General features: G+C 70.2%; 59 protein-coding genes and 1 pseudogene (1 of these 60 cut by a window edge). 45 read left to right on the forward strand and 15 right to left on the reverse strand.

What is annotated here, in order from left to right; genetic code table 11:
- Nucleotides 1-123 precede the first annotated feature (123 nt).
- Complete coding sequence (gene bioB / locus MB1_RS22580) at nt 124-1,152, forward strand: biotin synthase BioB (protein ID WP_066913058.1); 1,029 nt, start codon at nt 124-126, stop codon at nt 1,150-1,152.
- Complete coding sequence (gene bsaP / locus MB1_RS22585; RefSeq protein ID WP_066912969.1) at nt 1,152-1,349, forward strand: biotin synthase auxiliary protein BsaP; 198 nt, start codon at nt 1,152-1,154, stop codon at nt 1,347-1,349. The genes bioB and bsaP overlap by 1 nt, the downstream gene beginning before the upstream one ends.
- Before the next feature lie 5 nt (nt 1,350-1,354).
- On the opposite strand, the gene MB1_RS22590 is transcribed toward bsaP, so the two are convergent.
- Nucleotides 1,355-2,662 (reverse strand): DUF7373 family lipoprotein, encoded by a 1,308-nt coding sequence (locus tag MB1_RS22590; protein ID WP_066912972.1) that lies wholly within the window; start codon nt 2,660-2,662, stop codon nt 1,355-1,357.
- Between the two features lie 197 nt (nt 2,663-2,859).
- Entirely contained in the window at nt 2,860-3,504 is a 645-nt protein-coding gene (locus MB1_RS22595; protein WP_066912974.1) for an isochorismatase family protein, read from the reverse strand.
- Nucleotides 3,505-3,652: 148 nt separating this feature from the next.
- Between MB1_RS22595 and MB1_RS22600 the strand changes: the two genes are divergently transcribed.
- Nucleotides 3,653-4,006 carry a VOC family protein gene (locus tag MB1_RS22600; protein ID WP_066912976.1) on the forward strand — a complete coding sequence of 118 codons (354 nt, stop codon included), beginning with the start codon at nt 3,653-3,655 and terminating at the stop codon, nt 4,004-4,006.
- Between the two features lie 80 nt (nt 4,007-4,086).
- Here the strand turns inward: MB1_RS22600 and MB1_RS22605 are convergent, their stop codons facing one another.
- On the reverse strand, nt 4,087-4,776 hold the full coding sequence (locus MB1_RS22605; protein ID WP_066912978.1) for an NUDIX hydrolase: 690 nt from the start codon (nt 4,774-4,776) through the stop codon (nt 4,087-4,089).
- A gap of 74 nt (nt 4,777-4,850) precedes the next feature.
- On the opposite strand from MB1_RS22605, the gene nadA reads away from it, so the two are divergent.
- The 5 genes from nadA (at nt 4,851) to MB1_RS22630 (ending at nt 10,726) form a co-directional block, all read left to right on the forward strand.
- A complete protein-coding gene (gene nadA, locus MB1_RS22610) occupies nt 4,851-5,903 on the forward strand; it encodes a quinolinate synthase NadA (RefSeq protein WP_066912979.1) in 1,053 nt (350 codons plus the stop codon).
- Nucleotides 5,900-7,423: an L-aspartate oxidase gene (nadB, locus tag MB1_RS22615; protein WP_066912981.1), complete on the forward strand. Its 1,524-nt coding sequence runs from the start codon at nt 5,900-5,902 to the stop codon at nt 7,421-7,423. The genes nadA and nadB overlap by 4 nt, the downstream gene beginning before the upstream one ends.
- Nucleotides 7,424-7,431: 8 nt before the next feature.
- A complete protein-coding gene (nadC, locus tag MB1_RS22620) occupies nt 7,432-8,301 on the forward strand; it encodes a carboxylating nicotinate-nucleotide diphosphorylase (protein ID WP_066913060.1) in 870 nt (289 codons plus the stop codon).
- 65 nt (nt 8,302-8,366) lie between these two features.
- Nucleotides 8,367-8,864: a hypothetical protein gene (locus tag MB1_RS22625; RefSeq protein ID WP_066912983.1), complete on the forward strand. Its 498-nt coding sequence runs from the start codon at nt 8,367-8,369 to the stop codon at nt 8,862-8,864.
- Entirely contained in the window at nt 8,861-10,726 is a 1,866-nt protein-coding gene (locus tag MB1_RS22630) for a hypothetical protein (protein WP_066912985.1), read from the forward strand. Before MB1_RS22625 ends, MB1_RS22630 begins: the two co-directional genes overlap by 4 nt.
- Before the next feature lie 115 nt (nt 10,727-10,841).
- Here MB1_RS22630 and MB1_RS22635 read toward each other — a convergent pair whose 3' ends face one another.
- From MB1_RS22635 to MB1_RS22650, 4 genes are all read right to left on the reverse strand, one after another.
- Complete coding sequence (locus tag MB1_RS22635; protein ID WP_084352500.1) at nt 10,842-11,033, reverse strand: hypothetical protein; 192 nt, start codon at nt 11,031-11,033, stop codon at nt 10,842-10,844.
- 141 nt (nt 11,034-11,174) lie between these two features.
- On the reverse strand, nt 11,175-11,744 hold the full coding sequence (locus tag MB1_RS22640) for a nuclear transport factor 2 family protein (protein WP_066912989.1): 570 nt from the start codon (nt 11,742-11,744) through the stop codon (nt 11,175-11,177).
- 19 nt (nt 11,745-11,763) lie between these two features.
- Nucleotides 11,764-12,261, reverse strand: a complete 498-nt coding sequence (locus MB1_RS22645) for a winged helix-turn-helix transcriptional regulator (RefSeq protein ID WP_066912991.1) — start codon at nt 12,259-12,261, stop codon at nt 11,764-11,766.
- 70 nt (nt 12,262-12,331) lie between these two features.
- A complete protein-coding gene (locus MB1_RS22650; protein ID WP_066912993.1) occupies nt 12,332-13,849 on the reverse strand; it encodes an APC family permease in 1,518 nt (505 codons plus the stop codon).
- A 276-nt stretch (nt 13,850-14,125) separates the two neighbouring features.
- Between MB1_RS22650 and MB1_RS22655 the strand changes: the two genes are divergently transcribed.
- A complete protein-coding gene (locus MB1_RS22655) occupies nt 14,126-15,598 on the forward strand; it encodes an APC family permease (protein WP_066912995.1) in 1,473 nt (490 codons plus the stop codon).
- On the forward strand, nt 15,595-16,206 hold the full coding sequence (locus tag MB1_RS22660) for a helix-turn-helix domain-containing protein (RefSeq protein WP_066912997.1): 612 nt from the start codon (nt 15,595-15,597) through the stop codon (nt 16,204-16,206). Before MB1_RS22655 ends, MB1_RS22660 begins: the two co-directional genes overlap by 4 nt.
- Before the next feature lie 4 nt (nt 16,207-16,210).
- Here the strand turns inward: MB1_RS22660 and MB1_RS22665 are convergent, their stop codons facing one another.
- The 4 genes from MB1_RS22665 to MB1_RS22680 all read right to left on the reverse strand — a co-directional run bounded on the left by MB1_RS22665 (nt 16,211) and on the right by MB1_RS22680 (nt 21,061).
- Nucleotides 16,211-16,921, reverse strand: a complete 711-nt coding sequence (locus MB1_RS22665) for a VOC family protein (protein WP_066912999.1) — start codon at nt 16,919-16,921, stop codon at nt 16,211-16,213.
- A complete protein-coding gene (locus MB1_RS22670; RefSeq protein WP_084352483.1) occupies nt 16,918-18,882 on the reverse strand; it encodes a putative bifunctional diguanylate cyclase/phosphodiesterase in 1,965 nt (654 codons plus the stop codon). Before MB1_RS22670 ends, MB1_RS22665 begins: the two co-directional genes overlap by 4 nt.
- An 80-nt stretch (nt 18,883-18,962) precedes the next feature.
- Nucleotides 18,963-20,015, reverse strand: a complete 1,053-nt coding sequence (locus tag MB1_RS22675) for a FecCD family ABC transporter permease (RefSeq protein WP_218000300.1) — start codon at nt 20,013-20,015, stop codon at nt 18,963-18,965.
- Nucleotides 20,012-21,061 carry a FecCD family ABC transporter permease gene (locus MB1_RS22680; protein WP_084352485.1) on the reverse strand — a complete coding sequence of 350 codons (1,050 nt, stop codon included), beginning with the start codon at nt 21,059-21,061 and terminating at the stop codon, nt 20,012-20,014. Before MB1_RS22680 ends, MB1_RS22675 begins: the two co-directional genes overlap by 4 nt.
- 21 nt (nt 21,062-21,082) lie before the next feature.
- Between MB1_RS22680 and MB1_RS22685 the strand changes: the two genes are divergently transcribed.
- Together MB1_RS22685 and MB1_RS22690 are read left to right on the forward strand one after the other, a co-directional pair.
- Entirely contained in the window at nt 21,083-22,144 is a 1,062-nt protein-coding gene (locus MB1_RS22685) for an ABC transporter substrate-binding protein (protein ID WP_066913003.1), read from the forward strand.
- Nucleotides 22,134-22,955 carry an ABC transporter ATP-binding protein gene (locus tag MB1_RS22690; protein ID WP_066913005.1) on the forward strand — a complete coding sequence of 274 codons (822 nt, stop codon included), beginning with the start codon at nt 22,134-22,136 and terminating at the stop codon, nt 22,953-22,955. The genes MB1_RS22685 and MB1_RS22690 overlap by 11 nt, the downstream gene beginning before the upstream one ends.
- Nucleotides 22,956-22,974: 19 nt before the next feature.
- Here MB1_RS22690 and thpR read toward each other — a convergent pair whose 3' ends face one another.
- Nucleotides 22,975-23,577 (reverse strand): RNA 2',3'-cyclic phosphodiesterase, encoded by a 603-nt coding sequence (thpR, locus tag MB1_RS22695; RefSeq protein WP_245650321.1) that lies wholly within the window; start codon nt 23,575-23,577, stop codon nt 22,975-22,977.
- 122 nt (nt 23,578-23,699) lie between these two features.
- Here thpR and MB1_RS22700 point away from each other — a divergent pair, with 122 nt between their 5' ends.
- The 6 genes from MB1_RS22700 to MB1_RS22725 all read left to right on the forward strand — a co-directional run bounded on the left by MB1_RS22700 (nt 23,700) and on the right by MB1_RS22725 (nt 29,854).
- The gene (locus MB1_RS22700) at nt 23,700-24,215 is read left to right on the forward strand and encodes an O-acetyl-ADP-ribose deacetylase (protein WP_066913008.1); all 516 of its coding nucleotides are present in this window, start codon (nt 23,700-23,702) and stop codon (nt 24,213-24,215) included.
- Nucleotides 24,208-25,560 carry a cryptochrome/photolyase family protein gene (locus MB1_RS22705; RefSeq protein WP_066913011.1) on the forward strand — a complete coding sequence of 451 codons (1,353 nt, stop codon included), beginning with the start codon at nt 24,208-24,210 and terminating at the stop codon, nt 25,558-25,560. Before MB1_RS22700 ends, MB1_RS22705 begins: the two co-directional genes overlap by 8 nt.
- Before the next feature lie 77 nt (nt 25,561-25,637).
- Nucleotides 25,638-26,213 carry a TetR/AcrR family transcriptional regulator gene (locus MB1_RS22710; protein ID WP_281190356.1) on the forward strand — a complete coding sequence of 192 codons (576 nt, stop codon included), beginning with the start codon at nt 25,638-25,640 and terminating at the stop codon, nt 26,211-26,213.
- Between the two features lie 143 nt (nt 26,214-26,356).
- Complete coding sequence (locus MB1_RS22715; RefSeq protein WP_066913015.1) at nt 26,357-27,274, forward strand: acetoacetate decarboxylase family protein; 918 nt, start codon at nt 26,357-26,359, stop codon at nt 27,272-27,274.
- Between the two features lie 31 nt (nt 27,275-27,305).
- Nucleotides 27,306-28,274 (forward strand): alpha/beta hydrolase, encoded by a 969-nt coding sequence (locus MB1_RS22720; RefSeq protein WP_066913017.1) that lies wholly within the window; start codon nt 27,306-27,308, stop codon nt 28,272-28,274.
- 218 nt (nt 28,275-28,492) lie between these two features.
- A complete protein-coding gene (locus tag MB1_RS22725; RefSeq protein ID WP_066913066.1) occupies nt 28,493-29,854 on the forward strand; it encodes an HNH endonuclease signature motif containing protein in 1,362 nt (453 codons plus the stop codon).
- Between the two features lie 108 nt (nt 29,855-29,962).
- Here the strand turns inward: MB1_RS22725 and MB1_RS22730 are convergent, their stop codons facing one another.
- Nucleotides 29,963-31,705, reverse strand: a complete 1,743-nt coding sequence (locus tag MB1_RS22730) for an alkaline phosphatase D family protein (RefSeq protein WP_245650319.1) — start codon at nt 31,703-31,705, stop codon at nt 29,963-29,965.
- Between the two features lie 236 nt (nt 31,706-31,941).
- Here MB1_RS22730 and hisD point away from each other — a divergent pair, with 236 nt between their 5' ends.
- From hisD to MB1_RS22770, 8 genes are all read left to right on the forward strand, one after another.
- Entirely contained in the window at nt 31,942-33,318 is a 1,377-nt protein-coding gene (gene hisD / locus MB1_RS22735) for a histidinol dehydrogenase (RefSeq protein ID WP_066913068.1), read from the forward strand.
- A complete protein-coding gene (locus MB1_RS22740) occupies nt 33,315-34,472 on the forward strand; it encodes a histidinol-phosphate transaminase (protein WP_066913021.1) in 1,158 nt (385 codons plus the stop codon). Before hisD ends, MB1_RS22740 begins: the two co-directional genes overlap by 4 nt.
- Nucleotides 34,473-34,501: 29 nt before the next feature.
- Nucleotides 34,502-35,131 carry an imidazoleglycerol-phosphate dehydratase HisB gene (gene hisB / locus MB1_RS22745; RefSeq protein WP_066913070.1) on the forward strand — a complete coding sequence of 210 codons (630 nt, stop codon included), beginning with the start codon at nt 34,502-34,504 and terminating at the stop codon, nt 35,129-35,131.
- 180 nt (nt 35,132-35,311) lie between these two features.
- Nucleotides 35,312-36,244, forward strand: coding sequence for a phosphate/phosphite/phosphonate ABC transporter substrate-binding protein (locus MB1_RS22750; protein ID WP_066913072.1), 933 nt, complete (start codon nt 35,312-35,314; stop codon nt 36,242-36,244).
- Nucleotides 36,245-36,290: 46 nt separating this feature from the next.
- Nucleotides 36,291-37,124, forward strand: a complete 834-nt coding sequence (gene phnC / locus MB1_RS22755; RefSeq protein ID WP_066913023.1) for a phosphonate ABC transporter ATP-binding protein — start codon at nt 36,291-36,293, stop codon at nt 37,122-37,124.
- Nucleotides 37,121-38,845, forward strand: coding sequence for a phosphonate ABC transporter, permease protein PhnE (phnE, locus tag MB1_RS22760; RefSeq protein WP_218000301.1), 1,725 nt, complete (start codon nt 37,121-37,123; stop codon nt 38,843-38,845). The genes phnC and phnE overlap by 4 nt, the downstream gene beginning before the upstream one ends.
- Entirely contained in the window at nt 38,842-39,993 is a 1,152-nt protein-coding gene (locus MB1_RS22765; RefSeq protein ID WP_066913074.1) for a TIGR03364 family FAD-dependent oxidoreductase, read from the forward strand. The genes phnE and MB1_RS22765 overlap by 4 nt, the downstream gene beginning before the upstream one ends.
- The gene (locus MB1_RS22770) at nt 39,990-40,700 is read left to right on the forward strand and encodes an HAD family hydrolase (RefSeq protein WP_066913025.1); all 711 of its coding nucleotides are present in this window, start codon (nt 39,990-39,992) and stop codon (nt 40,698-40,700) included. Before MB1_RS22765 ends, MB1_RS22770 begins: the two co-directional genes overlap by 4 nt.
- Before the next feature lie 34 nt (nt 40,701-40,734).
- Here MB1_RS22770 and MB1_RS22775 read toward each other — a convergent pair whose 3' ends face one another.
- Entirely contained in the window at nt 40,735-41,106 is a 372-nt protein-coding gene (locus tag MB1_RS22775; protein WP_066913027.1) for a superinfection immunity protein, read from the reverse strand.
- A gap of 202 nt (nt 41,107-41,308) precedes the next feature.
- Between MB1_RS22775 and hisH the strand changes: the two genes are divergently transcribed.
- From hisH to MB1_RS26695, 16 genes are all read left to right on the forward strand, one after another.
- A complete protein-coding gene (gene hisH / locus MB1_RS22780; protein ID WP_066913029.1) occupies nt 41,309-41,953 on the forward strand; it encodes an imidazole glycerol phosphate synthase subunit HisH in 645 nt (214 codons plus the stop codon).
- Nucleotides 41,950-42,177 carry a hypothetical protein gene (locus MB1_RS22785; RefSeq protein ID WP_066913031.1) on the forward strand — a complete coding sequence of 76 codons (228 nt, stop codon included), beginning with the start codon at nt 41,950-41,952 and terminating at the stop codon, nt 42,175-42,177. The genes hisH and MB1_RS22785 overlap by 4 nt, the downstream gene beginning before the upstream one ends.
- Nucleotides 42,178-42,286: 109 nt before the next feature.
- A complete protein-coding gene (priA, locus tag MB1_RS22790) occupies nt 42,287-43,018 on the forward strand; it encodes a bifunctional 1-(5-phosphoribosyl)-5-((5-phosphoribosylamino)methylideneamino)imidazole-4-carboxamide isomerase/phosphoribosylanthranilate isomerase PriA (RefSeq protein WP_066913033.1) in 732 nt (243 codons plus the stop codon).
- Between the two features lie 2 nt (nt 43,019-43,020).
- On the forward strand, nt 43,021-43,839 hold the full coding sequence (locus MB1_RS22795; RefSeq protein ID WP_066913035.1) for an inositol monophosphatase family protein: 819 nt from the start codon (nt 43,021-43,023) through the stop codon (nt 43,837-43,839).
- 50 nt (nt 43,840-43,889) lie between these two features.
- Nucleotides 43,890-44,663 carry an imidazole glycerol phosphate synthase subunit HisF gene (gene hisF, locus MB1_RS22800; RefSeq protein ID WP_066913036.1) on the forward strand — a complete coding sequence of 258 codons (774 nt, stop codon included), beginning with the start codon at nt 43,890-43,892 and terminating at the stop codon, nt 44,661-44,663.
- Nucleotides 44,660-45,028 (forward strand): phosphoribosyl-AMP cyclohydrolase, encoded by a 369-nt coding sequence (hisI, locus tag MB1_RS22805; protein ID WP_066913037.1) that lies wholly within the window; start codon nt 44,660-44,662, stop codon nt 45,026-45,028. The genes hisF and hisI overlap by 4 nt, the downstream gene beginning before the upstream one ends.
- Before the next feature lie 59 nt (nt 45,029-45,087).
- Nucleotides 45,088-46,692, forward strand: a complete 1,605-nt coding sequence (locus MB1_RS22810) for an anthranilate synthase component I (RefSeq protein ID WP_066913039.1) — start codon at nt 45,088-45,090, stop codon at nt 46,690-46,692.
- Complete coding sequence (locus MB1_RS25360; RefSeq protein ID WP_169801723.1) at nt 46,689-47,414, forward strand: Trp biosynthesis-associated membrane protein; 726 nt, start codon at nt 46,689-46,691, stop codon at nt 47,412-47,414. The genes MB1_RS22810 and MB1_RS25360 overlap by 4 nt, the downstream gene beginning before the upstream one ends.
- 158 nt (nt 47,415-47,572) lie before the next feature.
- Complete coding sequence (trpC, locus tag MB1_RS22815) at nt 47,573-48,382, forward strand: indole-3-glycerol phosphate synthase TrpC (protein ID WP_066913040.1); 810 nt, start codon at nt 47,573-47,575, stop codon at nt 48,380-48,382.
- Nucleotides 48,379-49,644 (forward strand): tryptophan synthase subunit beta, encoded by a 1,266-nt coding sequence (gene trpB / locus MB1_RS26360; protein ID WP_066913078.1) that lies wholly within the window; start codon nt 48,379-48,381, stop codon nt 49,642-49,644. The genes trpC and trpB overlap by 4 nt, the downstream gene beginning before the upstream one ends.
- Nucleotides 49,641-50,444, forward strand: a complete 804-nt coding sequence (gene trpA, locus MB1_RS26365) for a tryptophan synthase subunit alpha (protein WP_066913042.1) — start codon at nt 49,641-49,643, stop codon at nt 50,442-50,444. Before trpB ends, trpA begins: the two co-directional genes overlap by 4 nt.
- On the forward strand, nt 50,444-51,682 hold the full coding sequence (gene lgt / locus MB1_RS22830) for a prolipoprotein diacylglyceryl transferase (RefSeq protein ID WP_084352493.1): 1,239 nt from the start codon (nt 50,444-50,446) through the stop codon (nt 51,680-51,682). The genes trpA and lgt overlap by 1 nt, the downstream gene beginning before the upstream one ends.
- Nucleotides 51,683-51,723: 41 nt before the next feature.
- A complete protein-coding gene (locus MB1_RS22835) occupies nt 51,724-52,236 on the forward strand; it encodes a TM2 domain-containing protein (RefSeq protein ID WP_157084295.1) in 513 nt (170 codons plus the stop codon).
- A gap of 109 nt (nt 52,237-52,345) precedes the next feature.
- On the forward strand, nt 52,346-53,764 hold the full coding sequence (gene pyk / locus MB1_RS22840; protein ID WP_066913046.1) for a pyruvate kinase: 1,419 nt from the start codon (nt 52,346-52,348) through the stop codon (nt 53,762-53,764).
- A gap of 20 nt (nt 53,765-53,784) precedes the next feature.
- Entirely contained in the window at nt 53,785-54,693 is a 909-nt protein-coding gene (locus MB1_RS22845; protein WP_066913048.1) for an acyl-CoA thioesterase, read from the forward strand.
- A gap of 131 nt (nt 54,694-54,824) precedes the next feature.
- Nucleotides 54,825-54,962: a hypothetical protein gene (locus MB1_RS26695; protein ID WP_245650320.1), complete on the forward strand. Its 138-nt coding sequence runs from the start codon at nt 54,825-54,827 to the stop codon at nt 54,960-54,962.
- Here the strand turns inward: MB1_RS26695 and MB1_RS27005 are convergent.
- Nucleotides 54,902-55,042, reverse strand: a pseudogene (locus MB1_RS27005) (hypothetical protein); the annotation flags it as partial. The gene MB1_RS26695 and the pseudogene MB1_RS27005 sit on opposite strands and share 61 nt — an antisense overlap.
- Nucleotides 55,043-55,205: 163 nt before the next feature.
- On the opposite strand from MB1_RS27005, the gene MB1_RS22850 reads away from it, so the two are divergent.
- From MB1_RS22850 to MB1_RS22860, 3 genes are all read left to right on the forward strand, one after another.
- Nucleotides 55,206-55,601: a helix-turn-helix domain-containing protein gene (locus MB1_RS22850; protein WP_066913050.1), complete on the forward strand. Its 396-nt coding sequence runs from the start codon at nt 55,206-55,208 to the stop codon at nt 55,599-55,601.
- A gap of 96 nt (nt 55,602-55,697) precedes the next feature.
- Nucleotides 55,698-56,180 carry an ImmA/IrrE family metallo-endopeptidase gene (locus MB1_RS22855; RefSeq protein WP_066913052.1) on the forward strand — a complete coding sequence of 161 codons (483 nt, stop codon included), beginning with the start codon at nt 55,698-55,700 and terminating at the stop codon, nt 56,178-56,180.
- A 133-nt stretch (nt 56,181-56,313) separates the two neighbouring features.
- Nucleotides 56,314-56,764 carry the 5' end (the start) of an ABC transporter ATP-binding protein/permease gene (locus MB1_RS22860; protein ID WP_084352497.1) on the forward strand. Its footprint extends 1,388 nt past the window's final position, so 451 of the gene's 1,839 nt are visible here — the first part of the coding sequence; its start codon is at nt 56,314-56,316; its stop codon lies off the right edge, out of view.

The raw sequence follows: 56,764 nt of genomic DNA on the forward strand, positions 1-56,764 counted from the left end.
CCAACTTGACGTGAACGCCGTTCAAGTGAACGCTGTTCAAGTACGTCGTGTAGAGCAGATCGTGTCGTCCGCACCCGGGAGAAGCCAGTGACCGAAGTCGTATCCGCACCCTCGGCCGTCGACCTGCCGGGTGGTACCCCCGCTCCGGCGGGCGATCCGTCCGACATCCTCGCCCGCGCCCGCGCGCTGGTCCTCGAGACCGGCGAACCGCTCGACCGCGCCGGCCTGCTCGAGGTGTTGACGTTGCCCGACGAGCGCATCGAGGAGCTGCTCGCCCTGGCCCACGAGGTGCGGATGCGCTGGTGCGGCCCCGAAGTCGAGGTCGAGGGCATCATCAGCCTCAAGACCGGCGGCTGCCCGGAGGACTGCCACTTCTGTTCGCAGTCCGGCAAGTTCGAATCCCCGGTGCGCGTCGCCCGCCTCGACATCCCGTCGCTGGTCGAGGCGGCCAAGCAGACCGCCAAGACGGGTGCGACCGAGTTCTGCATCGTCGCGGCGGTCCGCGGACCCGACCGCATGCTGATGTCCCAGGTCGCCGCCGGAATCGAGGCGATCCGCAACGAGGTCGAGATCAACATCGCCTGCTCGCTCGGCATGCTGACCCCGAGCCAGGTCGACGAATTGGCCGGCATGGGCGTGCACCGCTACAACCACAACCTCGAAACCGCCCGCTCGCACTTCCCGAACGTGGTCACCACCCACACCTGGGAGGAGCGGTGGGAGACCCTGCGGCTGGTCTCCGAGGCGGGGATGGAGGTCTGCTGCGGCGGCATCCTCGGCATGGGGGAGAGCCTCGAGCAGCGCGCCGAATTCGCCGAGCAGTTGGCGGAACTCGCGCCCGACGAAGTCCCGCTGAACTTCCTCAACCCGCGCCCCGGCACCCCCTTCGGCGACCTGGACACGATGCCCGCCGCGGACGCCCTGCGTGCGATCGGTGCGTTCCGGCTGGCGCTGCCGAAGACGATTCTGCGCTTCGCCGGCGGCCGGGAGATCACCCTCGGCGATCTCGGTGCGCGCCAGGGCATCCTGGGCGGCATCAACGCCGTGATCGTCGGCAACTACCTCACGACCCTGGGCCGCCCCGCGGAATCGGATATCGATCTGCTCGTCGACCTCGGTATGCCGATCAAGACCTTCGGCACGGTCGTCTAGTGGCGTTCGACCCGTTCACCGGCGTCGAGGTGGCGGCGGGTTCGCCGGCCGACCGGCCCCGCGCCGCGGTGCTGGGACTCGAACCGCCGCGCTATTGCGCGGAGTGCGGGCGGCGGATGGTCGTGCAGGTGGTCCCGGACGGGTGGACCGCACGATGCTCGCGGCACGGGCAGCTGGAATCGGCCGCCGGCCCGTAGCCGGGCTACTGCGCGGACCCGAGAATCAGGTACTGGGCGGAGATCGCCCGGTGGACGTCGGCGAGGCCCTCGAAGCGATTGACCTCGCCGACAAACCGCCCGCGCTGAACCAGGCACGTGTAGTACGGCATTGCCGGTCCCGGCAGGGCGAAGCAGAAGGTGTCGGGGAGATTCGGAGGCGACGGTATGTCCGCGGCGCCCGCGTCGAGCGCGTGTTCGCGCAGCAGAGTTGCCAACTCCGCTGCCGCCTCGGCATCCTCGGCGCGGAAGACCGTCGAGGCATCGGTCGCCACCCGGTCGGTGCCGGTGCGTTCGAGAAGGTCGAGGGTGTCGACGTCGTCCTGCTCGTGGAGGTAGCCGCGCGGACCGTGGACGGTTCGGGTGCCCCGCGCGCCCGTCTCGGCGCCGGGGAGCGTCAGGGTCAGGAGCTGATCCTCGTCGATGGGCAGCCGGGCGAGGTCGGCCTTCTCGATCGGCTCGAAGCGATCGAGGAGCGGCAGCTGCAGATCGACCAGGCGGGTGATCGCCGGGGCGATAGCCGATTGCCGGTCGGGTGTGGTGCTCGCCCGGGCGTGCAGGACGAAGCGTCCGTGCGGGGTGACCGCGGCGGCGGACGTCAGGCTGCCGTCCGTGGTGACGGCGGAATGCACCAGCGTGTCGGGGAGGCCGCCGATGCTCTGCTCGGACGAGCCGATGGTCGTGCGCCCGGCGGCGTGAATCTCCTGCGCGGCGCGTTCCGCCGTCGCCGCATCGGGATACTGCAGCAGCGTGATGGCGAGGTCACGCACACCGACCTGCGGATTCCCGTCCGCGTTGGATACAACGCGCGTCGTCGTGGCGGCTGCGACCAGGTCGACCTTCGCCGCCGACGCGGCTGGGCCATCCATCGCCGCCGTGAGGGACAGCCCACCGTCGGTGTACATCATCCCGGTGCCGATCACCAGCGCCCGAAGTTTGTTGTCCACCTGGTGCGGAAAGACCAGCGCTTCGGCGAGTCGCCACCCTGCGACCTCGCGACCCTCGGTGATATCGCGGACCATGCCGAAGTCGGGTCGCGCGGTGGTGGGGTAGTCCCCGGTATCGAGAAGGGTCGGATCGACGCCCGAGTCGCGCGTGTCGGCGGTCGGCCTCGTGTCGGTCGGCGTGGTCGTCGCGGGGTCGGTCGCCGAAATGTCGGTCGTCGCGACATCGTCGGCGGCGATCGGATGTCCGCTCGCGGACGAGCCGCAGGCGCTGAGCAGCAGCACGGAGATCACTCCGGCGGCCACCGTGCGGAAGGATGCGTCACGCAGTCGTTCCGGTCCGTCCGGCATGTCGCGATCGTACGTTCCGGTTGGACCGGCTCCTCGCGAGCAGTACACAACAGGTGCGACAGAGCGAGGGCGAGGACCTATTGTCCTCGACCTCGCCGTGCCGAGCGTCTTGTGTCATCGGCCCCGGGACTCGGCGTGGAGATGGGTGCGGGCGCACATCCCGCGCGCCCGCACCCGTGCGGTCGGAATCCGTTCGGTCAGTTCGGAGTCGAGAGGTGCTCGACCGCCGTTTCGGAGGCCACGAACCGGGCGCCCTTGTCCCGCATACGATCGATCGCGGCGCTGCCGTCTCCGGGATTCATGTCGACGGCCGCGATCGCATCGGCGAGCACCTCGACCCGGACATCCCGGCCCTGCGCGCCGAGCTTTTCCGCGAGAGTGCAGGCGTCGAGCACCGTATTGAGCACGCAGTAGTCGGTGGCCAGACCTCCGACGATCACGGTCACCGGGTCGGCGGCCGCGGAGATCAACGACTCCAGCGTGGCTGAGCCGTCGTGGGCGGCTCCCTCGAACCCGGAGTAGCCGTCCTCGGTACCGGTGCCCTTGTCGATGACGATGTCGGTGTCGGCCAGTTCGAGACCGGCGCGGAACTGCGCCCCCTCGGTCCCGGCGACGCAGTGCACCGGCCAGATGTCGAAGTGCGGGGTGACCTCGGGATGCCAATCCCGGGTGGCGACAACGGTTCCGCCGATCGCCCGGGTCGCGGCCAGGACCGCGTTCATCGGCGCGATCACCTCGTCGCCGGCGGCGACGGCCAGCGAGCCACCGGGACAGAAGTCGTTCTGGATGTCCACCGCGATCGTGATCGTCGATCCGTTCGGGGCATCGGGTGTGGCGGTCATGCCGCTCCTTCCGGTTGTGGGGTCATGCCAGGGTGCGCCTCGGCGCCGGCGAACCGATCGGCAGGTGCCTTCCGGTCTGCGCGGGTGTGGCCATCGCGGTGGGGATAGCCTGCTGGTGGCAGCAGGGTGCGCCGATGGAGGTATACGGATGAGCAAGCACGAAGTGAAGATGATCGTTCTGTCGACCGACGATCTCGACGAGTCGATCGCCTTCTACACCGAGACTCTCGGTTTGCCCCTGAAGTTCCGGGACGGAACACATTTCGCGGCGATCGATGGCGGTTCGGTGACGATCGCCCTCGCCACGTCGATCGATCATCCGATCCCGGGACAGGTGGTCGTCGGGATCAAGACCGATGACGTCGACGCCGATGCCGCCGCGGTCGAAGCCGGTGGCGGCGCGATCGTCGCGGCGCCGCACGACGACGCGCACGAGCGGCGCGCCGTCGCCTACGACAGCAAGGGCAATGGGCTGGTCTTCTACAGCCCGCTGCCGCGCTGAGCGACGCCCCACTCCGGCCGGGCGCAGTCGAGCCCGGCCGGAGATGACCCGCCTTGTGGTGACCGGACCGGCTGCGACGGTCATCCGGGCGGCCGTAGAGCCGCGAACTCGTCGGTCACCCGCAGCGTCCGGTCGCTGAACCGGTACAGCGCGGCGGGTCGACCGCCGGACCGGCCGACGCGGGCCGTCTCGCCGGTCGGCGTCAGCACCGCCCGTCGGGTCAGCACGCGCTGCAGGTTGGTCGCGTCGACCGGATAGCCGAGCGCCGCACAGTAGATCTCGCGCAACCCCGACATGGTGAACTCCGCCGGTGCCAGGGCGAAGGCGATGTTGGTATACGACAGCTTCGCGGCGAGCCGGGACTGCGCGTGCAGCACCATCGTCCGGTGATCGAAGGCCATCTCCGGCAGTGCGGCCACCGGGTGCCAGGAGGTGTCGTCGGGCAGGTGCGGATCGGCGGTCCGGGGGATCAGTCCGAGGAAGGTGCTCGCGACGGTTCGCGGCCCCGGCATCCGGTCCGGTTCGGAGAAGATCGATAGCTGCTCGAGGTGAGCGACCTCGCGGACATCGACCTTCTCGGCCAATTGCCGCAACACGGACTCGTTGAGATTTTCGCGGGCGCCGAGGATTCCGCCCGGCAGGGACCAGGCGTTCACCTGCGGTTCCATCGCACGTTTCCACAGCAGAACGCACAATTGCGGTCGGTCGGCTACCTCCCGAATCTGGAAGATGACGGCGAGGACCTCGTGTCGGGTGCTACCATGTGTCACGTTTTCGATTATAAGTCGAAAACCTCGCGGCCGGGCATCCTCGGTCACGATCTCCGGACAGACAGGAGCGGACCATGACGACTTTCTCGCATCTCGCGGACGTCACGGCATCCGACACACGGGCCCGCATCATCGATGGACCCGGGGGATATACCGGCATCGAGGCCGATCGGGCCTGGGCCGAAGAGGTCGCCGACCTGGCTCGGCAGCGCAATGCGACGCTGCTCGCGCACAACTACCAGCTTCCCGAGATTCAGGACGTCGCCCACCACGTCGGCGACTCGCTGGCTCTCTCGCGGATCGCCGCGGAGGCGGACACCGAGGAGATCATCTTCTGCGGTGTCCACTTCATGGCCGAGACCGCCAAGATCCTGTCCTACGACAAGCGGGTGCTGATCCCGGACGAGCGGGCCGGCTGCTCGCTGGCCGACTCGATCACCGCCGCCGAGCTGCGCGCGTGGAAGGACGAGTTCCCGGACGCGGTGGTGGTGTCCTACGTCAACACCACCGCCGAGGTGAAGGGTCTGACCGACATCTGCTGCACCTCGTCCAACGCCGTCGAGGTCGTGCAGTCGATCGACCCCGACCGCGAGGTGCTCTTCCTGCCGGACCAGTTCCTCGGTGCCCACGTCAAGCGGGTCACCGGCCGGACCAATATGCACATCTGGGCGGGCGAATGCCATGTGCACGCCGGCATCAACGGCGACGAACTCGCCGACAAGGTGCGCACCCACCCGGACGCGGAACTGTTCGTCCACCCCGAATGCGGGTGCGCCACATCGGCGCTGTACCTGGCGGGCGAGGGCATCGTCCCGGACGAGCGGGTCAAGATCCTGTCGACCGGAGGCATGCTCGACGCCGCCCGCGTCACCTCCTCGCGCCAGGTCCTGGTCGCCACCGAGATCGGCATGCTCCACCAGTTGCGCCGCGCGGCGCCGGAGGTCGACTTCCAGGCGGTCAACGACCGCGCGTCCTGCCGCTACATGAAGATGATCACCCCGGCCGCCCTGCTGCGCTGCCTGCGCGAGGGCAAGGACGAGGTCCACGTCGACGAGAAGGTCGCCGAGCGCGCCCGCAGCTCGGTGCAGCGCATGATCGAGATCGGCACGCCCGGGGGTGGTGAATGACCGCCTCCGCCGACCTGGTGGTCGTCGGGGCGGGAATCGCCGGGTTGACCGCGGCGCGGGTGGCCGCGGCAGCCGGAATCCGGGTGGTGGTGATCGCCAAGGACGGTCCCACCGGGACGTCCTACGCGCAGGGCGGCATCGCCGTGAGCCGCGGCGCCGATGTCGAGGTCCACCTGGCGGACACCCTCGCCGCCGGCGACGGGCTCTGCGATGTCGACGCGGTGCGCAGCATCCTGGCCGGGGCCGCCGAGGCGGTCGACGAATTGGCCGCGCTCGGTACCGCTTTCGACCGCGGCTCGGACGGCTCGCTGTCCATGACCCGCGAGGGTGGGCACAGCATCAACCGGATCGTGCACGCCGGTGGCGATGCGACCGGGGCGGTGGTCCAGGAGGTGCTGTCCGCGGCCGGTCCGACCGTGCGCCACCACTGCACCGTTATCGACATCCGCACCGACGCACACGGGGTCGCCGGTGTGGTGGTCGCCGGGCCCGACGGCATCACCACGATCGACACGCCGGCGGTGCTGATCGCCACCGGCGGGATCGCGGGGCTCTATGCCGCCGGCACCAATCCGCCCGGGTCCACCGGTGACGGCATCGCGCTCGCGGTGCGCGTCGGAGCGCGGGTTGCCGACCTCGAGTTCGTCCAGTTCCACCCGACCGCCCTGTGGATCGAGGGGGCGACCGGGCGGATACCGCTGGTCAGCGAGGCGGTCCGCGGTGAGGGCGCGGTGCTGCTCGACCGTGCCGGGCACAGCATCACCGCCGGCGTGCATCCGCTCGGCGACCTCGCCCCCCGCGACATCGTCGCCCGCGCGATCGCCGAACGGCTCCGGCAGACCGGCGAATCGCACGTCTGGCTCGACGCCCGCGCGATCGACAACTTCCCCGACCGCTTCCCGACGGTCACCGCCTCCTGCCGCGCCGCCGGCATCGACCCGGCGCACGACCTGATCCCCGTGGCCCCGGCCGCGCACTACCTCTGCGGTGGGGTGATCACCGATACCGCCGGGCGCACCGACGTGCCCGGCCTCTTCGCCGCGGGGGAGGTCGCCCGCACCGGCCTGCACGGCGCCAACCGGCTCGCCTCCAACAGCCTGCTCGAGGGGATGGTCGTCGCCCGGCGCTCCGCCGACGCGATCCGGGAACGCCTGGGCCGCTGGGACCTCGACCGCTGGGAGCCGCGGGATCTCGCCCGCACGGTCGCCGACGATACGAACGACGGTGTCCCGCAGATCCTCTCCGACACCGCCGGAGTCGTCCGCACCGGTGACGGACTCGACGACGCCGACCGCCGCTTGCACGGCCGGGCCGGGGACCGCGCCCTGGTGGCGCAGCTGGTGATCCGGGCCGCGCAGCGGCGCACCGAAACCCGCGGCTGCCATACCCGCCTCGACCACCCGGACACCGATCCCGCCCTCGGCCATTCGCTGGCCTACGGAATTGACCCCGACGGTGAGCCGATCGACCTCGGCCCGGTGCTCCCGCATCCGGCCGCAACCGCGGAGGTGACCCGGTGACCCGCACCGTGACCGAACTGCTGCCGCCCGACCCCGAGGCGGTCCGCCGCGTCATCGATCAGGCCCTGGACGAGGACCTGCGCTACGGCCCCGACGTCACCAGCGCCGCCGTGATCGGCGCCGACCAACGGTGCATCGCGTCGGTCGTCTCCCGCCAGGACGGGGTGGTCGCCGGGGTCGACATCGCGATCGAGGTGCTGGCCACCGTCATCGGCCGCGACCGCTTCGAGGTGCGCGAGGCCCTCGCCGACGGCACCGTCCTCGAACCCGGCTCGGTGGTGCTGACCGTCGAGGCGCCGACCCGCGACCTGCTGACCGCGGAGCGCACCGCGCTGAATCTGATGTGTCACCTGTCCGGCATCGCGACCGCCACCGCGGAATGGGTTGCGGCCGTGGCCGGCACGAACTGCCGCATCCGCGATACGCGCAAGACCCTGCCGGGGCTGCGGGAGTTGCAGAAGTACGCGGTGCGCGTCGGTGGGGGAGTCAACCACCGGATGGGCCTGGGCGACGCGGCGTTGATCAAGGACAACCACGTCGCCGCCGCGGGCTCGGTGGTCGCCGCCCTGCGGGCCGTGCGGGCCGCGGCGCCGAACGTACCCTGCGAGGTCGAGGTCGATTCGCTCGAACAACTCGACGCGGTACTGGCCGAGGGTGCCGAACTGATTCTGCTGGACAACTTCCCGCTCTGGCAGACGCAGGCCGCCGTCCAACGTCGCGACAAGGTGTCCCCGTCGACCAAGCTGGAGTCGTCGGGCGGTCTGCGCCTCGAGGTCGCCGGCGACTACGCAGGCACCGGAGTCGACTACCTCGCGGTCGGCGCCCTGACCCATTCGGTCACGGTGCTCGACCTGGGATTGGACTTTCCTGCGGCCTGACCATGTCCGGACGGGCCATCCGGCACCCGCCGGTCGCGGTGTCGGACATGCCCTAGGCTCGAACGATGTCCGATTCGACGGAAGCCGCCGAACCGCGCCGCACCCGCGGGGTGGTTCTGGTGTCGATCCTGTTGAGCCTGATCGGTATCCAGGGTCTCGTCCTGGTGGCGCTGACCCTGCTCGACTACGCGATGCCGCGGACCGCGCAGACCGCGCTCGGTGAGGCGACGGTGCTGCGGTCGCTGGACACCCTGGGCCCGTGGTGGCAGGTCGGCATCGGCGCGGGCGGGGCGGCGGTCTTCCTGCCGCTGGCGGTCGGCTTCTGGTTGATGCGCCGCTGGGCGTGGGTGGGCACGATGATCGCCGCGTCGATCACGATCACCGCGCACGTGCTGGCCCGGCTGGTCGGCGGCCTCGATGCCCGGTGGACGTGGAGCGCCGCCTCGTTGGTGCTGACGATCGGCGTCGTGTTCTACCTCAACCTCAACGCGGTCCAACGCCGCTTCCGCGCGCCGGATCCGGAACGCCCACCGGCAACCGTGATTCGGGGTGACCTCGAATGAGCGACCTCGACCTGCTGCGCGCCTACGAGCCGGTGCTCGCCTTCACCCGGGGCGAGATGTTCCACCCCACCGCGGTCGACGGCTACCTCGCCCGCTGTTCCCTGTGGGTCACCGACGGGGAAAGGTCCACCCGCAAACTCGCCGACCCCGGCGAGATCACCCGCGACAATATCGGCGCCCTCAGCGGGGCGGTCGGCTCCGGTGGCACCACCCATCTGCGGTTCGTCGAGGAACCGATGGCCTGGCGCGAATACCTCTCCTGGCGGACCAGCCCGGACCGGCCGCGGTTCTCCGCGATCGGTCGCTGGGCCCGCGTGGGGCTCTTCAGCCGGCTCGTCGACGCCGGCTTCGACATCGCGCTGACCCTGCGCGGCGTGGTCCCCGGCGGCACCACCGCGGTCGCCCAGGAGCAGTACCGCGAATTCGAACCGGACGTGGAGATCCCGACGCCGACCTACTACGGCCGGGTGGTGCGCGAGGGCGGTTGGGTGGCCCTGCAGTACTGGTTCTTCTACGCGATGAACGACTTCCGCTCGACCTTCTTCGGCGTCAACGATCACGAGGGGGACTGGGAGCAGATCATCGTCTACCTGCCGCGCGCGGTGGTCGACGCAGCGGGCGACGGGGTGCCGACGGCGCCGCCGGCGTGGGTGGCCTACGCCGCGCACGACCTGCACGGCGACGATCTGCGCCGCCGCTCCGACGATCCCGGACTGGAATTGGTCGACGGTCGCCACCCGGTGGTCTACGCGGGCGCCGGATCGCACGCGGCCTACTTCGAACCCGGCGAGTACCTGTTCGCGGTATCGCCGCGGGCGTTGATGCGGATCAGCGACGCCGCGGCCACCGCGCGCCGGCTCTGGCGCGATGTGCTCGGCCAGGGGTCGTACGACCCGTCGGAAGCGTCCGACCACCTGCCCTGGTCGATCCCCTTCGTCGACTACGCCCGCGGCGACGGGGTGCGGATCGGACCGGGGGAGACGCTGACCTGGTCACCGGTAGCGCTCGACGGCACCGAGAGCTGGGTGACCGACTATCGCGGTCTGTGGGGGCTGGAAACCCGCGACCCCCTCGGCGGCGAACGGGCCCCGGCCGGACCGAAGTTCGAACGCGACGGACGGGTGCGGCGATCCTGGAGCGATGTGCTCGGCTTCGCCGGGATGGACAAGGTCATCCCGGACCCCGAACTCGCCGATACCCTGGCCGGTCGCCTGGAGCGGCTCACCGCGGAGCGCACCGAGGTCGACGACTCGATCGAGGACGCCCGCCAGGTGGTGCGCGACCAGGAACTCGATCGGCTCGCCGTCGAGGCGGCGTCCGCGTCGCGCGCCGCGTCGGCTCCGATGGCCGAGCACGAGCGCGAGGCGGAACGGCGGTTGCACGGCCTGGTCGCCCGGCGCGCGGAGCTGGACGAGGCGATCCGCGCCGGACACGACCTGCAACGGCGGCTGCGGGTGGGCGAGCCGACCGACCCGCGGGCACATATCCAACACGAGCATCGACCGCAGCCGGAGCCGAGCTATCTGCCGCGGGTCGCGGAGACGTGGGCCGCGGTATCCGGTGGGCTGCTGCTGATCGCCGTGATCGTGCTCGGCCTGTCGGACGTCCCGCACCGCTTCGTGTTCATGGCGCTGACGATCGTCGGGTTCCTCGGCATCGACGCGGCGATGCGCGGTCGCGGGATCCGCTTCCTGCTCAATTACACGATCGGTATGGCGATCGTCGCGGCGATCCTGCTGATGATCACCCACTGGCAGTTGGCGATCCTGCTGCCCGGCGTCTTCGTCGTGTACTCCACAGCGCGTGGGAACCTGCGGGAATTGCGGTCCCTGCGCGCGGTGCGCAAACGGGAATCCCCCTAGAAGCACCACGCGGACCCCATTTCTCGGGCCCGCGTGGTGCCTATCGAACAATGGTTGTCGGCCGATATCGAACCGCGGGTTCGTTAATTCCTATCGGTCGATGTCGTGATGGCGGTTATGACCGTTCGCAGCCGACTCCGTCGCCGTCGCGGTCGAGATCGTAGATATCGTCGCCGATGACGTAGACCGGACCCCGCACGTACGCCGGGCCATTGCCCGAACCACCTTCGCAGTCAACGTCGGACGCGATCGGGACGCATGCGCCCGAGTAGTTCGGGTCGCACTGCTGCGCGCCCGCGGTCGACATCGGTGCAACCGCAAAACCGGCGGTAATGGCGGAAAGGGCGATCGTCAGCGTCAGGAATCGTCTCACGCGGCGAACCATATCCGACTACAGACTGTTCAGTCTCCGATTTGGGCGTTTTATGTAGCTGCCATTGTTGGGTCGTCAGCCCCGCGAACTCGCGGGCGCGGCCATCGGGACGAAGCGGCGGTCCCCGGAGGCTGCCACGGAATCGAGGAACAAGCCGGCGGCCGCCAGGGTGCGGGCGGTGCCGGCATTGCCCTGGCGACGCGCGACCCGCGGTCCGAGCTCGCGCAGGAAGCGGGTGCTCGCGGTCAACGGTCGGAAGAAGAGGGTCAGCGTCGAGATGTTGCCCTCGGGGTCGAAGTCGACGAACTGCGCCTCGTTGATCGCCAGATCGCCGATCCGCGCCTCGACGAACAGGACCGCGCTCGACGGGGTGCGGTCGACCCGCACGTAGTGGATTCCGCTGATGACGTCGAAGACGTCGCGCAGCAGGTCGACCACCTCGTCGCGGCCGGTGAAGGTGAAACGGTCGGTGATCGGCGAGATCAGCACGATGTTGTCGGCGAGCGCCGCGCCCGCCGCTTCGGCGTCGCCCTTCTCGCCCGCGTCGATCCACGCCTCCAGGGCATCGCGCCCCGCTTCGGCCGCCGGCGCGTCGGTCGGCGGCGTATCGGTCGGCCGGCTATCGGTCGGTTGAGCATCGGTCATCGGTGGGCCCCCGTTCCCATCAGTCCGTCATTCCCATCAGTCGTTCCGCGACCACGAGCGTGCCCGGCGCATGCCGTCCGCCCGGTCCCGGCCGTGCCTCGATCCCGGTCGCCCCGACCGGCTCGCCGCACGCCGTGCAGGTCACCGCGGTCTCCAGCGGTGCTCCACAGGCGTGGGTGAACAGCAGCGGCGGCTCGCCGTCGCCGGTCCACCGATCACCCCATTGCGTCAACGCGACCAGGATCGGTACGAGCTGCGTGCCCCGCTCGGTCAGCGCGTACCGCACCCGCGGCGGATGCTCCCGATAGGGCACCTCGCGCACCACCTGCTCGCGCACGAGCAGGTCGAGCCGTGCGGTCAGCAGCGCCCGGGAGATCCCGAGGTCGCGCACGATCTCGTTGAAGGTGTCGACGCCGAGGTGGATATCCCGCAGGATCAGCGGCGTCCACGGGTCCCCGATGACGTCGAGCGTGCGCGCGAGCGAGCACGCGAAGTCGGCAAACGAACGACGGGGCATGCCCCGACCCTAGTAAGTTCACTTTCTGAACTCAAGGATCGAGGCATGCCCCGTCGAAGGTCCGAACGGACTAGCCGGAGATCGTGTCGATCACCTTCGCGTAGCGCTCCGGCCGGGTGCTGCGCATCGTCAGCGCCTGCGCCCCGCCGACCACCGGAAACGCGGCGATCATGATCAGGAAGCCGATCGTCAGCGCACCGAACTGCGGGTTGCCGTCGACGTCGACGTCACCGAGCAGCAGCGGGAAGTTGTCGAACAGGATCACCGTCACCGCGAGCAGACCGAGCAGCCCGATGCCGGGGGCGATCCAGGAGCGCCACGCGCCCACCGCCACCCGGTTGCGGGCGAAGTAGACGATGACCGCCAGACAGGTCAGGGCCATCAGCACGACGATCGCGAAGGTCGCCACACCGCTGAACCAGGTGAACACCTGCAGGTAGGGGTCGAGGCCGGCGACGGTGAAGCCGATGACCAGCACCAGCGCGGTCGCGGTCTGGATCAGCGACGACAGGTGCGGCGAGTGGTGCTTGTCGTGCACCTTGCCGACCGCCTTGGGCAGCAGACCCGCGTTCGACATCGAATGCTGGTAGCGGGTCAGCACGTTGTGGAAGGACAGCACGCAGGCGAAGAGGCTGGTGATCAGCAGGATGTTGACCACCTCCGCGCCGACCGCACCCATGTAGTTCTGGGCGGTGGTGACGATGAAGCCCTCGTAGTCGCTCGCGATCTGAGCGTCGAACTCGCTGCCCCAGCCCTGCACCAGCGCCCAGGACGAGAAGGTGTAGAACACCGCGATCGAGATCACCGCGGCGTAGGTGGCCCGCGGGATCGTGCGCTCGGGTTCGCGGGCTTCGTCGCGGAAGATCGCCGTCGACTCGAAACCGATGAAACCGGCCATGCAGAACATCAGCGCCAGCGCCGGGGCGCCGGAGGTCACCACGTCGGGGCTGAACGAATCGAAGCGGATGCCGTCGTTGCCGCCCTGCGCGAGGATGACCACGGCCAGGATGACCACGATCGCGACCTCGGCGATCAGCAGCACGCCGAGCACCTTCGCGGACAGGTCGACGTGGTGGTAGCCGAGGAAGCCGACGATCGCGACCAGCGCCAGCGACCACGCCCACCAGGGCAGCGTCAGGCCGGTGACGTGGGCGACCCAGTCGCCGAGCGTCATGCCCAGGAAGCCGTAGACCGCCACCTGCACGGCCGTGTAGGTCAGGATCGCCAGCCACGCGGCGGCGACACCGGCCGGGCGGCCGAGGCCGTAGCCGACGTAGGTGAAGAAGGCGCCCGGACGCGGGACGTAGCGGCTCATCGCCGACAGCCCCACGGCGAACAACAACAGGATGGCGCCGCTGATGGCGAACATCGTCGGCGCGCCGGCGCCGTTGCCGAGCAGCGCCGCCAGCGGGAAGCCACCGCCGATGACGGTCAGCGGCGCCGCTGCCGCGACCACCATGAAGACGATGGCGCCGACACCGAGGTTGCCGGTGAGCCGGCGAACGGTGACGTCGGGGGACGAATCGGGCTCGGTGCCCGAGGGTGCGGCGGCGCCCGTGGGCGTCGGCGCGGCGGAATCTGCGCTCATCGGATCCTCCTGAGCCGAGGTGGTTCCATGAGCGTGCGCCGATCGCGTTCCGCACCTGTGCCCGGCGCGAAACAAGTCGGTGACGAGTAAACGAGACCGGCGACGGCCCGAGTCTCATTCGCCGAACGCCCGGTCGCGACATCGGTAACCGGTCGGCAACAGGACTGTCGTAGCGTCCCGGTCCGGGCGGATGCGGTCGGGAGAATCGATGATGACACGTCCGACGGCGAGAGGGGTCACGGTGAAGGCCGCCGGTGCACACGTGGGGACGGCCCGATGAGGGCACTGCAGCGGGCGATCGCCGACCCGCCCCGGGTCTCGGGGGTGACGTCCGAGTCGCCGATGGCCGGGCTGGAACGCCGGTCGATCGGATTTGTCGACGTGCTCGCCCAGTCGGTCGGCGCGGTCGCGCCCGCCGCCGTCGCGGCGACGATGCCGGCGTTGGTGGCCGCGCAGGCGCCGCGGGCGGTGCTGTGGAGTTTGCTGGCCGCCTGGGTGCTGATCGCCGGGGTCGGGGTGTCGTTGAGCGTCTTCACCAAACGGCTGCGCGCGCCGGGCTCGTTGTATACCTTCGTCACCCGCGGCCTCGGTCCGTCGGCGGGGCTGATCACCGCGGTCGCCCAGACGGTCGGCTACGCCTTTGTCGCGATGTTCGGACTGCTCGGCGCGGCGGTGGTCGGGCGCAACCTGATCGCCGGGGCGGGCGGTGACGTCGGCGTGACCGGCAGCACCGCGGCGGGGGTCATCCTCGGTGGGGCGGTGGTGCTGCTGGTCCTGCGCCGCGGCATCCGCATCTCCGCGCGCATCACCCTGGTGATCGAATCCGTCGCGTTGGCACTGATTCTGGTGCTGATCGTCGTCGTGCTGGTGCGGTCGTCGCCCGCCGAGCTGATCGAGCCGCTGCGGGCACCCGCCCCGGCGCTCGGGGCGCTGGTCGCCGGCACGACCATCGCGATCACCGGCTTCGTCGGTTTCGAGAGCGGCGCCTCGCTGGGGCGGGAGGCGACCCGGCCGTTCCTGACGATCCCGCGGACGTTGCGATGGACGGTGATCGTCGTCGGGGCGGTCTACCTACTCGCGGTGTGGGTGCAGGAGGTGGCGACGTCGAGCCTCGGGGTGCCGCTCGCCGGCAACGACGACGTCGCCGGGGCGCTCGCCCGGGCAGCGGACGCGCCGGGCCTGGTGGTGCTGCTCGACATCGGACTGATCACGTCGTTTGTCGCCTGCGCGATCGCGTCCTCGACGGCGCTGAGCCGGGTGTGGTTCAGCCTGGGGCGCGAGGCGGTGCTGCCCGGTGCGTTCGGGACCGCCGACCCGCTGCGGGGAACCCCGCGCGTCGCGCTGGCGGTCGTGGTGCCGATGGCGGTGATCGTGCCGTTGGCGATGGTCGTCGCCGGGATCGAACCCTGGCACGCGATGTCGATCCTCATCTCGATCTCGGCGGTCGGCTATATCGCGTCGTACCTGCTGCTGTGCGCGGCGGTGACGCCGTTCCTGCGCCGGCTCGGCGAGGTCACCTGGCCGGTGGTCACGCTCGCGATCGTCATGACGGCGGTGCTGACCGTGATCCTGGTCGCCTATCTGATCGTCCTGGCCCGCACCCAGACCGGGGCGCTGTGGGCGGTCGCGGTGGTCGCCGTCCTCGGCGCGGTCGGCTACCTCGGGCTGCGGCTGACCAAGCGGTCGGCGATCGAGTCGATGGGCCGCTTCGACGAGACCACCTCGGCGGACCTGCTCGGTGGATCGTGACCGGCGACTTCTCCGGTCGGCAGCCGAGCGCGGTACTCAAGGCGCTGGCTCTGCTCGAGGAGGTGGCGCGGATCGGCCCCGGCGCGACCGCGCAGGACATCTCCGAGCATCTGAAGCTGCCGAAGGCCACCACCTATCGGCTGCTGAACCTGCTGGTTCAACACGAATATCTGGTCCGGCTGCCCGACCTGCGCGGCTTCGCCCTCGGCCACAAGGTCGACATGTTGCGCGGCCCGACCGAGGAGCGGCTGTCGGATGCCCGGATCGATCGGATCCTCGACGACGTGCGCGGCAGCACCCGCGGTGGGGCGCATCTGATCGCCTGGCGCGACGGCGGGGCCGACGTACTGCGCACCGACGGCGACTTTCCGATGACCGAGATCGCCCGGACCGGCCTGCGCGAGCTCGCCGACAACCGCAAGCTGCCGCGGGCGGTCACCGCGGATCGCCCGCTCGGCACCTTCGTCATGCCGATCCGGCGGGAGGCGACCGGGGAGTTGCTCGGGGGACTGGTGTTGATCGTGCCGACGCGCCGGCTCGACGACCTCGACACGATCCATCAAATCGCGTCGGAGGCCGCCGCGAGCCTGCGCGCGGCGTTCGGCTGAGCGGTTACCGCGGCGCCGGGGTCAGCAGGGTCAGCACCGCACCGCCGGGGTCGGCGACCGCGGTCACCCGGCCGGTCGGGGTCTCCCGCGGCGGCACCAGGACCGTTCCGCCGAGCGTCGCGACCTGCTCGATCGCGGCGTCGAGGTCGAAGTGGGCCAGGTAGACCATCCACCGCACCCCGATGAAGCCGGCCAACTCCGGCGGCAGGGCCAGCCGACCGGCGACCGGACCGGCGGGACCCAGCAGCAGGGCGTACTCCGGGGTGTCGGTCGGGGCGAGGCCGAGCTCGAAGACGGTCGGGTAGAACGCGTCCGCGGCGGCCGGATCGGTGGTCATGTTCTCGAACCACACCGCGCGACCGGGCCCCGGCGGGGGCAGCGGCACGTCGGTGCTCTCGCCGACCAGCAGATGCGCGCCGACCGGATCGGCCAGCGCGAGACCGGCCGGATCGTCACCGAGGACCCGGCCACCGGCGGAGACGATCCGCTCGGCGGCGTCCCCGGGCGACGCGAGCACCGGGAACCACCCGGCGCCGGCCACCCCGACCGGCGCGATGCCCGCCACCGCGGTGCCCTCGCCGTCGACCGCGGCGCCCACGCCACTGCCCGGCAGGGTCCAGCCGAACAACTCCCGGTAGAACGGCGCGATCACGGCGACATCCGCGGTGCGCAGGGCCACCGCTATCGGCAGACCGGGGGCGGGCTGATCGGTCACGAACTCTCCTCGTCGGATTCGAGCACCCGCAGCAGATCGGCGAGCGGAACCGGGCGCCCGAGATGGAAGCCCTGCGCTTGGTCGATCCCCAGGGCACGCAGCGTGGTCACCAGCGCCTCCCGGTCGACACGTTCGGCGACGGTCTGCATACCCAACCGCCGCGCCACCATGACCACCGACTCGACAAGGGCCCGATCGACGGGATCCGTGTCGACATGCGCGATGAATTCGCCGTCGATCTTAACCGCCGTGAACGGCAGGTGCTTCAGATGCGAGAACGAACCGAAGCCCGCTCCGAAGTCGTCCAGGGCGAAGCCGCATCCGGCTGTGACCAGCGTCGTCGCCAACTTCCGGGCGGCGTCGACCGATGCGATCGCAGCGGTCTCGGTGATCTCGACACCCAGCCGATAGGGCTCGACCCCGGACCGGGCCAGCACGCCCAGGATCCAATCGCCCAGCTCCGGGTCGGCGACCGAACGGCCGGAGATGTTGACGTCGAGTCGCAGCGCGCGCCGCCGGGCCTGCGGTGTGGCGAGCGCGGCCACGGCCTGTTCGATCACCCACCGATCGAGGCGCAGGATCAGGTCGGTGCGCTCGGCGGCGGGCAGGAAATCGGCCGGGCCCATCGGCGGGTCGACGTCGTCCGCGAGCCGGATCAACACCTCGTGCGCGACCGTCGTCGGACCCTCGGGACCCCATCCGTCCAGGGCGAGGATCGGTTGGACGTGCAGCCGCATCGCTCCCTCATCGAGGGCGGTCGCCACCCGCTGCAGGACCGAGACGCGGTGCGCCGCCTCGTCGTAGTGGTTCGAGGCGAAGACCCGCGCCCGATTGCGGCCGGCGTCCTTGGCCTTGTAGAGCGCCAGATCGGCGCGTGCGACGGTCACCTCGTAGTCGCTGCCCGGTGCGATATCCGCGACGCCGATGCTCGCGGTGATGTGTAGCGTCGAATCCTCGATCACCACGGCGGGGCCCGAGATCACCCGGCAGAGGCGGTCGGCGAATCCGGCGGCCGCCTCGATCGACCAACCGGGAAGGACCACCGCGAATTCGTCGCCGCCGAGACGGCCGAGCAGCATGTCCGGTTCCACCTCGTCCGCCAGCCGTTGGGCGAGGGTGCGCATCACCTGGTCGCCGGCGGCGTGCCCGCGCAGGTCGTTGATGTCCTTGAAGTGGTCGACGTCGATCAACAACAGGGCCCCACCATGGTCGCGCGCCGCGCAATCGGCCACCCGGTCGGTGATGCGACGACGGTTCGACAGCCCGGTCAACGGATCGTGATCGGCCAGGTAGGCCAGCTGCGCCCGGGCACGATGCTGCTCGGTGATGTCCTGGGCGGTGCCGAGCACGCGGATCGGTCGGCCGTTGTCGGTGATCACCTCGCCGTAGCACTCGAAGACCCGCTCCGATCGCAGGTCGGCCAGGAACATGCGGTGGGTATAGGAGAACGGGGTGCCCTCGGCGAGCGCCCGGTCGAGGGTCTGCTCGATGGTCGGCACGTCGTCCGGATGCAGCATCGACCGATAGGTCGGATAGTCCAGGGAGATGCCCTCGGGAAGTCCGAACAGGCGCAGCAGCGCCTCCGACCAGGAGACCGAGTTGTCGGACAGGTCCCACGTCCAGGTGCCGACCTTGGTCAGGGCCTCGAGCCGGGAGAGCCGCCACTGCTGATGTTGATCGAGATCGTCACCATCGTCGGAGGGTGCGTCGATCTCGTAGAGCACGGCGTCGCCACCGGAACCGACCAGACGATGTGCGGTCACCACGACCGGCACCCGGGAACCGTCCGACAACGGCCAGTCGACCGGATGGGGTTCGGCGTCCGTGGTGACGCCGCCCAGCATCCGGACGAGGGCGTGATTCGTGGGCACGTCGACGGACGGCACGTCGCACCAGCGCACGTCACCATCGACGATCACCAGTCGCCGAACCGGAGTGGTCTCCGATGGGCGACCTCTCATGGGGTACCTCCGGCAGTTGTCTGCGGTCCCCGACCCCGACGGCCATTTTGGCAGGTTGTCCGCGCGAAAGGCCGGCGGCCTCAGGACTTCTTCCCGCGCAGCACCAACAACCAGGCGAGGTAGAGCCCTCCCACCGCACCGGTCACCAGCCCGACGGGGATCTGAAATGGACTGAGCAATCGGCCGGCCAGCAGGTCCGCGACGCTCAACAACAGCGCCCCGGTCATCGCCGAGGCGACCAATGCGGTGCCCTGCGCGCCGACCAGCCGCCGAGCCATCTGCGGTGCGGCCAGGGCAACAAAACCGATCGGTCCGGCGCAGGCGACCGCCACCGCGGTCAGCGCCACCCCGACCACCAACAGCGCGGTGCGGGTGCGGGTGACCGGGACGCCGAGAGCGGCGGCCAGATCGTCGCCGATCTCGAGGGCGCGCAGGGTGGGGGAGAGCAGCCCGACCAGCAGGATCGGCACCACCGCCAGCACCAGCGGCACGGTGACGTGGGACCAGCCGACCGCGTTGAGGCTGCCGAACTGCCAGGTCCGGGCGGCTTCCGCGGACTCCAGATCCGCCCGGGTGATCAGATAATCGTTGACCGACGCCAACATCGCACCGACGGCGATGCCGACGAGAACCAGCCGTTCGCCACCGAGACCGCGCCGGATGCTCAGCACCCAGACGACCGCCGCGGTCGCCAGACCACCGATCACCGCGCCCGCCGCGACACCGCCGGGAGCGCTCGACCCGGCCATCAGAATGATCAGCAGACCGCCGGTCGCGGCGCCGGTGGTGAACCCGATGATGTCCGGACTGCCGAGCGGATTGTTCGACAACGCCTGGAAGATCGCCCCGGCCAACGCCAGAACGGCGCCGAGGACCGCCGCGGCCAGCGCCCGCGGAAGCCGTTGGTCGAGGACGAAGAAACGCGTCGTCGTCTCGCCCCCACCGGTGAGGATCGCCCACAGCTCGCGCGGCGGGATCTCGTAGGTGCCGGTCGTGATCGCGATCGTCAACACCACGAGGGTCGCGATCAGCAGCAGCAACGAGATCCCGATGCTGCGCACATGGCCGAGGACGGTCCGCTCGCCGGGCAGCGCGACGACGACGAAGTCGGCCAGCACCCGCGGCCGGGTCACTTCACACCCGTACGCACGCGCAGCACCAACAGCAGCAGCACCGGCGCGCCGACGAAGGCCGTCACGATGCCGACCTCGAGTTCGCCCGGCCGGACCAGCAGTCGGCCGAGGATGTCCGCCGCCAGGACCAGGATCGGGCCCACCAGCAGCGACATCAGCAACACCATCCGCTGGTCGACACCGATCAACAGGCGCACCACGTGCGGGACGACCAGGCCGACGAAGCCGATCGGCCCCACCGCCGCCGTCGCGCAGCCGCACAGCACGGTCAGCACCACCAGACCGATCAGCCGGATGCGCCGCACATTGATGCCCAGGCCGGTGCCGATGTCGTCGCCGAGGGCCATCGCGTTGAAGTGGGCACCCAGCAGCAGCGCGATCACGGCGGCGACCGCGATCGGACCGACGAGCAACGCCACGGTCGGCATGTCGGCGGACGACAGGGCCCCGACCATCCAGAAGCGGTACGAGTCGAAGGTGCGGCTGTCGAACATGGTGATCACGCCGATCACCGCCGACATGCTCGCCGAGAGGGCCAATCCGGCCAGCACCAATCGGGTGACGTCCTCGGTGGCGCTGCGCATCCCCAACCAGGTGACCATCACCGCGGCGAGCCCGGCGCCGACCAGTGCGAAGCCCATCCGGCCGAGGGTGCCGCTCACACCGAGCAGCGAGATCGACAGCACGACCGCCAGGGACGCGCCGGCGTTCACCCCCAGCAGGCCCGGCTCGGCCAGGGGGTTGCGGGTGATCACCTGCATGACCGCGCCGGCGACCCCGAGGGCGATCCCGACGATCACCGCGAGCAGGGTGCGCGGCACCCGCAGTTGCCGCACGACGATCGCTTCGGTGGTGTCACCGCCGGCGCGCAGGGCGTCCCAGGCGTCCGGAAGCGGGATCGGGCGGGCGCCGACCGCGATGCTCACCAGCAGCAGGATCGCCAGCAGCGCGACACAGATCAGCAGCACGACCAGGACCCGCAGCGGATGAATGCGCGGTGATGGTGTGTCCGATGTGACACCGGGGGCCCCAACCGTCAACGACATAGGTAAATCTAACCTTGCTTCATGGCCGTACGTCGCATCACGATGTCCCTGGGTTCGATCCTCGTCGCGACCGCCCTGACCGGCGCGCTGGGAGCGTGCTCCGCCGATACCGACACCACCGGGTCGACCGATACGGCGTCGAGCTCCGACTCCGCGGCGTCGAGCGGTTCGACCGCGGACTCCGGGTTCGTCGCCCCCCGCGGGATGCCGGAGGGCAAGGGTAGCGAGGCCGCCGACGGCGAATTCCCGCGCAGCGTCGTGCACTTCGCGGGCACCGCGGAGATCCCGGCGGCGCCGGAGCGGATCGTGGTGATCGCCACCGGGCAGGCGGACGCGTTGTTGACCCTGGGGCTGGTGCCGGTCGGCGCCGCGGCCGGGTCCGGCGCCGAGGCGGTCCCGACCTACCTGCGCGAGCAGTTCCCGGACCGCGCCGCCGACCTCGACGCGATCACCGCCGTCGGCGACCGGTCGACCCCGGATGTCGAGGCGATCGGTGCGCTCGAGCCGGACCTGATCCTGCTCAACTCTGCCGGCGACGACGACGGTCGCAACTACGCGGCGTTCAGCAATATCGCTCCCACGGTGGTCACGCAGGGCACCGGGCTGTACTGGAAGCAGGACTTCGCGCTGCTCGCCGATGCCGTCGGCAAGCGCGACGAGGCGCTGCAGTGGCTCGACAGCTTCCAGTCCGATGCCGCCGATGTCGGGGCGAACGTCGACACCGGCACCACCGTCTCCTTCACCCGGCTTAACGGCGATCGCCTGCGGATCTTCCAGGTCGCGTCGTTCCCGGGGTCGGTTGCCGACGACGCCGGTATCTCCCGCCCGGAGAGCCAGCAGGCCCGCGACGAGACCTCGCAGGACATCAGCCCGGAGGAGCTCGACCGGGCCGACGCGACGTGGCTGCTCTACGGCGTGCAGGGCGATCCGGCCGAGCTGACCGATATGCCGCTGTGGCCCACGCTCGGCGCGGTCGCTGCCGATCATGCGGTCTCCGTCGACGACGACGCGTTCTACCTCAACGCCGGCCCGACCGCCGCGCGGGTGGTCCTCGACCAGTTGCAGCAGACGGTTGGCAGCTGATCCGAACGTTCCGGTCGGCGACGAGGACGTCCTCGTCGCCGAATCGGTGACCCTCGGCTACGACGCCCGAACGGTCTGCCGCGACGTCCGCGTGGCGATCCCGCGCGGCTCGTTCACGGTGATCCTCGGGCCGAACGCCTGCGGCAAGTCGACGCTGTTGCGGGGGATGGCCCGCCTGCTGCGGCCGACCGCGGGGCGGGTGGTGCTCGACGGGCGCGCGATCCTCGAGATGCCGTCGAAGGAGTTGGCCCGCCGGTTGGGGCTGCTCCCGCAGGGGGCGGTGGTACCGGAGGCGATCACCGTCGGCGGCCTCGTCGCGCGCGGCCGGTTCCCGCACCAGAGCCTGCTGCGGCAGTGGTCGTCCGCGGACGAGATCGCCGTCGCCGGGGCCCTGCAACGCACCGGCATGCTCGAACACGTGCACCGGCGCCTCGACGAACTGTCCGGCGGGCAACGCCAACGGGTCTGGATCGCGATGGTGCTCGCCCAGCAGACCGAGCTGCTGCTGCTCGACGAGCCGACCACCTACCTCGACGTCTCCCACCAGGTCGAGGTCCTCGAGCTGTGCCGCACGCTCAACCGTCGGGAGGACAAGACGATCGTCGCGGTCCTGCACGACCTCAACCAGGCGGCTCGATATGCCGACCACCTGGTGTTGATGAAGGACGGCGCGGTCGTCTGTACCGGTTCACCGACCGACGTGATCACTCGCGATCGGGTGACCGAGGTCTTCGGATTGGCCTGCGAGGTCTTTCCCGATCCACTGACCGGCAGCCCGATGGTGGTGCCGCTGCCGCCGCGCGACCAGTGACCCGCCTCGGCTGCGCTGGTCAGCGGCGTCCCAGCGACCACGGCGGAATCGACGGTGGGGCGACGGCGATCGTCTCGACCGTCTCGTAGCGGGGGCTGCCGTTCGGACCCTGGCCGAGATGCGACTCGATCAGCTCGATCCGGTCGACCGACCACTGCGGCCCCGAGTAGCCGGCGAGCAGGTTCACCCAGCGGATCAGGTCGGTGGGGCGCGAGGTGCGCGCGATCGTCAGGTGCGGGCGGAATCGGGTGCCGTCGACCGTCGCCCCGGAGACCGACCCGGCGTTGCGGGCGCCGACCGACAGCGCGTCCAGCTGCCGCAGATCCTCCGCCTCGGCGTGCACTCCGGCCCAGAGTGCCCGCCCCGCGGCCGGATCGGGGAACGCGCCGCCGCTGCGCAGCGCCAGGCGGATCGGCAGATGCCGGTCGGCGGTGGAGTGCAGCCGCTCGATCAGCTCGTCGAGGCGATACTCGGGCACGCTCTCGAAGAAGGCCAACGTCAGGTGATAGTGCTCGGACCGGGTCCATCGCAGTCCGGCATCCCTACCGGCCGACCGTCGCGGTTCGAGGAACTCGTCGAGATCCTCGACAACCGACTCGGGCGGGACCGCTGCCACAAACATGCGCACGGGAGGTCAGCGTAACCGCCGCTCCCGATGGCTCCGGCGGCCACGATGGGGATTCCCTCCACGCGGCGCGCGATGCGGACATTCGGCCGGTCGGGCCGCGTTGACATACTCACCCGATGGCCGACATCGAGATCGTCGAGGGCGACATCACGCGGCAGGAGGTCGACGCGATTGTCAACGCCGCGAACAGCACCCTGCTCGGCGGGGGTGGCGTCGACGGGGCGATCCACGCGGCGGCGGGGCCGGCGTTGCTCGCCGAGTGCCGGCAGCTGCGGGCGACGCGCTACCCGGACGGGCTGCCGGTCGGTGAGGCGGTGGCGACCGGGGCGGGGGAGCTGCCGGCGCGCTGGGTGATCCACACGGTCGGGCCGAATCGGCACGCCGGGCAGGTCGACCCAGAGTTGCTCGCGTCGGCCTTCCGTACCAGCCTCGGCGAGGCCGAACGGATCGGTGCGACGTCGGTGGCGCTGCCGGCGGTGAGCGCCGGCGTCTACGGCTGGGATCGCGACACCGTCGCGCGGATCGCGATCGACACTGCCCGCGCCCACCGGGGACCCCAGCTGCGCACGGTCCGCTTCGTACTCTTCGGCCCCGCCGTCTTCGCCGCGTTCGACGAGGCCGCGCGTGCCTGACGTTCTGCTCTGGCTGCGCCGCGACCTGCGGCTGCACGACCTGCCGGCGCTGCTCGCCGCCGCGGACGCCGCCGACGGGGGGCGGGTGCTGCCCGTCTTCGTCCTCGATCCCCGGCTGCTCGGGCGTTCCCCGGTCCGCGACGCCTGCCTGATCGACGCGCTCACCCGGGTCACCGACAGTTACGACGATGCCCTGGTGCTGCGCCACGGCCGCCCCGAGGACGTCATCCCCGACCTGGTGCGATCGATCGGTGCCCACTCGGTGCACATCACCTCCGACGCCGCGCCCTTCGGTGTGCGCCGCGACGAGGCGGTCGCGGCCCGGCTCGACGGCGTCCCGTTGGTGCGCACCGGCAGCGGCTACGCGGTCGGCCCCGGCCGGGTGCACACCGCGACCAACACCCCTTACAAGGTGTTCACCCCCTACGCGCGGGCCTGGCGCGAGCACGGATGGCGGGCCCCCGCGACCGTGCCGACCGGCCTGCGCTGGATGCGGACCGTCGAGACCGAGGACCTGCCGACGCGGCCCGACGTCGCGGCCGATCTGCCCGAGGTGGGGGAGCGGTCGGCGCTCGAGCGGTGGGCGCGGTTCCGCGAGGACATCGACTCCTACGACGAGGACCGCGACCGTCCCGACCTCGACGCCACCAGCCGGCTGTCGGTCGACCTGAAGTGGGGCACGATCCACCCGCGCACCCTGCTCGCGGATCTGCGGGGCCGCGCGGGCGCGGGCGTGGAGCGGTTCGTCACCGAGCTCGCCTGGCGCGAGTTCTACGCGGATGTGTTGTGGCACAACCCCGATTCCGCCTGGCACGACCTGCGCCCGATGCCGGGCATGGCCTACGACGACCCGGACGCGGACCCGGCGGTGGCCGATGCCGTCGATGCGTGGCGGGAGGGACGCACCGGATATCCGTTGGTCGACGCGGGGATGCGTCAACTCGCCGCGCAGGGCTGGATGCACAACCGGGTCCGCATGGTCACCGCGAGCTTCCTGGTCAAGCACCTGCACGTGTGGTGGCCGGTCGGAGCGCGCTGGTTTCTCGATCATCTCGCGGACGGCGATGTCGCGAGCAACAATCACGGGTGGCAATGGGTCGCCGGTACGGGAACCGATGCGGCGCCGTACTTTCGGATCTTCAACCCGACCGCGCAGGGTGAGAAGTTCGATCCGAACGGCGAATACGTGCGCCGCTGGGTCCCGGAACTGCGCGGCGTCACCGGCCGCGCCGTGCACAAGGGAGCGGCCGCCCCCGGGGCACGCGGATATCCGCAACCGATCGTCGACCATCGCGAGGCGCGATCGGAAGCGCTGCTGCGCTACGAAACCTCCCGCCGCGGATAGCCGGCCGGGTGGATGCGGCGCGCCGACGTGGGAGGATGGACGTCGTTCGTAGGACGGGGGAGGAGAAGGAGGTTCCCGTGCAGCCGGCGACAACTCGCGAGAGTTACCACCACGGGAATCTTCGCGCCACCCTGATCGACACGGCGATGGAGATGCTCGAGGACGGCGAGGCCTTCTCGCTGCGGGCGGTCGCCCGGCGCGCGGGTGTCTCGCAGACGGCGCCCTATCGGCACTTCGCCGATCGAGAGGCGCTCGAGTCCGCCCTGGCCGTCCAGGGCTTCCGCGATCTGAAGCAGTCCCTCATCGAGGTGCACGGTCTGCCGACCACCCCCGATCAGGTCGCCGACCTCGCCGTCGCCTACGTCGACTTCGCGTTGCGCCGCCCGGCGTTGTTCAAGCTGATGTTCGGCAACGCGTGCGACCCGACCGACGCCGAGCGCGTCCGTGCCTCGGATGAATTGCACGAACTGGTCGCCGCCGCGCTGACCTCGGTCGTCCCCGACGCCGACCCGGCACTGGCCACCGCGGGGTGGGGGCTCGCCCACGGGCTGGCCTTCCTGCACCTCGACGGCAAGCTGGCCGCCGACGACATCGCGCAGGTCCACGACCGCGTGCGCAGCGCCTTCTCCGCAGTCTTCGCCAACCGCACCTGACCTCCCTTTCCGGACGATTCCGTTTCGACCGTGGTCTGGTTCGCAGGACCCCCTCTTCTAGTGTTGACAGTGAACACACGACGGTTCTACCGTGATGTGACGGCCGTAAACATGTGTGATCTTGTCAACCGAAGGATTGCTCCGTGGCCCCGTCCACCATCGCTGACACCGTCGACATCGAACTCGGCGGCCGGACCGTCTCCGTCCCCAAGGGAGGCCTGTTCGATCGCTACCGCATGAACACCGACCTCGACCGGGTGGCCGCCGACCCCCGGGTACCGGGCGTCGATTTCTTCCGATCCCTGCCGAAGACCGCCGTCGAGTCCGCGATCGGCCCCACCCTGACCCCGAACTTCTACTACCGGATGTCCAAGGCGCAGGTGACGATGCTCGCCCCGCTGCGCGCCATCCGCACCCGGCTGCCCGCCGATCTGGAACCGCTGCGGGCCGGCCCGCGGACCGGCCTGGTCTCGGTGGTCTTCTTCCGCTACGACGTCTGCGATATCGACTTCTACACCGAGGTGGCGGTGGCCATCGCGGTGCGCCCGCCCGGACGCCGACGGCTGGCGCCGCTCGACACCGCGTCGACCGTGGCCTTCGACAGCACGCACGCCTATGTGCTGTCCCTGCCGGTCAACACCGAGATCGCCCGGATTCGCGGCCACGACGGCTACGGGTTCCCCAAGTGGACAACCGATATCGACGTCGACATCGACAGCCGCCGCGTGACCGCCCGAGTCGCCAACGAGCACGGCGGAACCGATCTCGCACTATCGGTCGATACCCCGAAGCAGCGGCGAAGCGCCGACGGCGCCACGATCTCCACGCTGACCTCCTATACCCGGCCCCGCGATTCCTGGCACGAAACCCTCAGCCAAACAAACGTTCTGGCGTCCGGATCGCGCCTATTCCCGCGGCATGTCGACCTCGAGCAGGGCAGTGGTCGACTGACCGACGACCTGCGTTCGGTCGAGGCGGGACGGGTCCTGCGCCTCGACGTCGTCACCGAATGCCAGAACGCCCTGCATCTTCCCGTCCCGATCGCCGTGCCCGCCCGATAACCCTCCAGCCGAACAGAATCGAGGAATCGTCGTGACCGAACTACCCCCGCCCATCACCCCCGTTCTGGAGCCCGCCGCTGCGGCCCTCGCCGAGGCGACCGACCCGCATCCGCGCATCTACGAGGTCCCGCCGGAGCAGGGGCGGCAGATCCTGGTCGACCTGCAGAGCGACCCGAGCGTGCCGCGGCCCGAGGTCGACGAGGAGTGGGTCGAGGTCGACGCGGGGGAGTGGGGGACCGTGCGCACCCGGATCATCCGCCCGAAGGGGGTGACCGGTCCGCTGCCCGTGCTGTTCTACATCCACGGTGCCGGTTGGGTATTCGGCGACGAGGTCACCCACGACCGGCTCTTCCGGGAGCTGGCCGTGGGCGCCGGGGCGGCGGGGGTCTTCCCCGTCTACGACCGCGCGCCCGAGGCGCCCTATCCGACGCAGGTCGAACAGAATTACGCCGTGGGACAGTGGGTGCTCGACCACGGAGCCGAACACGGTCTGGACACCTCCCGGATCGCGGTGACCGGCGAGTCGGTGGGCGGCTGTATGTCGGCGGTCTTCACCCTGATGAACTCCGACCGCGGCGGCATCGACCTGAAGGCGCAGTGCCTGCTGTACCCGGTGACCAACGCCGACTTCGACACCCCGTCGTATCTTCAGTTCGCGGAGGGCTACTACCTCACCCGCGAGGGCATGCAGTGGTTCTGGGATGCCTACACCAAGGACCCGGAGCAGCGGGCGCAGAAGTACGCCACCCCGCTGCAGGCGACCGTCGACGAGCTGCGGGGACTTCCGCCGACCCTGGTGATCACCGACGAGGCCGACGTGCTGCGGGACGAGGGGGAGCAGTACGCCAACAAGCTGCGCGAAGCGGGCAACGATGTGACGTCCGTTCGGGTGGCCGGGATGGTCCACGACTTCCTGCTGCTGGACAGCCTGCGCGATACCAAGGCGGCCAACGTTGCCCGCGGTCTGGCGATCGACTTCCTGCGCAACGCACTTCGCTGATCGAGCGGCGGTCGGTCGCCGCCCGGGCGGATCCGGGCGGCGACCGCTCCCGGTCTGCGCAACGTGCCGGTTCACGTTGTGGATATCGCGGATTCCGACGCCGATCTGTGGATAGCGAGGTTGACACCCCTGCGGTTGTGTGAGTTGAACATCGAATTGCGTTGCTGCAAAGGTTCACTCGAGAGAACGTGTCGGTGGTGTCCGCTATCGTTCGGATCATGGATATCGGGGAGATCGACGAGGAGTTCGACATCATCGAACGACACCTCGCCGTGCTCGCCCACGCGTCGATCGACCGGTTGACCACGCACGAGTGGCTACACGTGGTCGAACGGTACGAAAGACTCACCCGAATGGCCTTCGCCGGACAACGAACCCCCTTGGCCCGGCTCGCCGAAGTCGGACCCGAAGGGTTCGGCGGGGAAACGATCACGTCGGTGATCGCCAACCGGCTGCGCATCACACCCGGCCAGGCCGGAGACCGGCTGAACGACACCGCCGATCTCGCGCCACGTTTGTCGTTCACCGGCCACGATCTGCCACCGGTATTGGGGCACACCGCCGAGGCAGAGCGCAGCGGTCTGATCGGGCGCGAACACATCACGGTGATCCGTCAGTTCTTCCACCATCTGCCCGCCGAGGTGAACCACCAACACCGTGAGGACGCGGAGAAGCGCCTCGCGGAACTGTCGCTGACCATGCGCCCCGACGAGGTGAAAACCAACGCAAAACGCCTCGCCGCGCACCTCAACCCCGACGGCAACTTTTCCGATCAGGACAGGGCGCGCACACGATCCTTCCGGATGGGGCCACAGGGTGTGGACAGGATGCGATCGGGATCTTTCTGTGTCACCCCCGAAGTGGGTGTCTACCTGGAAACCATCTTCGCGAAGCTCGCCGCGCCGGGAATGTGCAACCCGGAGGACGCCACCCCGACCGTGGACGGCGTCCCCGATCCGGACGCTGTTCGACGCGATGGGCGCACCCCCGCGCAACGCTGCCACGACGCCCTGGCCACCCTCTGCCGCGACGCGCTCGCCACCGACCGGCTCGGCTCCCACCGCGGTCTTCCGGTCACGATCATCGCGACCGCCACCGTCCGGGATCTGCAGCAGCAAGCCGGGGTCGCCACCACCGCCGGCGGGTCGCTACTGCCGATCCGCGAGCTGATCACCATGGCCGCCCGCACCGACCGCTACCTGGCGATCTTCGATGATCACCACAGTCGACCGCTCTACCTGGGTCGTGCGAAACGGCTCGCCTCGGCGGATCAACGTGTCATGTTGTGCGCGAACGATCGCGGCTGCACCTTCCCCGGTTGCTCGATGCCCGCGTCGATGTCCGAAGTGCATCACGTTCGGGAGTGGGCCGACGGCGGCAGCACCGATATCAACAACCTGACGTTGGTCTGCCCCTCCCATCACCGGCTCATCGGCAGCAACCGGTGGCGCACCACCAGGCACGGCGGACGCACACACTGGACGCCACCACACCACATCGACCCCACTGGAACACCCCGCACCAACACCTACCACCACCCCGAGCAGCCACCGACCGAACCAACGGCCCAGCCACCGTGACCACGACTGCAGAACACCATCCCCGTCCTCGGCCCGGTTTGTTGTCGCTCCGGCACCGACTCGGGAATCACGGCGAAACTCGAGCCGACACACCACCGAGCAAGGTCTCTACCGGGAGACTACGTGCGCCGACTGCGCCGGGTGCACGGGCAGCGGCAGGACTGCGGTGGTCGACAGCCGTTGGGAGGCAACATTGTCGCCGGACGACGTCGCATGAGCGACCTCGACGGCCAGCTCGGCGCCGGGTCCGTCCGGAACGGTCAGGATCATCACCCCGTTGTCGAACCAGGGGCCGTCGGTCACCGACCAATCGACGCCCGATTCACGGACGCCGGCGCGGCGGGCCAGCGCACGGGCCCAGCGGATGACGCTCGGCCGGCCGGCGATGCGATTGACGATCCGGATCGGCAGCTCCAGGGGATTGCGGAACGGCGACATCGTCAACTGGTACATCGAGCGGCCGGCGATATCGGCGCGGGCGACGTAGGAGCAGTGCACATCGCCGGAGAGCCACAACACCCGCCGCGGGGCGTCCGGGCGTCCGACGATCTCGCGCGCGAGATCCATCATCGCCCGGAACGATGCGGCGAACGCCGCCCAATGCTCCAGATCGACCGCGAGCCGGATGCGTTCGGCGAGCGGCGACCACCGCTGCCCCCATGCCCCTTCGGCGGTCGCCTCGTTCCACTGTTCGAGGTGGTGCAGCGCGGGGAGCATCAGCACCGGCAGCGACGTGCCGAAGAGCACGGTCTCGGGTGGATCGGTGAAGACCTGCTCGCGCACCCACTCCCATTCGCGGCTGTCGACCACCGCCCGGTTGCCCGGTTCGAGGCTGCGCGAGCAGCGCGAGTCGATCATGATCAGCCGGGTCGATCCGATATCGCGGGTGAACGACCAGCGCGCCGAACTCGGCTCGGCGTCCGCGCGCACGACGAAGTCCGCCAACAACAGCTCGCGCCGGGTATCGGACGTCGCCTTGCGGATCGCGGCGTACATCGTGTCGCGGGCCAGCGCCTCGGGGGAGAGGTTGCCCAGATGTTGGTAGACCCAGTACGACGACATCGCCCCGATCACCCGGTCCCGGAACCAGTGGGTGGCGGTGACCGCCGCCCGCCACTGCGCCGAGGAGTTCCAGTCGTCGCGCAGGTCGTGGTCGTCGAGGATCATGCAGGTCGGCACGACGGCGAACAGTTCGCGCACCGCCGGCTCCGACCACGACTGGTGATAGAGCCAGGTGTACTCCTCGAAGTCGCAGATCTCGTCGATCACCTCCGCATCGGTCGGCCCGATACCCGCGGCCCGACGCATCCGCAGGCGGTGGAGGATCGGCGCGGTCGGGTTGTCGGCGTAGACCTGATCGCCGAGCAGGGCCAGCAACTGCGGCCGTTCGGACGGCTGCTGCAGCTGCACCCGCCACGCCAGTCCGACCAACGCGTCCGCACCGATCTGTCGCAGCGACCCGGGGCTGTAGTCGTCGCCCCGACGGCAGGAGCCGAAGGCGATGCGCGCCGGGGTGTCCGCGGACCCGGTGGTGCGAAATATCGGGGGAGGCCCGTAGGCGGGCCAGGACACCGGCTCGTCGACGGGGCCGGCGCCGGGATCGACCGGATCGGTCGGGTCGGTCGGATCGGGGGTGACCGTGACGCCGTACTCGATCGCGGTGTCGGCGGGCAATCCCTCCAGCACCAGCAGGGCGTAGTGGTGGTCGTAGAGACCCCACGTGTGGTCCTCGACGGTGACGCCGACCGACGTGGTGACGGTGATGGTCGCCGGACGGGCGGTCTCGAACCACACCGTCGCCCGGTGATCGTCGACGTACCTCAGGATCGGGCCCAACACCAGGGGGGACACCAGTCGCACCTCCACAGCCAACCGTCCCGCGCAGGGCGGAGCGGGTGGACGTCCCTCGCCCACCGGACGAAGTCTGTGTCTCCCGCGTGGTCGCTCGCCGGCATGTGCCTGTGAGAACCCCGGGAATCCGGGAGACCGGCCGCCGACGGCGGAAGTTCGGCGACGGGGATAATCGACGGTGGCGGCGACCCGGAAGCTGCGGGACGCCGCGCCGAATCGAACCCGAAGGGATGGGCATGTCCGAATTTGCGTTGCGCCGTATCGACCTGCGGGGGGCCACTCCGTCGTTGTCGCAGCTGCGCGCGCATCTGCCCCGCGGCGGTGTCGACGTCGAAGCGGTCCTGCCGACCGTCGCACCCGTGGTCGATGACGTGCGCACCCGCGGCGTCGCGGCCGCCCTGGACTACACCGAACGCTTCGACGGCGTGCGCCCCGACCGCGTGCGCGTCCCGGCCGACGAGCTGACCCGCGCCCTGCGCGAGCTGCCCGCCGACGTGCGCGCCGCCCTCGAGGTGTCGATCGAGCGGGCCCGCGCGGTACACGCCGACGAGGTGATGCCCGAGACGGTCACCGAACCGGCCCCCGGCGGCGTCGTCTCCCGGCGGTGGATCCCCGTCGACCGGGTCGGCCTCTACGTGCCGGGCGGCAACGCCGTCTACCCCTCCAGCGTCGTGATGAACGTGGTGCCCGCGCAGGTCGCCGGCGTCGAATCGCTGGTGATCGCGTCCCCGCCGCAGGCCGCCTTCGGGGGACTGCCGCACCCGACCGTGCTCGCCGCGGCCGCCCTGCTCGGGGTGACCGAGGTGTGGTCGGTCGGCGGCGCGCAGGCCGTCGCGTTGCTCGCCTACGGCGGCGTCGACACCGACGGCTCCGACCTCGACCCGGTCTCGATGATCACCGGCCCGGGCAATATCTACGTCACCGCCGCCAAGCGCCTCTGCCGCGCGGTGGTCGGCATCGACGCCGAGGCCGGCCCGACCGAGATCGCGGTGCTCGCCGACGATTCCGCCGACCCGATCCACGTGGCCGCCGACCTGATCAGCCAAGCCGAGCACGACGTGCTGGCCGCCTCGGTCCTGGTGACGCCCAGCGCCGACTTCGCCGCGGCGGTCGACGCCGCGATCGGCGTCCAGCTCGGCTTCACCAAGCACCTCGAGCGGGTGCGCACCGCGCTCGCCGGCAGCCAGTCCGGTGTGGTGCTGGTCGACACGATCGACCAGGGCCTGCGGGTGGTCGACGCCTACGCCGCCGAACACCTCGAGATCCAGACCCGCGACGCCGACGAGGTCGCCGCTCGGGTCCACAACGCGGGCGCGATATTTGTCGGGCCGTGGTCGCCGGTCAGTCTCGGCGACTACTGCGCCGGGTCGAACCACGTCCTGCCGACGGCGGGCTGCGCGCGCTACTCGTCCGGCCTGAGCGTGCAGACCTTCCTGCGCGGGGTACACGTGATCACCTACAGCCGCGACGCGCTCGCCGCGGTCGGTGGCAGCGTGCGCACCCTCGCCGACGCCGAGGACCTGCCGGCCCACGGCGAAGCGGTGCGGCTGCGCTTCGAAACCCTCGAGGGCGAGGCCCTCGCTCCCGAGACGGTGAACGGAGCCGCCCGATGACCGCCGATCTCGACCGGGCGCCCGTCGGCGCCGGCGTCACCCTCGACGAGCTGCCGCTGCGGGACAACCTGCGCGGCAAGCGTGCTTACGGCGCACCGCAATTGACCGTTCCGGTGCAGCTGAACACCAACGAGAACCCGCACCCGCCGTCGGCCGCGCTGGTCGACGACGTCGCCGAGTCGGTCCGCGAGGCCGCCCGCGAGTTGCACCGCTACCCGGACCGCGACGCGGTCGCCCTGCGCTCCGACCTGGCGGCCTATCTGACCCGCGCCACCGGGGTCGCGTTGACCGTCGAGAACCTGTGGGCCGCCAACGGCTCGAACGAGGTGCTGCAGCAGCTCTTTCAGACCTTCGCCGGGCCGGGCCGCCGCGCGCTGGGCTTCAAGCCGTCGTACTCGATGCACCCGATCATCTCCTCGGGCACCGACACCGAGTGGGTCGATGCCGCCCGCCGCGACGACTTCTCTCTCGACGTCGACGCCGCGGTCGCCGCGATCGCACACCACCGTCCGGACCTGGTGCTGGTCACCAGCCCCAACAACCCGACCGGCCACAGCCTCGGGCTCGACGAGATCGACCGGATCATCACCGCGGCACCGGGCATCGTGATCGTCGACGAGGCGTACGCCGAATTCTCCGACGAGCCCAGTGCGGTCACGCTGCTCGACCGCCACCCCCGTTCGCTGGTGGTCAGCCGCACCATGAGCAAGGCCTTCGCCTTCGCCGGCGGCCGCCTCGGCTACCTGGCCGCCTCGCCCGCGGTCGTCGAAGCGATCCAACTGGTCCGCCTGCCGTACCACCTGTCGGTGGTCACCCAGGCCTCCGCGCGCGCCGCCCTGCGGCACGCCGACGAAACCCTTTCCACGGTGGCGGAATTGGCCCGCGAACGCGACCGGGTCGCCGCCGCGCTCACCGGGTTCGGCTACCTGGTCTCGCCGAGCGACGCGAATTTCCTGCTCTTCGGGCGCTTTTCGGACGCGCCGGCGGCCTGGCAGCGCTTCCTCGATGCCGGGGTGCTGATCCGCGACGTCGGCATCCCGGGGCGGCTGCGCACGACCATCGGGCTGCGGCAGGAGAACGATCGGCTGCTCGAGGTGGCCGCGGAATTGGCCGGCGAGGTCCTGGCGACCCCGGCGGGAGAGGACACACCGTGACCGAAACCATCAACTCCACAACCACGGACATCACCTCGGAGGGTCCCGTCGGGCGCAGTGCGCGAATCCATCGGGCCACCAAGGAATCCGACATCACCGTCGAACTGAACCTCGACGGCAGCGGCACGGTCGACATCTCGACCGGGGTGCCCTTCTACGACCACATGCTCACCGCCTTCGGTGTCCACGGCGGCTTCGACCTGACCGTGCAGGCGGTCGGTGATATCGACATCGAGGCCCACCACACCGTCGAGGACACCGCGATCGTGCTCGGCCAGGCCCTCGGACAGGCATTGGGCGACAAGCGCGGTATCCGCCGCTTCGGCGACGCCTTCATCCCGATGGACGAAACCCTCGCCCACGCCTCCGTCGACGTCTCCGGCCGGCCCTACTGCGTGCACAGCGGCGAGCCGGATCATCTGCTGCACGCGCAGATCGCCGGCTATCCCGGCCCGCCGTACTCGACGGTGATCAACCGGCATGTCTTCGAATCGCTGGCGATGAACGCCCGCATCGCACTGCATGTTCGGGTGCTCTACGGCCGCGACCAGCACCACATCACCGAGGCGGAGTACAAGGCGGTCGCCCGGGCACTGCGCGAGGCGGTCGAACTCGACCCGCGCGTCATCGGCATCCCGTCGACCAAGGGCAGCCTGTAGCGCGTCCGAATTGTCGTATTGTCGTGGCGTAGGGACCAACCGTCGATAAACGGATCCGTTCGACGGCGGTGATCGGTGTTCACCCGGGTGAACACCCCCGGAAGTCTTCCGAACAGGTCTTTTCGGCGTGCCCGCGGGTCGGGCACAGTGCTCGAGGTTCCCTCGATCCGAAAGGCCGACATGTCGCTCCACTCCCGCCGTACCTCGGTGCTCCTCGCCGCGGCGACCGCGCTCGTTCTCGGAATCTCCGCCTGTTCCGGATCCTCGGGTTCGTCGGACTCGTCGAGTAGCGGTTCCTCCACTGCGGGTTTCGCGGTTGACGCGGACACGCTCGTCTTCGGCGTCGTGCCCGACTCGGTCGACACCGAGACCAACTACCAGCCGCTGATGGACTACATCGCGCAGGAGACCGGCAAGCAGGTCGAGTACTTCGAGTCGACCGACTACGCGGCGCTGATCGAGGCGGCGATCGCCGGCAAGATCGACGTGGCCTCCTTCTCCGGATTCACCTACGTCACCGCGAAGAACAACGGCGCCGAGATCTCCCCGATCTCGTCGATCGTCACCGAGGAGGGTCAGCAGCCCGGCTACTACTCCGAGGCGATCGTCCCCGCCGACAGCCCGATCACCTCGATCTCCGAATTCCGCGGCAAGAAGGTCTGTTTCGTCGATCCGTCGTCGACGTCCGGCTACCTCTTCCCGAGCTACAACCTGCTGCAGGCGGGCATCAACCCGGAGACCGACATCACCCCGGTCTTCGCCGGCAAGCACGATGTCAGCGTTCAGAAGGTCGGCGAGGGCACCGAATGCGAGGTGGGCTTCGCCGAGGACAGCGAGGTCGCCAAGTCCGACGCGGTCAAGGTCGTCGAGCGCACCATGGTGCCCGGCGCCCCGATCGTCGTCTCCGACGCGCTTCCCGCCGACATCAAGCAGCGGGTCACCGACGTCCTGTCGAATGTGACGGTCGACCAAATCGTCGCCGCCGGAATCACTTCGGCCGATACCGATGGCTTCCGCAGCGTCTTCTTCGAGACCGAGCCGGTCGATGACGCCTACTACGACATCATCCGCGATATCTGCGCGGAGACCAACGCCAAGCAGTGCCAGAGCTGATCGACGCATAGCGGCCGAGTACAACGGCCCCGGGAGGTAGGTCTCGATGACCGGAACAACTGCCGCGTCGACCACGGTGGTCGAATTGACGGACGTCACCAAGAGATTCGGCGACACCGTGGCCCTCGATCGGGTGTCACTGACCGTCGCCCGTGGGGAAATCCTGGTGCTGCTCGGACTTTCCGGTTCGGGCAAGTCGACGCTGTTGCGACATCTCGACGGTCTCGAGGAGCCCACCTCCGGGTCGGTGACGGTCCTCGGTGAGTCGGTGCCCCGGCTGCGCGGGAAAGCCCTGCGCTCCCTGCGCAGTCGGGTCGGCTTCATCTTTCAGCAATTCGAACTGGTGCCGTCGCTGACGGTGCTCGAGAACGTCCTGACCGGATCGCTGGCCACGCTGCGCGGCCCGCGGCTCGGCCTGTTCTCCTATGGTCGCGCCTCCAAGCTGCGGGCGTTGACCCATCTCGACCGGGTGGGGCTGCTCGACCGGGCCTACCAGCGCGCGGACACCCTCTCCGGCGGCCAGCAGCAGCGGGTCGCCATCGCGCGGGCGCTGATGCAGGATCCGGAGGTCCTGCTCGCCGACGAGCCGGTCGCCTCCCTCGACCCCGAGTCGAGCTCCCAGGTGATGGCGCTGATCCGCGAGATCGCCGCCGACGAAGGTCTGACCGTGGTGTGCAGCCTGCACCAGGTCGACCTGGCGATCGACTGGGCCGACCGGATCGTCGGCCTGCGCCGCGGCAGCGTCGTGCTCGACACCACGACCGACGGCCTCGACAAGGCGCAGGTCATGGAGATCTACGGTCGGGTCGCGACCACCACCGAGGAGATCGTCGCGGTCCAGACCGAACTGCACGAGGCCCGGCTCGAGGTCGGTCGGTGACGCTGACCGCGCCGCCGCGGCCGGATCAACCGGCATCGGGCAGCGTCGCGGAGCGGGCCCCCAAGAGGCCCCTGCAGCCGGAGCGGATCGCGGCGATCCTCACCCTGATCGCCCTGGTGGTCGCCTCGGTCGCCGCGCTGATCGACATCGACATCTCGCTGGGCAACGTCTCCGACAGTGTCGACAACGCCGAACGATTCTTCCATCGCGTCGGCGGACTGAAGTTCCCCGAAGCGGGGGAGTTGCTGTCGCTGACGCTGCTGACGCTCGGCCTGGTGCTGACCGGCACCCTGCTGGCGGCGGCCCTGTCGGTGCCGATCGCCTATCTCGCGGCGGAGAACACCAGCCCCGGACCCGGCTGGCGGGCCGCGGCCCGCTTCATCGGCGTGCTCGCCCGCGCCGTCCCCGACGTCGTCCTCGCAATGGTCTTCGTGCTGCTGTTCTCCCTGGGCTCGCTGCCCGGCATCCTGGCGATCGGGCTGCACTCGATCGGCATGATCTCCAAGATGTTCGCCGACGCGATCGAACAGATCGACGAGGGACCGCGCCTGGCGATCCGCGCCGGCGGCGGAAGCCGCCTGCAGGAGTTCGGGTCCGGCGTCCTGCCGCAGGTGATGCCCTCCTGGGTGGCAACGGTCCTGCACCGCAACGACATCAACCTGCGCGGCTCGGTCATCCTCGGCTACGTCGGCGTCGCCGGCCTCGGCCTGGAGATGTCCTACGCGTTCAAGTCGCTCGACTACGGCCTGGGCCTCGGCATCGCCCTGGTGATGTTCCTGCTGTGCGTCGGCATGGAGATCGTGTCGAGCACCGTGCGGGCCGCGATGCTCGGCACCGGCGGCTCCGGGGGCTTCGGCGCTCGCATCGCCGGACTGCTGCGCCGCCGTGGGGCGGCCGATACCGCCCTGCCCGGCGACATCTTCGCCACCCCGGGGGCGGCGCTGCGCCGCCCGTGGACACTCTCGCGGGTCCGCAACGTCACGGCCGGCTGGGTCGCCGCGATCCTGGTGGTGCTCGCCGTCTGGGTCAGCGACATCACCTGGAGCGACTTCTTGACCTTCTGGGCCAAGCTGCCGCCGGTGCTCGCCTCGTTCTGGCCGCCCAACTTCGGCGTCTACGGCGCCGAGACGATGTTCCGGGCCATGTGGGACACCATCGTGATCGCGCTGGCCGCAACGCTGCTCGCGATCATCGCGTCCCTGATCATCGGGTCTCTCGCGGCCCGCAATGTCGCGCCGAATCGACCGGTGCGCGGCGGCTTCCGCCTGCTGCTGGTCGTCATTCGCGGTATCCCCGAACTGATTCTGGCGATCGTGTTGATCGTCATCACCGGCCTGGGTGGCCAGGCGGGCACCCTCGCGCTCGCGATCGGTGGTGTCGGATTGCTCGGCAAGCTGATCGCCGACTCGCTCGAGGAGGTGCCCGGTGGTCCGGAACGGGCGCTGGCCGCCGCCGGCGCCGGACGCGGCCAGATCTTCGCCGGCGCGACGGTGCCGCAGAGCACCCGCGCCCTGATCGGCCACTCGTTCTACATGTTGGACACCAATATTCGCTCCGCGACGATGCTCGGCCTGGTCGGCGCGGGCGGTGTCGGCTACTACCTGCTCAACGCCGGACAGGGCTCGAACTACCAGTTGGTGTCCTCGATCGTGCTGATGATCCTGGTGACGGTGCTGCTGGTCGAGGGTCTGGCCATGTGGATGCGGCGCGTCTTCCGGTGACGAGCGTCGATGTCGCGGTTGTCGGGTCGGGGATCGTCGGACTCGGCGTCGCCTACGCCGCGGTGCGCCGCGGCCTGAGCGTCGCGGTGGTCGACCGCGCCGATCGGCCCGGCGGCGCCAGCGTCCGCAATTTCGGGCATCTGTGCATCGGCGCGCAGATCGGCCCGGCGCGCCGCTACGCCGACCGCTCGCGTGACCTGTGGCTGAGCCTGGGCGCCGCGGCCGGTTTCGAGGTCCGGCGGTGCGGCACGATCGTCGCCGCCCGGCACGAGGACGAGATGGCGGTGCTGACCGCCGCCGCGGCCGACGGCGGCATAGACCTGCTCGACCACCGCGAGGTGCTCACCGCGGCGCCGGTCGCGCCCGACCGGGTGATCGGCGGCGCCCGCATCCTGCCCGACCTGCAGGTCGACCCCCGCACCGCGACGCGGCAGATCGCCGAGCACCTCACCCGGCGCGGCGTGGAATTCCACCGGCGCACCGCCGCCGTCGCCGTCCGCCCCGGGGTACTGACCACCACCCGCGGCGAGATCCACGCCGGCACGATCGTCGTCTGCGTCAATCACGACCTCGACCACCTGCTTCCCGAGGTCGCCGAGGACATCGGTCTGCTCCGCTGCGCCCTCGACATGCTGCGGGTGCGCGCCGATCTGCGGCGGCCGTTGACCGCGCCACTGCTGACCGGGTGGTCGATGTTGCGCTACGGCCGCTTCGCGCAGCAGCCGCTGATCGCCGCGGTGCGGGCGCGGCTGCACACCGACCGTCCCGACCTCGCCGCGGTCGACGTCAACCAGATGTACACCCAGTTTCCCGACGGTTCGCTGATCGTCGGCGATACGCACGAGCGGGCCGTCGACGTCGACCCGTTCCGCGCCGAGGCGGCCTCCCGGTTGCTGCTCGCCGCCACCGAGGACCTCTTCGGCATCCCCGCGCCGACCGTCGTCGAACGCTGGACCGGCGTCTACGCCTCCGGGCCGCAGCCCTTCGTCGACCGCGAACCGCAGCCCGGCGTGATCGTGCTCGGCGTGGCCACCGGCATCGGCATGACCACCGGACTCGGCCTGGCCGAGGAACGCATCGGGCGCGTCCACGGCGATCTCGGCGTCCGCGATATGTCCATCCCCCGATCCACCCGAGGAGCACAGTGACCGCGTCGTCGACTCCCAGCGCCCCCTTCGAATTGCCGGACACCACCGAACTGGTCGTCCTCGACATGGCCGGCACCGTCGTGCGCGACGACGGCTTGGTCGAGGTGGCCTTCGCCCGCGCCGCGGAGGGCACCGGCATCGCCGGCCGCCTGCCCGAGGGGGAGGCGCAGCAGTACGTGCGCGACACGATGGGCATGTCGAAGATCGAGGTCTTCACCGAGCTGGCCGACGGCGACGTCGACCTCGCCGAACGGGCCAACCTCGAATTCGAGAAGGCCTACGCCGAACTGGTCGGCGAGGGGCTCGTCCGCCCGATCACCGGGGCCCGCGACACCCTGATCGCGCTGCGCGAAGCGGGCCTGGCCGTCGCCTTCACCACCGGTTTCGCGCCGGTGACCCGCGACGCGATCATCGATGCCCTCGGCTGGCGGGACCTGGTCGACGCCGCGTTGTCGCCGGCCGACGTCGGCCGCGGCCGGCCCGCCCCCGACCTGATCCTCACCGCACTGATGCGCACCGGGACAACGGCCGTCGACGCGGTGACCGTCGTCGGGGACACCACCAGCGATGTGCTCGCCGGGCATCGGGCAGGCGCCGGTCTGGTCGTCGGCGTGCTCTCCGGCGCCCACGACCGGGCCGCGCTCGAGTCGGCCGGGGCGGACCTGATCGTCGACGACGTCACCCGACTGCTGCCGCCCGGCCGCTGACCCGGTCGGCGCTGATCGGTACCCGCCGACCGGGTCAGTGCCGGTCGCGGGCGAAGGGCCGGTCGTCCAACGAGTCACCCTCGCCGTAGCGGCGGGCCTGGGATCGGGTGATCGGGCCGTGATGGCGCAGCGGATCCGACCACTGCTCCCGGCTCGGGCTCTGCCGTCGCCGCCGGTGCGGATCGACCGAGCCGGCCGCCATGATCATCGCGGCGATCCACCCGATCACCGTCCAGCCGAGGAACAGGTTGATCGCCGCGAGCGTGCCGGTCTCCGGGACCCGGCGCAGCAGCGCCACGATCGTCGGCGTCAGATAGAGCAGGCCGAAGATCACCAGTGCCACCGCCGGAACGAACAACTCCGAGGGCCGCACGAGATCATCGGCGAGAACGAGTGTGTTGACCATGACGACCTCCCGGGCTGCCTCGTACCGATATGACCCGGCGGTCGCTGCTGCGTGAGGGCGCCCCCGGGTCATCAGGATGGCCGGTGGGGCTGTTGGTTCCCTGTGGAGAAGGCCACAAATCGGTCAAGAATCCGGTCGGGAGGCCGGCGGCGGACGAACCGCCCGCCGATCCGGCCGGCGCGGCCCCGGTTAGGCTTTGTCCATGGGTTCCGGTACGTCACCGACGGTTGCGCTGCTCGACTACGGCTCGGGCAATCTGCATTCCGCCTACCGGGCGCTGCTGCGCGCCGGGGCGGACGTCACCGTGACCTCCGACCGGGCGACCGTCATGGCCGCCGACGGCCTGGTCGTCCCCGGAGTCGGGGCCTACGCCGCCTGCATCGAGGGTCTGCGCGGGGTCCGCGGCGACGAGTTGATCGACAAGCGCCTCGCCGGCGGCAAGCCGGTCCTGGGCATCTGCGTCGGCATGCAGGTGCTCTTCGACAGCGGCGTCGAATTCGGCATCGAGAGCGAGGGCTGCGGACAGTGGCCCGGTGTCGTCTCGCGCCTCGACGCCCCGGTCGTCCCGCATATGGGCTGGAATACCGTCTCCGCCCCCGCCGACAGCGTGCTCTTCGCCGGCGCCGAGCCGGATACCCGCTTCTACTTCGTGCACTCCTTCGCCGCCCTGACCTGGGATATGCCGACCTCCGAGACATTGGTCCCGGCGAAGGTGACCTATGCGCATCACGGGGTCGACTTCGTCGCCGCCGTCGAGAACGGCCCCCTGTCCGCCACCCAATTCCACCCGGAGAAGTCCGGTGACGCCGGGGCGCGCCTGCTGCGCAACTGGGTGGACACGCTGTGAGTGCGGGGGAGTTCTCCTTCGCCCGCCACGCGGTGGTCACCCTCGGTGCGGCCACCGCCGGTCTCGCGGCGATCGTGATCGTGTTGATGATCGTGCAACCGGGCCCGGTCGGGAGCCTGATCGTCGTCGGGGTCGGCCTCGTGCTGACCGTGCTGCTGCTCGGCTGGGTCGCCCGGCGCAACCTCGAGCGGCACGTCGGGGAGTCCGACCGCGACGGTTCCTGAGCGGTCCACCCACTCCAACCCCGCGCTTCCGGCCCGTCCGGAGGCGGCAGCCTCGTCGCGGAGGCGCCGCTGAAACCCACCCCGTCGCGAGGCAGTAAGGTCGACACCCGTGAGTTTGGTCCTTTTGCCCGCCGTTGATGTCGCCGACGGCCAGGCCGTCCGCCTCGTCCAGGGTGCCGCCGGAAGTGAAACCACCTACGGCGCCCCGCTGGACGCCGCCCTCGCCTGGCAGGCCGGTGGCGCCGAGTGGGTGCACCTGGTCGACCTGGACGCGGCTTTCGGGCGCGGATCCAACCGGGGGTTGCTCGCCGAAGTGGTCGGCAAGCTCGACGTACAGGTCGAACTGTCCGGCGGCATCCGCGACGACGAGTCGCTCGCCGCGGCGCTGGCCACCGGCTGCGCCCGGGTCAATCTCGGCACCGCCGCCCTCGAGGATCCGACCTGGTGCGCCCGCGTGGTCGCCGAGAACGGCGAACGCGTCGCCGTCGGCCTCGACGTGCGCATCATCGACGACCAGTACCGGCTGCGCGGACGCGGCTGGGTCAGTGACGGCGGTGACCTCTGGGAGGTGCTCGAGCGCCTCGACCGCGACGGCTGCGCCCGCTACGTGCTGACCGACGTCGGCCGCGACGGCACCCTGACCGGACCGAATACCGAACTGCTGCGCCAGGTCTGCGCGGCCACCGACAAGCCGGTGATCGCCTCCGGCGGCGTGTCGAGCCTCGACGACCTGCGGGCGTTGGCGGAGCTGACCGACACCGGTGTCGAGGGAGCGATCGTCGGCAAGGCGCTCTACGCCGGCAACTTCACCCTGCCCGAGGCGCTCGCGGCGGTGCGATAAGGGTGTCGGCGATCGATGTCGACGCCGCGGTGGGGGCCGCCCGCACCCTTCTCGACGAGGTGCACGACCTGTTCGTCAACGGGCTCGGCGCACCCCGCGCGGTGGTCAAGGCCCACAAGAACGACTTCGCGACCGCGATCGACCTCGACCTCGAGCGGGTGCTGACCGCCCGACTGCTCGAGCGCACCGGCATCCCGGTGCACGGTGAGGAGTTCGGCGGGGCCGACCTCGACTCGCCGGCGGTGTGGGTCCTCGACCCGATCGACGGCACCGCGAACTATTCGCACGGGCTGCCGGCGGCGGCGATCCTGCTCGGACTGCTGATCGACGGCGAACCCGTCGCCGGGCTGGCGTGGTTCCCCTTCGTCAACCAGCGGATCTGGGCGGTCATCGACGGCCCGGTGTACCGCAACGAGGTCGCCCTGCCGCCGCTGCACGCCGTGCCGATCGACGAGGCGATGGTCGCCTTCGGCGCCTTCTCCCTCGGCGGAGGCGGCAGCATCCCCGGCGACCGGCGGCTGCGCCTGCTCGGCGAGCTCTCCCGCGAATGTGCCCGCGTCCGGATGCACGGCTCGACCGGATTCGACCTGGCCTATACCGCCGCCGGAGGTCTGGACGGCGCGGTCGTCTTCGGCCACCGCGCCTGGGACAATGCGGCGGGGGTGGCGCTGGTGCGCGCCGCCGGTGGTGTGGTCAGCGATCTGCAGGGTCGGCCCTGGACGATCCACTCGCGCTCGGTCCTGGCGGCCGCTCCCGGCGTCCACCAGCGGCTGCTCGAGCTGAGCCTCGCCGCGCTGGCCGACGACCCCGACCCCACCTGACCCGCCCCGCCCGTCCGTTCGTCCGTCCGTCCGAAGAGAGGACATCCACGATGACCCTGGCGACCCGGGTGATCCCCTGTCTCGACGTCGACGCCGGCCGCGTGGTCAAGGGCGTGAACTTCCGCGACCTGCGCGACGCCGGTGACCCGGTCGAGCTGGCCGCCCGCTACGACGCGGACGGCGCCGACGAGCTGACCTTCCTCGACGTCACCGCGTCCTCGTCCGATCGGGCGACGATGTTCGACGTCGTCACCCGCACCGCGGAACAGATCTTCATCCCGTTGACCGTCGGCGGCGGGGTGCGCACCGAGGAGGACGTCGACCGGCTGCTGCGGGCCGGCGCCGACAAGGTCAGCATCAACACCGCCGCGATCGCCCGCCCCGAACTGCTCGGCGAGCTGAGCCGCCGCTTCGGGTCGCAATGCATCGTGCTGTCGGTCGACGCGCGGACCGTCCCCGACGACGGGACCCCGACCCCATCCGGCTGGGAGGTCACCACCCACGGCGGACGCCGCGGCACCGGCATCGACGCCGTCGAATGGGCCCGGCGCGGCGCCGAACTCGGCGTCGGCGAGATCCTGCTCAACTCGATGGACGCCGACGGCACCACCGCCGGGTTCGACCTGTCGATCATCGCGGCCGTCCGCCGCGAGGTGTCGATCCCGGTGATCGCCAGCGGTGGCGCCGGCGCGGTCGAACACTTCGCCCCGGCGGTGCGCGCCGGCGCGGACGCGGTGCTGGCCGCGAGCGTCTTCCACTTCGGCACCCTGACGATCGGGCAGGTCAAGGACGCGATGCGGGCCGACGGGATCGTGGTCCGATGACCGGCCTGCCCCCGCTCGACACCGCGATCGCGGTACGCCTGAAGCGCAACGACGCCGGCCTGGTGCCCGCGGTCGTGCAGGACCGCGCGACCGGGCGGGTGCTGATGATGGCCTGGATGAACGACGAGGCGCTCGCCGCCACCCTGTCGACCCGCCGCGCCACCTACTGGTCGCGCTCGCGGAACTCGTTGTGGGTCAAGGGCGAAACCTCCGGGAACATCCAGGACGTCGTCGAGGCCCGACTGGACTGCGATGGCGACACCATCCTGCTGGTCGTCGATCAGCACGGCCCGGCCTGCCACACCGGCACCGATACCTGCTTCGACGCCGACGTCCTGCTGCCGGTCGCCGCGGCGCAGACCTGATCCCGGTACCGGCCGCAGCGGTATCGGGCGCACAGCCTTCGAGGGAGAGGACCGGATCGATGACATCCGCCGAGGTCGACATGTTCGCCGACGCCGTGGACGGGACGACCACCCGCGCGCAGTTCCGGCAGCTGGCGGCCGAGCACCGCGTCGTTCCGGTGGCGCGCCGCCTGCTCGCCGACGGCGAGACGCCGCTGTCGACGTACCGCAAGCTCGCGGGCAACCGGCCGGGGACGTTCCTGCTCGAGTCGGCGGAGAACGGCAGCTCCTGGTCCCGGTGGTCGTTCATCGGCGCCGCGGCCCCGTCGGTGCTGACCGTGCGCGACGGCGAGGCCTACTGGGAGGGCGAGTATCCCAGCGGCGCGCCGACCGGCGGTGACCCGCTCGAGGTGCTCGAACGCACCCTGCGCCTGCTCGAATCGGAGCGGCTGCCCGGCATGCCACCGCTGACCGGCGGGATGGTCGGCTACCTCGGCTACGACATGGTGCGTCGGCTCGAGCGGCTGCCCGAGGACACCGTCGACGACCTGCGGATCCCGCAGATGGCGATGTTGCTGGCGACCGACCTCGCCGCGCTCGACCACCACGAGGGCACCGTCACCCTGATCGCCAACGCGATCAACTGGGACGGCACCGACGAACGGGTCGACGAGGCCTACGACGACGCGATCCGCCGGCTCGACCGGATGACCGCGGCGCTGTCGGCGCCCGCGCCCTCCTCGGTGGCGCGCTTCGGTCGGCCGGAGCCGGTCTGGCGACGGCAGCGGACCTCCGAGGAATACCAGGCCGGTGTGCGGCGTCTGGTCGAGGAGATCGAGGCCGGCGAGGCCTTCCAGGTCGTGCTGTCGCAGCGCTTCGAGGTCGACACCGACGCCGATCCGCTCGACGTCTACCGGATGCTGCGGGCGTCGAATCCCAGCCCGTACATGTATCTGATGCACATCCCCGACGCCGAGGGGCGCACCCAGTTCTCGATCGTCGGGTCGAGCCCCGAGTCGTTGGTGACCGTCTTCGACGGTGTGGCGACCACCCACCCGATCGCCGGTACCCGGTGGCGGGGGACCACCGAGGAGGAGGACCAGCTGATCGAGAAGGATCTGCTGGTCGACGAGAAGGAGAACGCCGAGCACGTCATGCTCGTCGACCTCGGCCGCAACGATCTGGGTCGGGTCTGCGAGATCGGCAGCATCCGCGTCCACGACTACCGCCACGTCGAGCGCTACAGCCACGTGATGCACCTGGTCTCCACGGTGACCGGCCGCCTCGCGGACGACAAGCACGCCCTCGACGCGGTCACCGCCTGCTTCCCGGCCGGTACCTTGTCCGGCGCCCCGAAGGTGCGCGCGATGGAGTTGATCGAGGAGCTCGAGACCACCCGGCGCGGGGTCTACGGCGGCATCGTCGGCTACCTCGACTTCGCCGGCGACGCCGACACCGCGATCTGCATCCGCACCGCCCTGGTCAAGGACGGCACCGCCTACGTCCAGGCGGGCGCCGGGGTGGTCGCCGATTCCCGACCCGAATACGAGGACCTCGAATGCCGCAACAAGGCGCTGGCGGTGCTGTCCGCGATCGCGGCGGCCGGATCGATCCGGCCGGTCGCGGGATCGATCCGGCCGACGGCGGGGACGTCGAGCGCGGGTCCGGCGGCCGAGGCGCGGTGAACGCCGGACGCCTCTCCGCGATCGCGGTCTGGCTGCCGGTCCCGGCCGCCGGGCTGCTGTGGGCGTCGTCCCGCATGACGTGGGCGACGGTCCACTCCGCGGATGGGTTGACCGAACCGCGGGCGGACGCCCTGATCGGGAGCCTGCACAGCGCGGTACCCGCCGCGTTGGCGCTGGTGCTGCTGGCATCGGTCGCCGCGCTACTGGCCGTGCGGGGGTGGGCGTCGACGGTGATCGCCGTGCTGGTCGGTGTGACCGGCCTGGCGGCCGGCTATCCGGCGGCGACCGCGCTGATCTCCGGGATCGATCCGCAGCGCGCCGCGGACGCCCTCGGCCTGCCCGGTCGCGCGGACCTCGACGCCGTCGATATCTCGCCGGCCGGCCCGATCGTCGCGCTGCTCGGCGCCGCTCTCGCGGTGGTCGCCTCGGTGATCGTGATCGTCACCCGCCGGCGCCGCCGCGGCCTGTCCGACCGGTTCGACCGTCGGGGGACCCGCGCCGACGGCGGAAATTCCGAACGCGGTGCCGGTTATTCGCGTAAAAAGAATTCCGAAAATCCGTCCGCCGTATCGGAAGCCGACAATGCGGCGTCGGATGCCCGCGACAGCGGTGGAGAAAACCGCTCCGCGCGTGCCGAATCGAAAACGGTCCGAGAAGTGGCCGAGCCCAGTGAAAGAGATCTGTGGGAGGCGCTCGACGCGGGCGAGGACCCCACGATCTGACCGACACGCGGGGCTTTCGACCAAGGAACTCGGCGCGTTTTGTTCGTATGCAATGGACCCGGCGTCGGCCGCATCGATCGATAGATCTACCCTGAGTGCGCCGACGCGGGTAGGACGTCGGAAGGCTTATGCCGACGAAAGGAAACGGGGGACGGGAGATGACGGTTCTCGACTCCATTCTCGACGGTGTTCGAGAGGATGTCGCGGCAAGGGAATCCGTGATCGACCTGGCGACGATCAAAGCCATGGCCGCTGACGCCCCGCCGCCCCTGGATGCCGCGGCCGCTTTGGTCAAGGACGGCATCGGAGTGATCGCCGAGGTCAAGCGGGCCAGCCCCTCCAAGGGCGCCCTGGCTTCGATCGACGATCCGGCCACGTTGGCGCGACAGTACGAACTCGGTGGGGCGCGGGTGATCTCGGTGCTCACCGAGGAGCGCCGCTTCCACGGCAGCCTGGCCGACCTGGACGCGGTTCGCGCGGCGGTGTCGATTCCGGTGCTGCGCAAGGACTTCATCGTCGGGCCGTATCAGATCCACGAGGCTCGCGCCCACGGCGCCGACATGATCCTGCTGATCGTGGCCGCATTGAGCAACGACGCCCTCGAGTCGTTGATCGACCGCACCAACTCGTTGAAGATGACCGCGCTGGTCGAGGTGCACACCGTCGAGGAGGCGGACCGCGCACTGCGGGCGGGCGCGAGCGTCATCGGCGTCAACGCACGCAATCTCAAGACCCTCGAGGTCGATCGTTCGACCTTCGCGCGGATCGTCCCCGGCTTGCCGTCCGAGGTGCTGCGGGTGGCCGAGTCCGGCGTCCGCGGGACCGCGGACCTGCTGGCCTACGCCGGCGCCGGCGCGGATGCCGTCCTGGTGGGGGAGGGCGTGGTCACCAGTGGCGACCCGCGCTCCGCCGTGGCCGAACTGGTCACCGCGGCGACGCATCCGTCGTGCCCGCGGCCGGCTCGATGACCGGCGTGCCCACCGCGGTCCCCGCCGCCAGTTCCGGATTCGTCGAGCCGAGCGGCCACGAACCCGATCCGGGCGGCCACTTCGGGCCCTACGGCGGACGTTTCGTCCCCGAGGCCCTGATGGAGGTGATCGAGGAGGTCACCGCCGAGTACGCCAAGGCCCGCGTCGATCCCGCCTTCGCCGCCGAACTCGACGAACTGCAGCGCACCTACACCGGGCGGCCGTCCCCGCTGTACCCCACCCGACGACTGGCCGACGCCGCCGGCGGCGCGACCCTCGTGCTCAAGCGCGAGGACCTCAACCACACCGGTTCGCACAAGATCAACAACGTGCTCGGACAGGTGCTGCTCGCCAAGCGGATGGGCAAGACCCGGGTGATCGCGGAGACCGGCGCCGGCCAGCACGGCGTCGCCACCGCCACCGGGTGCGCCCTGCTCGGCCTCGACTGCGTCGTCTACATGGGCGAGGTCGACACCGAACGCCAGGCGCTCAATGTCGCGCGGATGCGGCTGCTCGGCGCCGAGGTCATTCCGGTGCGCTCCGGTTCGCGCACCCTCAAGGACGCGATCAACGAAGCGCTGCGCGACTGGGTCTCGCACGCCGACGACACGTACTACTGCTTCGGTACCGCGGCGGGCCCGCATCCGTTCCCGATGATGGTGCGCGACTTCCAGCGGATCATCGGGCTCGAGGCGCGCGCCCAGATGCTCGCCGACTTCGGACGGCTGCCCGACGCGGTCGCCGCCTGCGTCGGCGGTGGGTCCAATGCGATCGGCATCTTCCACGCGTTCATCGACGACCCGGGCGTCCGGCTGATCGGATTCGAGGCCGCCGGCGACGGTGTCCCGACCGGGCGGCACGCCGCGACGATCAGCGCCGGTTCGCCCGGCGCGCTGCACGGCGCCTACTCCTACCTCCTCCAGGACGAGGACGGTCAGACGATCGAGTCGCACTCGATCTCCGCCGGACTCGACTACCCCGGCGTCGGTCCCGAGCATTCGCATCTGCACGACATCGGCCGCGCCGAGTACCGGCCGATCACCGATACCGAGGCGATGGACGCCTTCGGTCTGCTGTCGCGCCGGGAGGGCATCATCCCGGCGATCGAGTCCGCGCACGCCCTCGCCGGCAGCCTGCAATTGGGCGCCGAACTCGGGCCGGACGCGCTGATTTTGGTCAGCCTGTCCGGGCGCGGCGACAAGGACGTCGAAACGGCGGCGCGGTGGTTCGGATTGTTCGACGACGCCGAGGAGCAGGGGTGAGCGTGTCGGTACGCGGTCTGTCGGACGTCTTCGCCACCTGCCGCGCCGAGGGACGCGCGGCGCTGGTCGGCTACCTGCCCGCCGGATACCCGGACCTGCCGACCTCGATTCGTGCGGTCACCACCCTCGTCGAAGCCGGCTGCGACATCGTCGAGGTCGGCGTGCCGTACTCCGATCCGGTGATGGACGGTCCGACCATCGAGGACGCCGCCCGAGCGGCCCTCGCGGAAGGCTTCCGGGTGCGCGACGTCTTCGCGGTGGTCCGCGCGGTCGCCGACGCCGGTGGTACGCCCGTGGTCATGACCTACTGGAACCCCGTGCTCAAGTACGGCGTCGACCGGTTCGCGGAGGACCTCGCCGCCGCCGGGGGAGTCGGCATCATCACCCCGGATCTGATCCCGGACGAAGCCGCCCCCTGGTTCGCCGCCTCCGACAAGCACGGTCTCGACCGCATCTTCCTGGTCGCGCCGTCGTCGACCGAGGAACGCCTCGCCGCGACGATCGACGCCTCCTCCGGATTCGTCTACGCCGCCTCGACGATGGGCGTCACCGGCGCCCGCGATTCGGTCGGCTCCGCCGCCCCGGAACTGGTGGCGCGGGTGCGCGCACATTCCGATATCCCTGCCGGCGTCGGCCTCGGCGTGCGATCGGGGGAGCAGGCCGCCGAGATCGCCCGATTCGCCGATGCGGTGATCGTCGGCTCGGCTCTGGTCACCGCCCTGGCTGTGAGTGACGCCGCGCTGCGCTCGCTGACCGAGGAACTGGCGGCCGGAGTGCGGTCGGCTACCGTGGTCCCGTGATGAGCGCCGGTACCACCGTTCTCGCCTACATCCCCAGCCCTCCGCAGGGCGTCTGGCACCTCGGCCCGATCCCGCTGCGGGCCTACGCACTGTTCATCATCGTCGGCATCGTCGTCGCGATCATCTGGGGCGAACGGCGGTGGGCCGCCCGCGGCGGTACCCCCGGGACCGTCGCCGACGTCGCGGTCTGGGCGGTGCCCTTCGGCCTGATCGGCGGCCGGATCTACCACGTCCTGACCGACGCCCCCAAGTACTTCGGACCCAACGGCGACCCGATGGCCGCCTTCGCGGTCTGGGAGGGCGGCCTCGGCATCTGGGGTGCGGTCTTCCTCGGTGGTGTCGGCGCCTGGATCGCCTGCCGCCGCCGCGGGATTCCGCTGCCGGCGTTCGCCGACGCCGTGGCCCCGCCGATCCTGCTGGCCCAGGCGATCGGCCGCATCGGCAACTACTTCAACCAGGAGCTCTACGGCGCCCCGACCGATGTGCCGTGGGGACTGGAGATCTTCACCCGGGTCAACAGCGCCGGTCGGATCGACAACCTCAACGGTGTCTCCACCGGCGTCGTCGAGACCGTCGTGCACCCGATCTTCCTCTACGAGATCGTCTGGGCGCTGCTGGTCGTCGGACTGCTGGTGCTCGTCGATCGCCGCACGACGATCGGCCACGGGCGGCTCTTCGCGCTCTACGTGGCGGGCTACTGCGCCGGCCGCTTCGTCATCGAGCTGATGCGCCAGGACGAGGCCACCGAGATCTTCGGCGTCCGGATCAACTCGTACACCTCGGCGATCATCTTCGTGCTCGCCTGCGCCTATATCCTCTTCGCGCCGCGGGGACGCGAGAAGCCCGAGTCGCTGAAGGGCAACGACGCCGAAGCCGCTCTCGTCGACGGCGACGACGCGCCCGAGACTGTGTCGGTGGGCGTGCCCGTCGCCGGTGGTGCTCAGGAGGCCGCGGGGGAGCAGAAGGTCGGCACGCAGGCCTCCTCCTCGACGAAGACGGCGTCCTCGCCGAGGGCCACCGCTTCGGTCGACAGCACGCCGACCGACGGCAAGCCGTCGACCGAGACGGCCGGCGAGCAGTCAACCGACAGCAAGCCGTCGACCGAGACCGCGCCGTCGGAGAGCAAGCCGCCGACCGACACCGTGCCATCCGATACGAAGCCGTCGGCGGGCTCCGCCGGCGAGAACTCCGATTCCGGTTCGTCGAGCGATTCCGGCGGCGCCGCCTCCGCCGACTGAGCGAGCGGCCGGGCGGTCACCGCACGGTGCACAATGGATATATGACCTCCCCGTACGGCGACGCCTCCGGATACCCGACCCGACCGTCCTCGGGCAACGACCCGCTGCCCGGTCTCGGTCCGGCACCGTCGCCGGGTTACCCGGGGTGGGCCGACCCGCAGGCCGCCGGCGGGCCCTATCCGCAGCCCGGCTTTCCCCCACCCGGCGACTACCCGCCCGGGGGATACCAGCCCGTCGGCTTCGACCCGAACGCTCCGTTCGGTCGCGATCCGCGCACCGGTGTGCCCTACTCGGACAAGTCGCGGGTCGCCGCGGGACTGCTGCAGATCCTCCCGGCCATCTTCGTGATGCCGATCGGCGTCGGCCGCTTCTACATGGGCTCGACGGGCGTCGCGATCAGTCAGTTGATCCTGTTCCTGGTCAGCCTGCCGCTGATGTTGGTGCTCATTGGGTTCCCGATGCTGGCCGCCGTCTGGCTGTGGGTGGTCATCGACGGAGTGGTGCTGCTGCTCGGCGGTGGCCGTGACGGTCGGGGACGTCCGCTTCGTCCGTGATCCGGGTTACCGGGGCGGATGTGTTGTTTGTCATTCGACCGAGCGAAACGCTCCCGGGAAACGGCAGTCGCATGGTGGGCCGGTCCGTCGCCCACTAGGCTTTCCCTCCGTGAGCAGGCGAACGAAAATCGTGTGCACCCTTGGACCCGCTACCGCAACCGACGAACGGATACGCGAACTGGTCGACGCCGGAATGGACGTCGCCCGCCTCAACTTCAGCCACGGCACTCACGCGGACCACGAAGCGAACTACAAGCGCGTCCGCGGCGCCTCCGACTCTTCCGGCAAGGCGGTCGGCATCCTCGCCGACCTCCAGGGTCCGAAGATCCGCCTCGGCACCTTTGCCGACGGAAAGACGGTGTGGGCCAACGGCGAACGCGTATGCATCACCGTCGAGGACTGTGTGGGAACCCATGATCGGGTGTCGACCACCTACAAGGAACTGTCCAAGGACGCCCGGCCCGGCGACCGACTGCTCGTCGACGACGGGAAGGTCGCGTTGGTCGTCGAGGACGTCGACGGCCCCGACGTCTTCTGTCGGGTCGTCGAGGGCGGTCCGGTCAGCAACAACAAGGGCGTGTCACTGCCCGGTATGAACGTGTCGGTTCCGGCGCTGTCGGAGAAGGACATCGACGACCTCGAGTTCGCGCTGGGCCTCGGGATCGACCTGGTGGCCCTGTCCTTCGTGCGCTCCCCGGCCGACATCGAACTCGTCCACGAGATCATGGATCGTGTCGGTCGCCGTGTGCCGGTGATCGCCAAGCTCGAGAAGCCCGAGGCGATCGACAACCTCGAGGCGATCGTGTTGGCCTTCGACGCGGTGATGGTCGCCCGCGGCGACCTCGGCGTCGAGCTCCCGCTCGAGCAGGTGCCGCTGGTGCAGAAGCGGGCCATCGAGATCGCCCGGGCCAACGCGAAGCCGGTGATCGTGGCAACGCAGATGCTCGAATCGATGATCGAGAACTCGCGCCCCACCCGCGCCGAGGCCTCCGACGTCGCCAACGCGGTGCTCGACGGCACCGACGCGGTGATGCTCTCCGGCGAGACGTCGGTCGGCAAGTACGTCATGGAGACCGTCCGCACCATGGCGCGGATCGTCGAGACGGTGGAGAACGACGGAGGCGGCGTGCCGCCCCTGCCGCATACCCCGCGGACCAAGCGCGGCGTGATCTCCTACGCCGCCCGCGACATCGGTGAGCGTCTCGACGCGAACGCGTTGGTCGCCTTCACCCAGTCGGGTGACACCGTGCGCCGCCTGGCCCGACTGCACTCGCCGTTGCCGCTGCTGGCCTTCACCTCTCGGCCGGAGGTGCGCAGCCAGCTCGCCCTGAGCTGGGGAACCGAGACCTTCCTGGTCCCGCACGTGCAGTCGACCGATGAGATGGTCGACATGGTCGACAAGGCGCTGCTGGGTCTCGAACGCTACAAGCGCGGCGACCAGGTGGTCATCGTCGCCGGTGCCCCTCCCGGCACCGTCGGTTCGACCAACCTGATCCACGTCCACCGGATCGGCGAGGCCGACCGCTGACCGATGCGCAATCGGCCGGGGTGCTCGACGGGGAGAACGCTGATCCCCGTCGAGCACATCAGGCGCCGTTCGACGACCTCGAGGTCCTGCTGGACGTCCTCGACGTCGCCGACAGCGGTGGCGACCGGTTCATCGGCCGGCACCCGCGCCGGGTCGGCTCGCGCACCTTCGGGGGCCTGCTGGTCGCCCAGGGGATCCGATCGGCCTGGCGTACCGTGGACGGCGACCGTCCGCTGCACGCTCTGCATTCCCACTTCATTCGCGGCGGCAATGTCGACCGCGACCTCGAGTACCGGGTCGATCGCCTGCGCGACGGTCGGGAGTTCGCGAACCGGCAGATCACCGCCACCCAGGACGGTGAGGTGGTCTTCGTGATGATCGCCGCCTTCCAGCGCCACCGCGACGGCCTGACCCACGGCACCGGTGACGAGCCCGCCGAGGTCGCCGCTCCGGAGGATCTGGCGCCGATCGGCGCACACCTGGCCGGCTACGAGGACAAGCTGCAACTGTTCGTCGACGCGCTGCGGCCCATCGACTACCGCTACGCCAACGACCCGGCGTGGAAGGCACGCGAGAACGGAACCCGGCTACCGCACAATCGGGTCTGGATGCGGGCCGACGGAGCGCTGCCCGACGATCCGGCCGTTCACGCGGCGGTCCTCGGCTACGCCTCCGATACGACCGTTCTCGATTCCGTTCTGACCACCCACGGGCTGTCGTGGGGGCTCGACCGCGTCGTCGCGGCGACGCTCAATCACTCCATGTGGTTCCATCGGCCGCTTCGGTTCGACGAGTGGACGCTCTATGCGACGAGGTCGCCGGCGGCGGCGGGATCGCGGGGTCTGGCGACGGGACGCTTCCTCGATGCCGAGGGAACGATCCTGGCGACGGTGGCCCAGGAGGGCGTATTCCGGCATTTCCCGCGGTGAGCACGGACTCGGCCGCGGCCGGCCCGTGTTCGCCCTCGGCGAGCCCGGCATCTCGCGCTGCGAGTTCGGCGTCTCGCGCTGCGAGTTCGGCGTCTCCTGCCGGGGGCGCCACGGTCTCGCAGGCGTCGCGGATGGTGAACAGGTCGCCGAAGGCTTCGGTCCCGAAGGCGCGGACCATGCCGGCGATGAACTTCGTACCGGGCGCCGATCTACCGCTGATCACGCGCGACACGGTCGCCGGGTCGACGCCGATGAAGCGGGCGAGCTGACTGTCGGTGGCCAGTGCGGCGCCGCGGCGACGGTGCTCGAGCGCCTCCAGATTCAGTGCGAGCGTCAAAGACGTGGACATGAGTTCCCCCGAACGTGGTGGCAGTGGGTCACCGGCGCGTCAGCAACAGCGATGCGTGCACGTACGTAACGATATAGGCGCACGATTGCTTTCGACAACCCGTTTGCCCGAAACTCGGGAGCCGGGGTGAGAAATTTGCGTGCATGTCGATATGGTTCGGGGCATGACCGAGAGCTGGTGGGAGTACCTCATGCGGGTGACCTCGCATGCTCCCCGGTCGGAGGTCGCGGCGGCGGCGGGGGTCGACCCGGCGTCGGTATCGCGGTGGAAGACCGGACGCAATACCCCCAGCGCGGATCGGGTGATCGCGGTGGCGCGCCACTACGGGCGCAACCCGATCGAGGCGCTGGTCGCGGCCGGCTATCTCGACCCGACCGAGGTCGATGCCACCGTCGAGGTGGCCGAGGGCACCTCCGGTCTGACCAATGAACAACTGCTCGACGCGCTGCGCGATCGGCTGATCGCCGCGGAATCCACCGCCGGCACGACCGACGACGACGTCCCACCGGCCCGTTGGGAAGCGGCGCGCACCGGCGAGCCGGGCGACGCCCCCGCCTGACCGCCCCGCCCGACCGCCCCGGCCCGACCGTTCCGGGCCGACTTTCCCGACCGACCCTTCCGGGACCTGTCGGATGCGCGCGGCATCATCGGACGGGTGGCCGTCTACGATCCGTGGTCGCACCTGCGGCGGTGCTTCCCCGAGATGCGTGTCATCGTCGCCCATCCGCTGCCCGACGGGCAGCTCGGCGGGATCGCCGGTCGTCGAATCTGGCTGCACCGCGACCTGGACGAGGCGGGCCGCCGCAGCACCCTCGCCCACGAGATCGTCCATCTGGAACGGATGCGCGCGCAGCGCCGGTCACCGAGCGGTAGGCCCGCGAGCGCCGCGGCGGGGGAGCGGCCCGAGGGCTGGTGCGATCGTCGGGAGGAGCGTCGTGTCGACGCGATCGCCGCGCGGCGCCTGATCGATCTGGACCGGTTGGTGGACGCGTTGCGGTGGAGTCGCGACCGTTACGAGATCGCGGCGGACCTCGGCGTCGATCCGGAGATGCTCGCGGCGCGGTGGCACGGTCTCGGCGCGGACGAGCGCGGGGAGATCGAACGACGCCTCGAGCTATCGGGGAAGTTCCACGAATGATCCGGCGCAAAAAGGACGGCATGCATGGAAAGGCCGCGTAAACGGGTCGACTGTATAAGTTAGACTTCGGCGACCTTTCGCTGATCAGTGACCACACGACGCTGCGCAAGCAGGCCGACAGGGGATCCCGGACGTGCTGAACCGAACCGATTGGAGTGATCAACTCCTCGACAGCCTGCTGTGGGTGATCCAGGCGTTCGTCATGAGCGCGATCGGCGTCGCCCTCGCCGCGATCCTGCTGGTTCGGTTCACTGCCTGGGGTGCGCAATTCGCGCGGGTCACCGGTGGCTACTTCCCGGCGACCGTGCGCTCGCAGGTCTGGGGCGAGCTCGCCGCGATGCTTCTGCTCGTCGTCGTCGCGGTGCGGATCAACCTGCTGCTCGTCTACCAGTTCGCCGATACCTTCGGCGCCCTGCATCTCGGTGATCCGCAGGTCGGAGCGGTCGACGCCGCCGATGCGAGCGCATCGTTCCGGCGTGGCCTGCTGATCGTGGTGATCCTGCTGCTCGCCGCGTTCGTGCGCTGGGGTCTCGCGCGGTGGCTCGCCGTCCGGTTCGATCTGCGGTGGCAGACCTGGCTGACGG

It is taken from the genome of Millisia brevis NBRC 105863, assembly GCF_001552615.1.
Taxonomy (GTDB): domain Bacteria; phylum Actinomycetota; class Actinomycetes; order Mycobacteriales; family Mycobacteriaceae; genus Millisia; species Millisia brevis.

Excerpts from the sequence above, each read along its gene's own strand:
- MB1_RS22775 (WP_066913027.1), bottom strand. The coding sequence starts at position 41,106 with ATGGTCAACACACTCGTTCTCGCCGATGATCTCGTGCGGCCCTCGGAG.
- MB1_RS22850 (WP_066913050.1), top strand. The coding sequence starts at position 55,206 with ATGACCGAGAGCTGGTGGGAGTACCTCATGCGGGTGACCTCGCATGCT.
- MB1_RS22630 (WP_066912985.1), top strand. The coding sequence starts at position 8,861 with ATGAGCGACCTCGACCTGCTGCGCGCCTACGAGCCGGTGCTCGCCTTC.
- trpB (WP_066913078.1), top strand. The coding sequence starts at position 48,379 with ATGACCGGCGTGCCCACCGCGGTCCCCGCCGCCAGTTCCGGATTCGTC.
- hisD (WP_066913068.1), top strand. The coding sequence starts at position 31,942 with ATGTCCGAATTTGCGTTGCGCCGTATCGACCTGCGGGGGGCCACTCCG.
- MB1_RS22590 (WP_066912972.1), bottom strand. The coding sequence starts at position 2,662 with ATGCCGGACGGACCGGAACGACTGCGTGACGCATCCTTCCGCACGGTG.
- MB1_RS22750 (WP_066913072.1), top strand. The coding sequence starts at position 35,312 with ATGTCGCTCCACTCCCGCCGTACCTCGGTGCTCCTCGCCGCGGCGACC.
- MB1_RS22740 (WP_066913021.1), top strand. The coding sequence starts at position 33,315 with ATGACCGCCGATCTCGACCGGGCGCCCGTCGGCGCCGGCGTCACCCTC.
- nadA (WP_066912979.1), top strand. The coding sequence starts at position 4,851 with ATGACGACTTTCTCGCATCTCGCGGACGTCACGGCATCCGACACACGG.
- thpR (WP_245650321.1), bottom strand. The coding sequence starts at position 23,577 with ATGTTTGTGGCAGCGGTCCCGCCCGAGTCGGTTGTCGAGGATCTCGAC.
- phnC (WP_066913023.1), top strand. The coding sequence starts at position 36,291 with ATGACCGGAACAACTGCCGCGTCGACCACGGTGGTCGAATTGACGGAC.
- lgt (WP_084352493.1), top strand. The coding sequence starts at position 50,444 with ATGAGCGCCGGTACCACCGTTCTCGCCTACATCCCCAGCCCTCCGCAG.
- MB1_RS22680 (WP_084352485.1), bottom strand. The coding sequence starts at position 21,061 with ATGTCGTTGACGGTTGGGGCCCCCGGTGTCACATCGGACACACCATCA.
- MB1_RS22810 (WP_066913039.1), top strand. The coding sequence starts at position 45,088 with ATGACATCCGCCGAGGTCGACATGTTCGCCGACGCCGTGGACGGGACG.
- nadB (WP_066912981.1), top strand. The coding sequence starts at position 5,900 with ATGACCGCCTCCGCCGACCTGGTGGTCGTCGGGGCGGGAATCGCCGGG.
- MB1_RS22645 (WP_066912991.1), bottom strand. The coding sequence starts at position 12,261 with ATGCCCCGTCGTTCGTTTGCCGACTTCGCGTGCTCGCTCGCGCGCACG.
- MB1_RS22835 (WP_157084295.1), top strand. The coding sequence starts at position 51,724 with ATGACCTCCCCGTACGGCGACGCCTCCGGATACCCGACCCGACCGTCC.
- MB1_RS22725 (WP_066913066.1), top strand. The coding sequence starts at position 28,493 with ATGGATATCGGGGAGATCGACGAGGAGTTCGACATCATCGAACGACAC.
- MB1_RS22635 (WP_084352500.1), bottom strand. The coding sequence starts at position 11,033 with ATGTCGACCGCGGGCGCGCAGCAGTGCGACCCGAACTACTCGGGCGCA.
- hisF (WP_066913036.1), top strand. The coding sequence starts at position 43,890 with ATGACCCTGGCGACCCGGGTGATCCCCTGTCTCGACGTCGACGCCGGC.
- MB1_RS22625 (WP_066912983.1), top strand. The coding sequence starts at position 8,367 with ATGTCCGATTCGACGGAAGCCGCCGAACCGCGCCGCACCCGCGGGGTG.
- MB1_RS22670 (WP_084352483.1), bottom strand. The coding sequence starts at position 18,882 with ATGAGAGGTCGCCCATCGGAGACCACTCCGGTTCGGCGACTGGTGATC.
- MB1_RS26695 (WP_245650320.1), top strand. The coding sequence starts at position 54,825 with ATGGTGAACAGGTCGCCGAAGGCTTCGGTCCCGAAGGCGCGGACCATG.
- MB1_RS22640 (WP_066912989.1), bottom strand. The coding sequence starts at position 11,744 with ATGACCGATGCTCAACCGACCGATAGCCGGCCGACCGATACGCCGCCG.
- MB1_RS22700 (WP_066913008.1), top strand. The coding sequence starts at position 23,700 with ATGGCCGACATCGAGATCGTCGAGGGCGACATCACGCGGCAGGAGGTC.
- MB1_RS22650 (WP_066912993.1), bottom strand. The coding sequence starts at position 13,849 with ATGAGCGCAGATTCCGCCGCGCCGACGCCCACGGGCGCCGCCGCACCC.
- MB1_RS22655 (WP_066912995.1), top strand. The coding sequence starts at position 14,126 with ATGAGGGCACTGCAGCGGGCGATCGCCGACCCGCCCCGGGTCTCGGGG.
- MB1_RS22685 (WP_066913003.1), top strand. The coding sequence starts at position 21,083 with ATGGCCGTACGTCGCATCACGATGTCCCTGGGTTCGATCCTCGTCGCG.
- trpC (WP_066913040.1), top strand. The coding sequence starts at position 47,573 with ATGACGGTTCTCGACTCCATTCTCGACGGTGTTCGAGAGGATGTCGCG.
- MB1_RS22600 (WP_066912976.1), top strand. The coding sequence starts at position 3,653 with ATGAGCAAGCACGAAGTGAAGATGATCGTTCTGTCGACCGACGATCTC.
- hisH (WP_066913029.1), top strand. The coding sequence starts at position 41,309 with ATGGGTTCCGGTACGTCACCGACGGTTGCGCTGCTCGACTACGGCTCG.
- hisI (WP_066913037.1), top strand. The coding sequence starts at position 44,660 with ATGACCGGCCTGCCCCCGCTCGACACCGCGATCGCGGTACGCCTGAAG.
- MB1_RS22595 (WP_066912974.1), bottom strand. The coding sequence starts at position 3,504 with ATGACCGCCACACCCGATGCCCCGAACGGATCGACGATCACGATCGCG.